We start from the raw sequence: 56459 nt of genomic DNA, 5'->3' as shown, positions 1-56459 counted from the left end.
GTCATAGGAAAGTCCGTTTTCGAACCACACCCAATCGCTCGTCTCGACTTTCTCAAGAAGCGAGACGAGCCTGTCGGCCAGAATCGTCCGGATTGCATTGGCACGGCCATTGTCGGTGACGGTCGTGCAATACGCATCGAGTCCCAGCAATACGAACGCCCAGGCACGGGGCGAGAGGAAATCGCCGACCTTTGGTAAGGCCTCGGCAAAGAGTGCTGCGGCCCAGGTCCGCCGAGAGGGGTTYGCATCCGAAAGAGCGCAAACGCCCAGCGCCCAAAGTGTGCGCCCATGACTGTCTTCCGATCCGCTTTCTTCCAGCCAGCTGCGATCGAAAGCCATGAAATTTCGAAACCGGTGCGTTTCGGGATTCCACGCATGCTGGACGAAAGCCGCAAAGCGGGAGGTCAGGACCTCCGACAGACGTAGTTCCCCGGGCGTGTTCAACGCGCATGCCAGCAGTAGCGCGCGGGCATTGTCGTCGATGCAATAGCCATGCAAGCGATCCGGAACACTGTGAACCGCATGCTGGAACAGTCCGGTGTCGTCGCACATCGACAGGAAGTGACCAATCTGCATCTCGGGAGGCGCGCGACTATCTCGCAGGAGCGTACTCGTATCCGACTTTGCAATGGTCTTGAGCCGGTGGCGGCGACCCGCGTTCTCGAAAACGGACATGTATCGCTCGGCCGTCCGTTCCCAGGTCATGGAGCGGCTGCTGGCATAGGCGCGCTTGCGCATCGCCTGGCGCAGTGGTGCGTTGATCAGAAGCTTTTCGATCTCAACGCCGATCGCATTCGCATCCGCGAACGGGACGATAATGCCGCGGCCGTCGGCGAGCAATTCGCGAGCATGCCAATAGGGAGTCGATACCACGGCCTTTCCCAAGCCAAAACTATAGGCCAGGGTGCCTGACGTCATCTGAGATTCGTTCAGATAAGGCGTGACATAGACATCGCACATCGAGATGAAATCGAGCAAGGTCTCTTGGTCAACGAAGCGATCAAGGAAGACAACGTGATCCGCGACGCCAGCTTCGCGGGCCCTTGCAATGAGGGATTCGCGATAGGTCTCGCCTTCGTCATGTACCAGATTTGGATGGGTTGCACCCAATACGACATAGACCGCACCCGGACAGGTGCTCAGAATGGACGGCATCGCATCGATCATAAATTCGATGCCTTTATTAGGTGAAAGCAGGCCGAACGTCAGAATGACAGAACTGCCGGCAAAGCCGAGCCTCGTCTTTGCATCGTCGGGCTCCACAAAAGCGAATTCCGGAATTCCATGTGGGATGATCTCGATCTTCTCTTCGGCGACCTGATAGATGGTTCGAAGCAGTTCCCGACCTTTCTCCGCCATCACCACCACTTTCGACGACATCTCGACAACGCGTGTGAAGACATCCTTTTGTGCGGCGGTGGGCTCTGCAAGAACCGTATGAAGTGTCGTCACGATCGGCATCTTGAGCAGCGAGAGAAGCTGGATGATATCGCTCCCGGCTTCGCCGCCGAAGATACCGAACTCATGTTGAAGCGACACCACGTCGAAATGGCCGTTGTTCAGGAATTCCGCTGCACGTATGTAGTCGTTGATCAGCTCGTCGTTGATCTGAATGCCAACGGTGGCTGGATAGTCATAGAAATGACCGTGATCGGTCATTGCCACGATGACGGTTTTGGAGTCTGCGCGGGCGGCTGCTACTGCGCTTTGCAAATCGGTAGTGAACGTGGCGATCCCACATCGGCGTGGAAGTGAATTGCCAATGAATGCAATGCGGCTGAACACCGTCAATCTGCTGCCTCGCGATTTCAATGTTGAAAGGGCAATCGCTCAAAATTGGCAATGCTGCGCCAGCCGCGGCATATCGGACAATTTCGTAACAAAAGCAGCGCGCGCTCGGCAGGGACCATCAGGGTCATCAATGCGCGCAAGCGCAGGGTGCGCTCTTTCTTCGCGAATAGCCATCAGTATCTTCGAGGGCTGGGAGTTGGAACAAGTCGGTGGGAGGTTGGCGAGAGAGCGGTGATAATAAATCGGTCTTTCAGTGCCTGCCGTGGTAACGCTCGGGCTCACATAGCGGGAGTACGAGATGGCCAAGGGAAATCGCGAAACCAAGAAACCGAAGAAGGTGCCGGTCAAGACGATCGCTGCTGCAGAGAGCCTCAAGGGCGGCGGTCCCAAGATCATGCCGGCACTGGGGGCGGTCAGAAAGAAATAGTACCACTCCTCGCGCGGTAGCACTGGACGTTTCCCGTCCGGCGTTGAACAGAGAGTCCGCTCACGCGGCGACGATACGCGAACGTTACGTTATCGAAATGTTCACAGATCGAGGAAAGACATGTCGATCAAGACGGCCATTCGAGATGCGTACGGCACACCAGCGATGTTCGCCGGCTCCAAGACAGGGCAGGAAGATGCACCGTTTGTTTTCATCAATGTTGGCGGCGAGGAACGTCGGATGAGATCTGCCGAGTGGGAAGCGCTGCCGCCATGGCTAGGCGAGCGCCCGGCCTGGGCAGGCAAAGGCTGACATTCAAGCTCTTTCCTCGCCTGCTGGAACATAAAATCCTTACGGCGACTTGTCGGGCGTGAATAACCTCAACCAGAGAATGCGAGGCCCCTGCATCAGCGGGGGCTTTTTATTGGAGAAACCCCATGGCCAAAAAGCCCAAGCTGCTCGCCGACCTTTTCCACGACACTCTCAAGGATGTGTATTTCGCTGAGAAGAAGATCTTCGCAACTCTGCCGAAGATGGCGAAGGCCGCTCATGACAAGGGTCTGAAAGCGGCCTTCCTGAAACATCAGAAGGAAACCGCAGGTCAGATCAAGCGCCTTGAGAGCGTGTTCAAGATTGCAGGCAAGAAGCCCGTCGCCAAGACCTGTGCAGCCATCATGGGCATCACGAAGGAGGGTACCGAGATCATGACCGAGTACAAGGGCATGCCCGCGCTCGATGCCGGCCTCCTTGCTGTCGCTCAGGCGGTGGAGCATTACGAGATGTCTCGCTACGGCACGCTGCGTACATGGGCGCAAGAACTGGGCATGTCGGATGCGGCCTCGTTGCTCGACGCGACGCTGAAGGAAGAAAAGGCTACGGACGCTGCGCTGACCAGTCTGGCAAAGTCGGTCGTCAACGTCGAAGCTGAAGCGGAGATGTGATACAGATACCCGGTTGCTTCGGCGGCCGGGATCTGCCGGTGTTTGAGAAAGTCTGGAACATTTGGCGCTGGCGAGCTTTACATTGGACAACCGCCGCACCGCGCGTCGGATACGGATGGCCTCTGCCATCATAAAGGCCAGCCATGAACATCCAGGCCGTTGATCGCGCCCTCGACATTTACGGGGCGCTCTCAGGTCATTCCGAGTCGCCCGGGGTTCGGCAAAAGCTTTCCATGCACCTGGACGAGCTGGTGGGCAGCGGCGAGAAAGATCACCACCGTTTGACGGTGCACGGTCTGACATTCCTTCGCGAGTACGACCGACAGCGCAACAGCTAGCTTGTCTGAAAAGCTGCGATGATTGTAGCCGCTATCGTCGAGATGATGATCGCGGCGATATCCATAGGGCTTAACATGCGCCATGCGGACGTGATCTGCAGTCGGTCAGACCAATACAGAAGATGCGCCAGGACTTAAACGGTCTGCAAAAGCTGCGGGTCCAGCCAAGCTGACGCTCTGTACTAATTCATCGGAAGAATGCGGGCATTCAGTGTCGTCAGTTGGCTTGCTCGAGTCTTGAGCATCGACGGCTAGCCCAGCATTTGGGTGTCGCCGCAGATCGAAATAGCCTGGCCCGAGATCGTGCGCCCGCGCGGGCTGCAAAGGAAGAGGATCTGGTCGGCGATCTGCTGCGGCGTGACGTAGTCCTTGATCGATGTATAGGAAAACGCAGTCTTCTCCATTTCGGCAAATGAAATGCCGCGCTGCTGCGCCTTGGCTTCCAGCACGCGGCGCTGGCGATCGCCGGCGACGAGGCCGGGCAGGATCGCATTCACGCGGATATTGTCGGGACCGAGCTCGATCGAGAGCGACTTGGTGAAGCCGATGACGCCCCATTTCGCCGCGGCGTAAGGGGAGCGCAAGGCGAAACCGACGCGACCTGCGGCCGAGGACAGATTGACGATGGAGCCGTTGCTGCTTCGGCGCAGCAGCGGGACGGCGAGGCGGGTGCAGTTGAACTGTCCGGTCAGGCAGATGTTCAGGCAGCGATCCCAGTCGTCCGGATGCATCTCGTCCACCTTGGCGGTCGGGCCTGCAATGCCGGCATTATTGATGAGCACGTCGAGGCCGCCGAGTTTTGCGGCGGCCTCGTCGAACAGTTTCTGCACTGAGGCGCGGTCGGCGACGTCGCAATGGGTCTGGGTGATTGTGGGATCACTCGCTGTGAGTGCGGCAAGAGCAGCTTGGTCCACATCGCAGACATGAATGCGTGCGCCTTCGCCGGCAAAGGCGCGGGCGATGGCCAGGCCAATTCCGTTGGCGCCGGCAGTAACAATGACGCGCAAACCCTTGATGTTGAGATCCATGGTGGCTCCGGGGACTTTGTGAGGACTAGGCGGAGAGGCCGCCGCGCGACAGGATGAAGTTGGCAGCGCTGGTGATATCGGCAGCGATCCCGACTTTGGCAGCTTCGGCATCACCGATCTCGATCGCCTTGCGAACGTCCGCATGAAACCGAATGGCGTCACCCTTGGCCAGACGATCGGGATTGCCGCGCAGATCGAGATTGATGACGGGGCCAGCCTTGAGCCAGAGCGCACGGATGATCTCGACCAAGATCGGCGATTGCGCGGCCTCGTAAACGGCAAAGTGAAATGTCTTGTTGAGTTCGACGGCGCGCGGCAGGTCGGGTGCCTTCATTTCGCTTTCTGCGCGCATGGCTGCTTCTGCGATCGCGATGGAAGCGAGATTGCTGTCGCCACGTAGTCGCGCTGCTTCTGCTGCGGCATGACCCTCGATAGCGATACGTACCTTCGTCAGATCGCGAAACTGCATGGCCGACATCACGGGCACGCGCACGGCACGGTTTGCCGCGACTTCCAGCGCCTTGTCGGCGACGAGGCGGGACACCGCTTCGCGCACCGGCATGATCGACACGCCGAGCACTTCGGCGGCCGTACGCAATGACAGCTTTTCGCCAGGCGCGAGTCTGCCCGAGATGAGCAAATCCGCCAGTTGCGCGTAAGCGCGCTCGCCCAGCGTCTGGCGGTCGAGCGGCTCCACAAGGGTCAGCGCAGTCGGCAGGTTCAACGCGGTCTCCGGGCATCGTCGCGAAATTACAGGGAGGGACTCGACAAAGTCCCCGTCTTTTGCAACTCTAACTGTGATCACAGATCACGGCAAGCGCGCAAAGCCCTCTCGTCAGAAGAGTGCAGCGCCTGCCGGAGGGGAAACAGCCGCGTTGCGCGGCCGTATCAGGGAGACGAATCTGATGACAAACAGCAATCAATTCACGCGCCGCAGTCTGTTGAAGACCGCGGGCGGTCTCGCGCTTGCGTCCGGCCTGTCAGCGCCCTCGATCCTCAGTGCGCAGACATCCGACGTCATCCGCATCGGTCATCTGACACCGCGCACCGGCTTTCTCGGCCCGCTCGGCGAGTATGGCGTGATGGCCATCGATCTTGCGGTTGAAGAAATCAATGCGGCAGGCGGCATGATGGGCCGCAAGGTCGAATTGCTCAAAGAAGACTCGATCAATCCGCAGACCGCCTCGACCAAGGCCGAGCGCATGATCGAGCGCGACAAGGTCGCGTGTATCATCGGTGAGATTTCGTCGGCGTCGTGTCTGACCATCGCGCAGGTCGCGACCCGCAACAAGACGCTGTTCATCAACACCGGTGGCAATTCGGACGCGCTACGCGGCAAGGACTGCCAGCGCTACATGTTCCATGTCGAGTCGCAGAACTCGATGTATGTGAAAACGGTCGGCCGCTCGTTCCTGCGCGACGGGCTGGTGAAGGGCAAGAAGTGGTACTCGCTCACGGCGGACTATGCCTTCGGCCATGACCTGCTGAGTGTCTCGAAGCGTTTCATGCAAGCCAATGGTGGCAACTTCGCCGGCGACGATCTGGTGCCGACCGATGCCACCGACTTCTCGGCCTATCTGCTGAAGATCCGCGAAGCCAAGCCCGATCTCGTGGTGATCAATCTCGCCGGCAACCAGATTACCAATTTCTTGAAGCAATATGCCGAATTCGGCCTGACCTTTCCCGTTGGTGGATTCGGCTTCGACACGGCGCTGGCCTGGGCGGCAGGCAAGGGTAATTTCGTCGGCACCTGGCCCGTGGTCTGGCACCATCTGCTGGACACGCCCGGCAGCAAGGCGTTCGTCGCGGCCTTCACCAAGAAGTACAACAAGCCGCCGGAGAATCAGGCCTGGGGCGACTACATCGCCACCAAGATCGTGGCGCAGAGCATCAACGAGCTGAAGTCGGCCGAATCGCCGAAGATCATCGAGCATTTCGAGAAGGGCGCGAAGTTCGATCTCCTGAAGACGCGCCAAGGTTACTTCCGCGCGGCGGATCATCAGCTGATGCATGAGATGTATGCGGTGACGGCACTGCCCGCGGACAAGATCAAGAATCAGTGGGACATCTTCTCGTCCAGCCCGGCGGTCCCGGGACCGGATGAGCCGCTCGAAGTGATCGCCTCCACGGCGGAAGAGAACGTTTGCAAATTCCCGAGCTGACCGAAAGTCGGCGCTTCGCTTTCGCGCGAAGCGCCGACCTTCCACTCGCGACGTGGTCTTCGACCTCGTCCTTCCAATTCTGTGAAATGCGCGTCAGCGCACGGCCGCGGAGCCCATCTCATGTCCGCCATGTTGCTCACCCAGCAGATCCTCAACGGGCTGCTCGACGGTGTCTACTATCTCCTGATCGCGCTCGGTCTGTCGTTGATCTTCTCGCTCGGCGGCATTGTGAACCTTGCACATGGTGCGTTCTACGCGATCGGCGCCTATCTCACGCTGGTGATCTCCCCCTATCTCGGCTTCGGTGGCGCATTCGTCGTGGCCCCCGTTGTCGTTGCGCTGCTCGGTGTTGTCATCGAGCGGACGTTGTTCCGGCGCTTCTATCGGTCAGATCCCATTCTCTCGCTGTTGCTGACTTTCGGGCTCGCGATGGTCGCCGAGCAGGCCTTGCGCATGATCTTCGGCGCGCCGCCATTGTCCTATTCGATCCCACAGGCGCTACGCGGCCAGGTGGCGATCGGCAGCTTCATCTATTCGTTCTATCGCGTGGTGCTGCTCTGCATCGCCGCCGCCTGTGTCGTCGGGCTCTGGGTGTTGTTGCAGAAGACCTCGTTTGGCCGCGTCGTGCGGGCCGGCGTGCAGAACCCGGACATGGTTGGTGCGCTCGGCATCTCGCTGCAACCCTACATGTCGGTGGTCGCGGCACTGGGTATCGGTCTGGCGGGACTGGCCGGCGTGTTGCTGGCGCCGATCTATTCAATCCACCCGGCGATGGGGCAGGAGATCATCACGCCAGCCTTCGTGGTGGTCGTGATCGGCGGCCTCGGATCGTTCTGGGGCGTGGTGATCGCAGCACTGCTGGTCGGCCTCGTCAAAGGCGTTATGGTCGGCATCGGCTATTCTGCAGCCTCCACCGCAGCGATCTATCTGTTGATGCTTCTGGTGCTGCTGTTCCGGCCGCGCGGCCTGTTCGGCGAACGCATCACGCGGTTCGAGTGAGGCGATGTCCATGTTGAATCGTCTTCCCGTTCCGTTGTTGATCGCAGGTGTTGGCCTGCTCATCCTGCCGCCGATCCTGCTCGCGCTTGGATTGACCATGACGTCGGCGACGGAAATCGTCGTTTTCGCGCTGGCCTGCATGGCGCTGAATATTCTGGTCGGACATACCGGCCTGGTCTCGTTCGGCCATGGTGCCTGGTTCGGTCTCGCTGCCTATGCGGCAGCTCTGATCCAGCGTAACTGGATGCCGAATTCCTTTGTTGGGCCGACACTGCTGGCGCTCGTTATCGTCGCCATCGTGGCGACGCTCTTCGGCTATCTGATCCTGCGCCGTCGCGGTGTGTATTTCTCGCTGCTCACGCTGGCGCTGGCGGCGATGCTCTACAGCGTCTCGTTCCGCTGGACCGACGTGACCGGCGGCGAGAACGGCCTCGGGGGCATCACGCGGCCGCCGCTGCTCGGCTTCGATCTCGATGCGGCGACTACCTATTACTGGTTCGTGGCGTTGATCTCGTTCGCCGTCCTGATCCTGCTCTGGCGCTTTCACAATTCAACCGTCGGCACCGTGCTGGTCGCGATCCGCGAGAACGAACAGCGCGCGCGCTTCCTTGGCTATCCCACCAACCGCTACAAACTGGCGGCATTCGTATTGTCCGCCACCATTACCGGGCTTGCCGGCGTGCTGCTGCTCTACAAGAACCGGATGACCTCGGCGGACCCAATCTCGGTGGCCTTCTCCGGCGAATTGCTGGCGATGGTCGTGATCGGCGGCATGCGCAGCTTCCTGGGGCCGGCGCTCGGTGCGCTGTTCTTCATCCTGTTTCGTGAATTTCTCGGCATCTATTCCGAGAATTGGCTGTTCTGGTTCGGTCTCGTCTTTGTCGGCTTCATCATCTTCTCGCCCACCGGCCTGATCGGCATAGGCGAACGCCTGATTGCGCCGTTCCGCAAGAAGGTCGAAGAAGATGCAGCGATGTCGGCGCGGCGCATCGAAGTGCTGCCGCTGCCGGAATTCCTGCGGCCGAAGTCGACGGTCGACGGCGCAGTGCTGGCGGCCAGCCACATCGTCAAGAGCTTCGGTGGCATCAAGGCGGTGCAGGGCGTCGATATCGCCATCGCGGATCGCACGCTGCACGCGCTGATCGGCCCGAATGGCGCCGGCAAGACCACGGCGTTCAATCTTCTTTCGGGCATGTACAAGCCCGATCAGGGAACAGTGTCGCTGATGGGCGCGCCGATCGCCGGCCATGCGCCGGAAGAAATAGCGAACGCCGGTATCGGCCGCTCGTTCCAGATCACCAATCTGTTTCCCACCCTGAGCGTTGGCGAGAATATCCGCCTCGCCGTGCAGGCCCGACATCCACGCCGCTTCGATCCGGTCACCAATGCGCTGTCGATCGATGCGATCAACTCCGAGACCGATGCGGTGATCCGCTATCTCGGCCTCGCCGGGATCGAGAAGGCTGAAGCCGGGATGCTGTCCTATGGCGGCCAGCGCCTACTCGATATGGGCGTGGCACTTGCCACGGCGCCGCGGGTGCTGCTGCTGGACGAACCGCTTGCAGGCCTCGCTGCTGCCGAACGTGAACGTATCGGTGCGATCATCAAGCGCATCTCGACCGATTTACCGGTCCTGCTGGTCGAGCATGACATCGATCGGGTGTTCCAGCTGGCCGACCACGTCACCGTCATGAATGAGGGACGCGTATTGCTGGACGGCTCCGTCGAAGAGGCGCGGTCCAGCCCGAAGGTGCAGGAAGTCTATATCGGGTCGGGCACGACGGCTGTGGCTGCGCGCCCTCGCGAGACCGCGGCGGGGGCGAAGCCGCTGCTGACGGTGAAGAATGTCGATACGTTCTATGGCAAGAGCCATATTCTCAACGACGTCAATTTTACCCTGCACGAGAACGAGATCATCGCACTGCTCGGGCGCAATGGCGCGGGTAAGTCGACCTTGCTCAAGTCGTTGATCGGGATCGCGCCAGCATCGAATGGCTCTATTCAACTGGCAGGCAGCGAGTTGATCGGCCTGTCGTCTGCGGAAGCTGCGCGGCTCGGCATCGGCTACGTACCACAGGGACGCGCCTTGTTCGCAGGCATGACCGTCGAGCAAAATCTCGAACTTGGTGGTCTCAAGCGGCAGACTGGCAATGGTGTGCATTGGACCCGCGAGCGCATCTACGACTATTTCCCCCGCATTCGTGAGCGTCTCGACAGTCCCGCCGATTATCTGTCAGGCGGCGAGCAGCAGATGGTGGCCGTGGCGCGCGCGTTGTCGGGCGACGTCCGCGTCTTGTTGCTGGATGAGCCATTCGAAGGATTGGCGCCCGCGGTCGTGGAGCAGTTGTTTGAAACCTTTGACCGGCTTCGCAAGGAAATTGCCATCATCATCGTCGACCATAATCTCGATCTGGCTTTGGCTTTGTCCGATTCGACGGTGGCGCTGGAACGGGGCAAGGTAATTCATCAGGGGCCGTCGAAGGCCCTGCGTGACGATCTCGATCTGCGCCGCAAGGTGCTGTGGCTGTGAGAACATCAATGACACTGAACAATCGACATGTAGCGATCGTCGGCGTTGGCTTGATCGGACGCGCCTGGGCCGCGATTTTCGCGCGCGCTGGATGGACCGCGCGGCTGACAGATCCGCATCGCCCGACGCTGGATGCTGCGCCCGGGCTTATTCGCGATGAACTGCATGCGCTCGCCCGCCACGGACTTGCCAATGACCCCGACGGCGCCGCCGCGCGCATCTCGATAGCGGAAAGTCTGGCCGATGCGGTGAAGAACGTTTCCTTCGTACAGGAGAATGGCCCGGAGAACGTCGATCAGAAGATCGCCATCTTTTCCGAGCTGGATCGTCTTGCGCCTCCGGATGCACTGCTCGCGTCATCCACCTCGGCAATCGTCGCCTCTCGCTTCACGGAAGCGCTTCCGGGGCGCGCGCGCTGTCTCGTCGGTCATCCCGTCAACCCGCCGCATCTGGTGCCGCTAGTCGAACTATGCGGCGCATCCTGGACCTCGCAGGAGACTATCGACCGCGCGCGTGAGATCTATCGCGAGATTGGGCAGGTCCCCGTGACCGTCAACCGCGAGATCAACGGTTTTATCCTCAATCGGCTGCAGGGCGCCTTGCTGGCGGAAGCGTTCCGTCTGGTCGGCGAAGGCTATGTCTCCGCGGAGGATCTCGATCACACTGTGAAGGACGGTCTCGGTCTGCGCTGGTCGTTTCTGGGCCCGCTGGAGACCATCGAGCTCAATGCGCCCGGCGGCATTCCGGATTACTGCGCGCGCTATACCGGCTTCTACAAGGAGCTGGCCGCTGCATCGGCAGGACCCGAGGTTTATCAAAGCCCGAATGTCGACCGGGTGATAGCGGCCTGGCCGCATCAGCCGTCGCCCGATCGAATTGCCGCACTGACGCAACAACGCAACGAACGCCTCGCAGCGCTGGCGGCTCACAAGGCCACGCAGCGTCCCAAATCCTGAACCGTACGATCTCTTAACAGTAAGACGGAGACTGACATGAGCCGCAAAGTCATCATCACCTGCGCCGTGACGGGCGCTATTCATACGCCCTCGATGTCCAAGGCATTGCCGGTAACGCCGCAGGAAATCGCCGACGCCGCCGTGGATGCGGCGGAAGCCGGCGCCGCCATCGTGCATCTGCATGCGCGCAACCCGAAGACCGGGCAACCCGATCAAAGTCCCGAAGCCTTTGCGCCGTTCCTGAAGATCATCAAGCAGCGCACCAATGCGGTGATCAATCTGACCACCGGCGGCGCGCCCACCATGACGGTGGATGAACGCGTACGGCCTGCCGCGGTCTACAAGCCGGAAGTGGCGTCGCTCAACATGGGCTCAATGAATTTCGGGTTCTTCGGCATGCTGAACCGCTTCAAGAAGTTCGAACATGATTGGGAATTGAAGCACCTGCAGAACAAGGACATCGTGTTCCGCAATACATTCCAGGACATTGAGTATGTGCTGAAGACGCTGGCGGAGACGGGCACGCGCTTCGAGTTCGAATGTTACGACACTGCGCATCTCTATAATCTGGCCTACTTCCTCGAACAGGGGCTGGTGAAGCCGCCGCTGTTCATCCAGACGGTGTTCGGTTTGCAGGGCGGTACAGGTGCACATCCCGAAGATGTGCTGCACATGAAGCGCACGGCGGATCGGTTGTTCGGCGACAAGTATGTCTGGTCGGTGCTCGGCGCCGGTCGCAATCAGCTGCCGATCGCGGCGATGGCCGCGGCCATGGGTGGCAATATCCGCGTCGGTCTGGAAGATTCGCTGTGGGCGGCGCCAGGTCGCATGGCCTCCTCGAATGCCGAGCAGGTCACGCTCGCGCGCAAGATCGTCGAAGGCTTGGGTCTTGAGATCGCGACCCCGGATGAAGCGCGCCAGATGCTTGATCTGAAGGGTGGAGACAAGCTGGAGGTCTAAGCTATCCCTGGAGGAGGCGGACAGTGCAAGAGATGTCCGCCTGCTCTGCTTTGGGGTAACCCTGCTGGCGAATGCCCGCTTCTGACACAAAGTCGACGTGATGCGTTACCGCTCCTGGCGCAAGGCGGACATTTGGCGCGCTGGACGTTGCGCGGATCGCATACTTTATCATTCATGAATTTGGCATTTCTCAACCAAATCTCTCCGTATGGTTCTGTTCACCATCCGCTTTAGGGAAGTAGCGAGCCGCATAAGAGATGCTGCGTCATGTTCGAAGATCAACTTCGACAAGGAGGCGTCAATGGCCCTTATCATTATGCCGTTTTTGGTGACCGCAGCGGCTGTCGGTATGTTTGTCCTGGCAACTGAGCGCACCGATGACAAACAATGCGGTTAGGCGCGCGGCTGGTCAGATTTAGAAACTTCCGGCTGATCGGAGAGCAGCTGAACAGCTTGCGAGATCAACAAGGCTACATCGCTTAGATCCAGGCGTTGGGCCCGGCCTCGCATGATGTGCAGATCGTTTTTCAACAGAATAAGTTGAGCGCGGCGAGAAACATCATGCATCTTGGGTTCCCTAGCGTGGGAACCGCCCAGCTTCATTATATGGAATGTGGAATAGCGCCGAATTACTGCACATGAATGTTCAATGCATCCCATATGACGTCAGATCTGTCATGCAACTCGCTCCGGTCTGATCACTCGCTTGTTATCGTTTGGGCGTAGTCGCTTCTGGATTTGGCCGAATTGATAAGGAACGTCGGGGGCGTTTGCCGGTATGTGAGTCCGCCCTTGTTCAAAGCGAAGGGGTGCAAACCAGAATCCCGCTGGCTCAATTAATCAGATCCAACGCTGGCTTATCGCGAGATCCTTGGTGGCTGTGTCGAGCGGCGCACGACGAGCAGGGGCGCTGTGACGACATAAGGCGCATCGCCGCGGACGCCTTCGATCAGGTCGAGCAGGAGTTGGCCGGTCTGTTCACCCATCTCGCGGTGGCTGATGCGGATCGTGGACAGCGGCGGATCCACCAGATCCACCAGCGGCATGTCGTTGTGACCGATCACTGACAGATCTTCTGGACATCGCCGGCCCGTTTCGCGCAACGCTTCATAGATGCCGAGCGCGAGGAGATCGTTGGCTGCGACGATGGCGGTGGCCTCAGGCTGTCGTGCGAGCAGTCTGAGTGCGGCAGCGCGTCCTGCCTCGCGCGTGAATGCTTCAGCCTCTTCGATATCATTGTCGGCCGGCGCGAAACCGGCTTCGTGCATTGCCTCCAAGAAACCGCGGCGGCGAAGCGATCCGGTCGATAGCATTTGCGGGCCGGCGAGGTGGAGGATGTGGCGATGTCCAAGTTCGAGAAGATGCGCAACCGCGAGCCGCATGCCGGCCACATCGTCCGAGACCACCGAAGGCACACGCGCCTCAGCTTCCGCGCGATTGACAAGCACGACAGGGACTTTCCAACTCAGACAACGCTCGATCGAATTATCCTTGAGCGCGACATTCGCCAGCACGAGGCCATCCACGCGGCGCGCCACGAGCCGTTGAACGATGTCGTCGGTGCCCGTCCGTTGCGGTTGCGGGTCGGCGACAATCAGCGCGTAGCCGCGCGCCGATAGCACGTCTTCGAGGCCGCCGATGATTGGCGAGAAGACGGGGTTCGCGATGTCCGGGACGATGATGCCGACCATGTTCGAACGGCCACTGCGCAGACTCGCGGCCACCGTGTCCGGGCGGTAACCCAGCCGCTCCGCTGCTTCCAGAATCCGGCGCACGACCGGCTCGCCGATCCGTCCGCGGCGGGCAGGGTCGAGCGCGCGCGACACGGTGGAGGGGTGCACTCCCACCTCGCGCGCCACGTCTTTGATTGTCGTCATCCCTGCCACGATCTCCAAACTAGCTGGTGCGGTTGACTTGCGCAATCGATTGCACTAAATGTGCAATCGATTGCGCAGGTGGACAGCCAAAAAATCGCAATGTGAGGGAGTGTCGATGATCATCACGCGTCAGGAGGATGTGACCGACGTTGTGCTTGCCGCGATGAGCGGTGCGCCGAACGAGCGGTTGCGCACGGTCATGGCCGCTTTCGTTCGTCATCTGCACGAATTTGCCCGCGAGGTTCGGCTGACCGAGGCGGAATTCGAGTTTGCTATCGATTTCCTGAACCGCATCGGCCAGGCGACAAACGACACCCATAACGAGGGCGTGTTGTTCAGCGATGCAGTCGGGCTCTCGACATTGGTCTGCCTGTTGAACAACGGCCAGGATGGCGCGAGCGAGACCGCCGCAGCGTTGCTCGGGCCGTTCTGGCGGGCGAACGCTCCGCGCGTGGAGAATGGTGCCTCGATCTTGCGTTCGCCGACGCCCGGTGCACCGCTGTTCGTCGATTGCCGCATCACCGACGCGCTGGGAGCGCCGCTCCCGGGTGTCAGCGTTGATGTCTGGCAGGCCTCGCCATCCGGAATGTACGAAAACCAGGACGCCGGTCAGGCTGACATGAATTTGCGCGGCGTGTTTGAGACCGATGCGAATGGCCGCTTCGCCTTCCGCTCGGTCAAGCCTGCTGGCTATCCGGTGCCGACCCATGGTCCGACCGGGGAGATGCTGGCTGCGCAGCGCCGGCATCCGTTCCGGCCGGCGCATCTGCATGTGCTTGCCTTCAAGCCAGGCTTCAAGACGCTGATCACGCAGATCTTTGTCGATGACGACGAGCATCTGGAGAGCGACGTCGTATTCGGGGTGACGCGTGCGCTGATTGGCGATTTCCGCAAGGGCGAAGGCGCGTCGCCAGCGCCGGATGTCGCTGTCGAATGGTTCAGCCTCAACTACACATTCGTCATGGAGCCCGGCGAGGCCGTGCTCCCGCATCCTCCCATCAAGTGAGCTGTCGATGTCGGATATTCTCGCGAACAAGGTAGCCGTGGTGATCGGCGGTTCGGGCGGCATCGGCGCCGCAGCCGCGCAAGCTTTGGCAGCCGAAGGTGCCCGCGTCGTCGTGACCTGGCGCTCTGGCGAAGCAGCCGCCAACGCGTTGCTGGCCGGCCTTCCGGGCGAAGGCCATCTCGCCAGACGCGCGGTAATTGAAGATAGCGCAACGCTGACGGCGCTTGCCGGCGAGGTGGAGCGAGCGTTCGGTCGCTGCGATATTCTCGTCAACACCGCCGGCTACACCAAGCCGATCCCGATCGGCGATCTCGACGCGTTGACCGACGATTTCATCGACGACATGTTCAAGGTGAACTGGCGCGGCCAGTTCGCGGCCATCCGCGCCTTCGCGCCGCTCCTCAAGGCGAGCGGCGACGGGTTGATCGTCAACGTGTCGTCGATCGCGGGGCTGAATGGCGTCGGCTCCAATCTGGCTTACGCGGCGATCAAGGCCGGCATCGACACCATGACCAAGTCGCTCGCGCGGGCGCTGGCGCCGGCAGTGCGCGTGATGGCGGTATCGCCGGGCGTGGTGGCCACTGACTTTGTGCCGGGCCGCGATGCGGCCGCGCTTGAAAAGGTCGCGGGGACCATTCCGCTCAAGCGTGTTGCGACGGCCGAGGATGTCGGCCGCGCAATCGCGGCCTGCGCCACCCACCTGACCTATTCCACCGGCTCGCTGATCGTCGTTGACGGCGGCCGAGCGTTATAAGGAGAGATTGATGCGCCCGATGCTCGACAAGATCGTCATCACTTGCGCCGTCACCGGCAATCTGACGCGGCCGGACCAGACCCCGCATCTGCCAATCACGCCGGAAGAAATCGCCGACGCCTGCCTCGGTGCCGCAGAAGCCGGCGCGGCAGTCGCGCATATACATGTGCGCGAGCCCGGCACCGGCGCGCCCTCGATGAAGCTCGAATATTATCAGGACGTCGTCGGACGCATTCGCGCGCGCAATCGCAACCTGATCCTGAACATCACCACCGGTCCCGGCGGTCGCTTCGTGCCTTCGCAGGACGATCCCAAGGTCGCCGCCGCCGGTACTACGCTGATGAACCCGGAAGAACGCGTCGCCCATATCACGGCGCTGAAGCCCGACATCTGCACGCTCGATCTCAATACCATGAATTCCGGCGGACAGGTGGTGATCAACACGCCCGGCAATGTGCGCCGCATGGCCAAGGTCATCCGCGAGGCCGGCGTGAAACCCGAGATCGAACTGTTCGATTCCGGCGATATCGCGCTGCTGCACGATCTCCTCGCCGACGGTACGCTCAGCGGCCCGGCGCTCACCTCCTTCGTGATGGGGGTGAAATACGGCTTCCAACCGTCGCCGGAAACGGTGCTGTATGCGCGCGGTCTGCTGCCGCGGGATGCGCATTTCACGGCCATTGGCATCGGCCGTTCCACATTTCCCATGGTGGCGCAATCGGTGCTCGCCGGCGGTCATGCCCGCACCGGTCTGGAAGATGCGGTAATGCTCGGCCGCGGCGTACTGGCGCCGTCGAACGCCGTGATGGTGGACAAGGCACGCCGCATCATCGAAGAACTCGGCGCGCAGATCGCGACGCCTGCTGAAGCACGCGCGCTGTTCGATTTGCCGGGCGCCGCATAACACAGCATTCGAGGACTGAAATGATTGCAGCCGCCAAGATTTCCTCCAGTGTCACCGCAACATGCCTGCGGGTCGCCGCCAAGGCTGATCGCATCGAGAATGTGGCGCTCGGCATCGAGCAACGCACACTCGCCTGCGCCAGGTCAGGCGATGCGCTGGTCGAGATAAGGGCCGCCGCGATCAATCCGTCGGACGCCAAGGCGACGCTCGGTCTGATGCCGCATGCGGTCTTCCCCCGCACGCCCGGCCGTGACTTCGCCGGAGTCGTGATCGATGGGCCGACCGACCTGATCGGCAAGGAAGTATTCGGCTCGTCCGGCCAACTCGGGATCGGCCGCGACGGCACCCATGCCACGCATCTGGTGGTGGAAGCGTCTGCGCTGGTCGAGAAGCCGATCAATATCAGCCTCGCGGAGGCGGCCGGCATCGGCGTGCCCTTTGTCACCGCGCAAGAAGGCTTTCGCCGCAGCGGCATGCCGAAGCCCGGCGAGACGGTGTTGATCCTCGGTCTGAACGGCAAGGTCGGTCAGGCGGCGACGCAGATCGCGTCATGGCAGGGCGCTCGCGTGATCGGCGTCGTCCGCAAGGACGAGCTATATGCCGGCCATGCCCATGGCGAGGTGACCGTCGTCGATTCCAGCCGCAATGACGTCGCCGCGACCGTGCGCGAACTCACCGGCGGCAAGGGCGCGGACATCGTCTACAATACCGTCGGCGAGCCCTATTACGACGCCGGCACGAAATCGCTCGCGCATCTCGGCCGCCAGATCTTCATTGCCTCCACCAAGGCCACCGTGCCGTTCGATATCTTCGCCTTCTATCGCGGCAAGCACACCTTCTTCGGTGTCGACTCGCTGTCGCTGTCATCGCCGGAAGCCGGCGAGATACTGCGTGAATTGGTGCCGGGTTTCGCCAGCGGCGCATTGAAGCCGTTTCCGATCAAGCCGGACGCGATCTACCCGTTGGAGCGCGCTGCAGAGGCCTATGTCGCCGTGCTCGGCTCCTCGCGCGATCGTCTTGTTTTTCAGCCTAACGGGTGAAGCCATGCATGTTGTCCGCCTGAACGATGCCCCGCGCTACGAAGCCCCTGGCCACAATGACATGCGGATGTTCCGCCTGCAGGGCCGCGACGCCGGGCCGGGCGATGTGATGTGGCTCGGCATGAGCCAGATTCTGCCGGGCGGCGGCATTACGCCCTCGGTCTCGCCGGAGGAGAAGTTCTATGTCGTCCTCGAAGGCGAAGTAACCTTCGAGACGCCGGATGGCATCGCCACTCTCGGCATCTGGGATTCCTGCCGCATCGCGCCCAACGAGACGCGCGCGCTGCGCAACGAGACGAAACGACCGGCGGTGGTGTTGCTTGCAATGCCGCTGCCCAACACCGCCAGAGGCTGAAAGCCCGGCACTTGGTTCTTTAAGGGAGAAAATGATGGATCGCCGACACTTCATGATCGGCTCTGGCCTCGCCGCGACTGCGGCGCTGATGGGCAGCGGAGCCATTGCACAGACTTATCCGAACCAGCTCGTGCGTATTATCGTGCCGTTTTCGGGTGGCAGCCTCACCGACATCCTTGCCCGTTCGGTGGCCGAGAAGCTTGCTGCGAAGTGGAAGCAGCAGGTCATCGTCGAGAACAGGCCCGGCATCGCCGGTGTCAGCAGTGTCGCCAAAGGCCCGACCGATGGCTCGCAGATCATGCTGACCTCGAACGGCCACAGCGTGATCGGCGTGGTCAACAAGAACCTCAACTTCGATCCGATCAAGGATTTCGCTGCGATCAGCCGCGTCGGATCGACGCCGTCCATCCTGATCGTGCCGCCGGATGCGCCGTTCAAGACGCTGGCCGAACTGATCGCTGCGGCAAAGGCCAAGCCGGATTCGCTGAGCTACAGCTCTGCCGGCGTCGGTAGTTCCACCGGTATCGCCGCCGAACTGTTCAGGCATCTCACGCAGACCAAGATGGTGCTGATTCCGCATCGCGGACTGCCGGAATCCCAGATCAGCATTATGCGCGGCGACACCTCGGTTGCCTTCACTTTCTTCGGCGTCGGTGGCGACCTGATCCAGTCGGGAAAGTTGCGCGCACTGGCAGTCACCGGCAAGAGCCGCATGGCGCAACTGCCTGATGTGCCAACCTTCGCCGAGGCAGGGCTCCCCGAATTCACCTACGACAGCTGGTTCGGCATGCTCGCCGCCGCGGCGGTGCCGAAACCCATCGTCAGCCAGATCGCACGCGATCTCGCCGAGGCGCTCAGCGATCCGGCCCTGATCAAGCAGTTCGCCGCGCAGGGCGCCGACATCGCCAGCTCGACGCCAGAAGCGTTCGAGGCCGAATTGCGCGGCGATGCGGAGCGTTATGGCAAGCTCATCGCGATGTCGACGGACGGGGCGACCAAGTGAGCAGGCGGGCCTGCAGCACGCGACGCGTCTGCAGGCCCGTTAGCGCTACTTCGCGATATACGCGTCCGGCGTCGGGCAAGTCCGGTCCTTGTAGGGGACGAGCCAGGGCGCATAATTGGCCTTGGTGATGATCGCACCGGGGATCGTGATCTGCTTCGGCGCACTCTGGCCGCGAATGGCATTCAGGCCGACCGCGGTGGCGACGCAGCCGATCTTGAAGCCGTCGAACTCCGCGATTGCCAGCAGGCTGCCGGCCTTCACGGCTTCGACAGCCTCCGGCACGCCATTGATTGAGACTACCGCGACGTTCTTGCGGCCGGCTGCATTGAGCGCCTCGATCGCGCCGAGCGCGGACGCGTCGGCAGCGGCGATCACGCCGTCGATGGTGCTGAACTGCTGGATCAGGTTCTCCATCGTCTGCATGCCGAGCAGGCGCTGGAAGTTGGCGGGCTGCGAGGCCAGTACTTTGATATTCGGATAGTCCTTGGCCGCAGCGTCGAAGCCGCGCTTGCGCTCGTCGCCCGTGGTCGAGCCCTTGACGCCTTCGAGGATCACCACATTGCCCTTGCCGCCGAGGTGGTCGAACAGCGTCTTGGCAATGTCATAGCCGAGCTTGTAATCGTCCTGGCCGACAAAGGAGAGATAGGGGGCGTCGCCGCCGCGGTCATTGTAGTTGATGATCGGCAGGCCGGATTCGATCAGGCGCTTGATCGTCGGCAATTGCGCCTTGGCGTCGATTGGCATGAACAGCATCAGATTGGGCTTGGTCACGCCGACGTCTTCGAGCTGCGACATGCCTTCGGTGATATTGTTCGGCTTGGTCGGCGTGTAATATTTGACAGTCGCGCGCATTTTCTCCGCCATCTGCGCGACGCCGGCGCGCACACCCTCGAAATGAGGGTCCACCTGGTTCTTCGTGAAGGCTGCAATCACTTCGCCATCGGCGCGCACCGCCGAATTGAACAGGGTGCCGCAAATGACGGCGGCAAGAACGCATCGGATAGATCGGGTGGTTCGCATGATGGCCCCTCTGGTTGTGAATGACGAGACGTGTGGTGAACTGGTGATGCCGGGTCTATCCGCTCCCTGATCGGCGTCGGCTGATGACGAGATCCGCAATGATGGCGACCAGGACGACGGCGCCGTTGACGAAGGGATGCCAGGTCGCTGCAACATTCAGCAGATTGAGGCCGTTGACGATGATGGTGAGCAGGATGGCGCCAAGCACGGTGCCGACGATGTTGCCGTTGCCACCGAACAAGGATGTGCCGCCGACCAGAACTGCGGCGATAGCAGGAAGCAGCAACGGCTCGCCGATTCCGGGCTCGGCGGCATTGAGGCGTGCGAGATAGACGAGAGACGCGATGCCCGCCGTCAAGCCGCTGAGCACATAGAGCAGCAGCCGACGACGCTCGACCGGGACGCCGGACAGCAGCGCGGCGGTCTGGTTGGCGCCCATGAAATACGCCTCGCGGCCGAAGGTCGTGCGGTGCAGGAGGATGCTGCAGGCGAGACAGACCACAAGCGTGATCCAGATCGGCAGCGGAACGCCGAGGAAGAAGCCGGTGCCGAAATAGCGAAACGACATCGGCATGCCGTAGATCGTCTGCCCGGCCATGAACCAGTAGGCGATGCCCTGCGCCACCCACAGCATGCCGAAAGTCGCAAGGAAAGGCGGCAGCTGCAGGCGGTTGATCATCAACCCGTTAGCGTAACCGATCAGTGTGCCGGCGCCGATGGCGACCGCAACGCCGTACCACGGATTGCCGGTGGTCTTGATCGCGGCTGCGGCGAGACAGGCCGACAGCGTCAGATTGGCGCCCACCGACAGATCGAGCCCACCGCCGATGATGACGAGTGTGAGGCCGGACGCGACGAGAAACAGCAGGCTCGCCTGCCGCAGCATGTTCAGCAGATTGCTCACCGACGCGAATCCCGGATCGACCGCGGTCAATGCGCCGGCGATCAGAACGATCAGCACGAACCGGCCGAGCAGGGCCGCAGCGTCGGGCGACAGGGACGATGGGCGGATATCGAGCGTTGCCGGGATCGTCATGCCGTACGCCTCACGAATTGCTTGCGCGCCTGGTCGATCAGCAACGCGAGGATGAGCAGGATGCCGATGCACACGACCTGCAGCGACGAGTCGATGGACAGAATGTTGAGCCCATTGCGCAGCACGGTGATGGCAAGCGCGCCGAGCACGGCACCGAACAGCCAGCCCTGTCCTTTTTCGAAGGAGGTGCCGCCGAGCACGACTGCGGCGATCGCCTCGAACTCCATGCCGATGCCGACGGTCGGATGCGCTGAATTGGTGCGTCCGATCAGCAACACCGCCGAAAGGCCGATGATCGTGCTGCCGAGCACATAGACGGCGAGGTGCACGAGATTGGCGCGAATGCCGGCGAGACGCAGCGCGTCCTTGTTGCCGCCGATGGCGATCACGTAGTTGCCGAGCCGAGTGCGATATAGCAGTAGCCACAGCGCGGCATAAAGGGCGGCCGCGATCGCGATCGGCGTCGGAATGAACCAAAGCTGGGAGCGATAGAAGGTTTCAATGGCAGGCGTGAAACCGCCGACCGGATCTCCATTGGTGAGCACCAGCGCAATCCCCTGCATCAGCCCCATGGTGCCGAGGGTGACGACAAAGGCAGGGAGCGACAGATAGGCGATCAGGATGCCGTTGAGGGCCCCGAAGGCAATGCTCACCGCCAGCGTCGCCGCACAGGCGGCGAACACGCCCCATCCGGCAAGAAGCGCCTCGGCGACGATGACGCCGCTCAGCCCGAGCAGAGCTCCGGCCGACAGGTCGAGGCCCTCGGTCATAATGATGAGCGTCATCGGCAGGGCGAGCATCAGCAGTAGCGAGGTCTGCAAGCCGACATTGATGAGGTTGGTCTGGGACACGAATCTCGGATTGATGATCGTGAACAGCACCAGCATCAGGATCAGCAAGAGGCCGGCGCCGGGGATTGCGCTGAGGAACTGGCCCATGCTGGACCTGCGCTGCAGCTGGATCGTCACGCTCATTGATGCACCGCCAGTTCGAGGATGGCCCGCTCGGTTAGCTGGTCGCCGGCGAGATGCCCGACGATGCGATGGTCGCGCATGACATAGGCGCGGTCGCAGAGCTGAACGAGCTCCGGCAGTTCCGAACTGATGACGACAACACCGGCCCCGCCATCGACCAGTTGATCGATCAGGCGATAGATTTCGGCCTTGGCGCCGACATCGACACCGCGCGTCGGTTCGTCCAGCAGAAACAGTTTGGCTCCCGCGGCCAGCCATTTGGCCAGCACGACCTTCTGTTGATTGCCGCCGCTGAGGGTGTGGACGCTCTGGCGCGTGCCATGGGCGGCAATGCCGAGCTGTGCGATCAGCCCGCGTGTGTCCCGCTCGGCTTTGGCCGGTGAGAACCAGCCGGAGGCGAAGCTGCGCCACAACGAGGCGACCGTCGCATTGTCGCGGACATCGAGTGGCAGCGCCAATCCCTCCCGTTTGCGATCTTCCGGGAGCAGGGCCATGCCCGCACGCACCCGTCTGTCCAGTGTGGCCGGCGTGCGCGATCCGAACAGAGCGATCTCGCCGCTCGCGATTGGATCCGCGCCGAACAAGGCGCGAACCACTTCGGTCCGGCCGGACCCAACGAGGCCGGCAAGCCCCACCACCTCGCCGGCGAGAATTTCGATGGAGATGTCCGACAGTTTGGCCGTGTTCACATCCCTGGCGAGCAGAACGGGCTCGCCGGGCGGGCGCGGCGTCCGTGCGAGTTGCGATCCCGATGGTCGCCCGATCATCGCGCCGACCATCTCGGCCTGGCTTTTCTGACCGCGCAGCACGCTGGTCACGACGGCGCCGTCACGCAGGATGGTGATGCGATCGCCGAGCATCTGCACCTCCTTCATGCGGTGGGAGATGTAGACGATGGCGACGCGCTTTTCCGTCAATCGCGCGATGGTTTGAAACAGGCGATCTGATTCACGCTCGGAGATCGCCGCCGTCGGCTCGTCCATCACGAGCACCCGCGCGTTCTGCGAAAGCGCCTTGGCGATCTCCACCATCTGCTGCTGGGCTACGCCGAGATCGGCGGCGTATGCGTGGGTGTCGTAGTCGAGGCCGAGATCGTCGAGGATGGTGCGTGCGGCTGCATGCATGGCCGCGGAATCGACGAGGCCGAAGCGACTGAATGCCGCTTCGCGACCGAGAAAGATGTTCTGCGCGATGTCCAGATACGGGATCAGCGAGAATTCCTGGAAGATGACGGCGATACCAAGCGCGCTGGCATCGGCCGGGCGGGCGACGGCGACCCGCCGGCCCTCGATCTCGATATAGCCGCGATCGGCCGCATAGGCGCCGTACAGCGTCTTGATCAGCGTCGACTTTCCCGCACCATTCTGGCCGAGGATGACATGGACCTCGCCGGCATAGACGTCGAGCGATACGTTCTTGAGCGCATGCACGCCGGGAAAGGATTTGTCGATACCGACCAGACGCAGCAGCGGTGCATCGGCCTCGCTTCCGGGCGCCCGCGACGCAGACCCCTTTGGGGTGTGCAGCGAGCGGTCCCCTTGCTCATTTTGATTTTCAGTGCCGTGCATCATTGTCGGCCTCGTTCGGCCCGATGACCCGGGGCAGGCGGGAGGTCACGTCCGGTCTATTTTTGCACGGGAATGGCGGCGATCATGTCCAGCTCGACACGGGCGCCCTGGGTCGAGAGCTGGTTGATGCAGATGGTGGTGCTGGCCGGCGTCCAGTCGCCGAAATATTCCTTCATCACCTTCACCATACCGTCCTGGTCCCGGATGTCGGTCAGGTACTTCGTCACCTTGACGATGTCGGTCCAGGTCAGCCCTTCGTGATCCAGGATCGACTGGATCGTCTGCATGGCGCGGTGGGTCTGGTCCTCGATCGAATTCGGATGATCGTGCTCCTCCAGAACGTGGGGATGCTTGTGATAGAGCGGCGAGGGCGTTGCTCCGGAAATGAACAACATCCCGCAGGGCACTTCGACACGGATCGCTGGCGCATAAGGCATGTCCGGCTTCCGCTCCGGCATCGTCTGGATTTCCTTGACGTGCGGATTGGTGGGCGAGGTCGCAAAGGCCGGCTTGGCTGTCATGATCATTTCCTCGATGGCGGGCGTTGGTAAACCTCGTGACCTTCTCGCGAGGGGGCATCCGGTCAACCCGTCACGAAGCGTGAGGTCAAACTATCTTTGAGTCAAGATAAAATATCTTGGCGCAAAGATAGATGAATTTGCATATATTCGGTGCCCCGTGCCTATATGCTGATCAGCATGACTACCGATTCGATTGATGAGATCATTGCCGGCTGGAGCCGGCGGCGGCCCGACCTCGACGCCGGTCACCTCGACGTCGTCGGCCGGATTGTCCGGCTGTCCGTGCATATGCGCAGCGCCATCGAGCCCGCGCTCGAGGAGCAGGGCTTCAATTGGGAATTGTTCGACCTGCTCCTGACGATTTACCGTCGGGAGGCCGATGACAGTATCGGTGTTCGACCGACTGACCTCTATGCGGAGTGCCTGCTGTCGTCGGGCGGGCTCACCGCGCGGCTGCGGCGTGCCGAGCAGGACGGCTTCATCGTCAGGCGCCAGGATCCTGAAGATGGCCGTGGCGCGCGGATCACGCTTACGGCCAAGGGGCGAAATTCCGTCGACAAGGCGATTGCCCAGCACTTCAAGCTGTCCCGTTCGGTCGACGAGGTGCTGACAGCCAACGAACGTCAAACGCTCACGCGGCTGCTGCGGAAACTTCTGATTTCGGTCGAGAAGCCAGATTTGTAACGGATCGCGTCTGAGCGCCCCGTTCTCGGCAAACTCGGATCAGTCGCCGACACTTTTCCATGTCACCGCGGCAGCGTGTGTCAGGTTTCGCTTAGCTTTGTCGGCGCCGTATTCTGACTTCTCTTTTGGCCGCGTCAGAAAATCTGACGAACGTCTTGGTCGGCAGCTTGATCGCGGCGACAGAATCCCGCGCAAGCAAAACCGGCTTCAGTACGATCCGATCGTTTTGAACCGGCGTTCCCTTGATCATCGCAATAAGGATGTGAGACGCCTGCGTTCCCAGTTCCGCAGTCGGTGTACTGATGGTCGTCAGCGCCGGTGCTATCGCATCCATGAACAGCATGTCGTTCATGCCGACCAGCGAGATGTTGCCGGGACATGAAATGCCCTTGTTTCTCAGGTGCCGAAGGCAGCCTACGGCCAGCATGTCGTTGCCAGCCACAATCGCCGTAATATTGGGGTTCTCCGTCAGCAAACGTTCGCAAGCGAACTCGCCTTCCTCGACCGTAAAGGCCTCACCGAAGACGGCAGTGGGCGCAACTCCGTCTTGAGCCAAGACTTTGCAAGCGCGCCGAAAGCCGCGATAGCGGTGGTAACCCGTCGACACATTTTGCGGGCCGCCGACATGAGCAATTTGCCTGTGCCCACACTCGGCGAGATGATGAACCGCCAGTTCCATTGCCTTCGCGTCGTCGACCCGGACGCTCGGAATGAATTCGCTTTCAGGGTCGCGAAACACCGCGACGACTGGAATATTCGCCTCGACGCAGGCTGCGATGCCGGGATCGTTTCGCTCGAAGGTCGCGACGATCAGCCCCTCGACGCCTTGCTGGATGAAACGATCGATCAGCGCGGCCTGCCTGAGCGGATGGTTGTCGGTATTGCCGACGATGGTGACGTATCCAATCTCGGCGAACCGGTCCTCAATCGCCCGCACTATGGGGGGATGGACGGGGTCACCAAGGTTCGAAACAATAACGCCGACGGTGCGAGATCGCTGGGTCCGAAGCGCCGATGCCATGGCGTTGGCCCGATATCCCAGCTTCTTTGCGCAAGCTTCGACGCGCTCGATCATTTCTGGGGAGATCAGGTGGCGCTTCTCGGGATTGAGCCCGCGCGACACCGTTGACCAATGAACGCCAGCGCACTTCGCGACATCAATGATTGTCTTACGCGACGACCGCTCCTGAAGCGCGGGTGACGTCTTCTTGGTGTTTTTGGTTTTTTTGGGCATCGCCATCCAGCCTGCTCGCGCGCGTTGTCGTATCCGCTAACGATCACGTGAGAATGCCTCATCTTGCACAAATTGACAAACGTGTGCAGAGTTTCTTGACAAACGTGTGCACGGGAATGATGGTAGCGAAAATCCGCTGCATGCCTTGGTGCAATGCAGCAGAAGCGCCCTAACGGCGTCGACGATCAGGGATGAAATGATGGAGAGCTTCGTCTATCAGGCGGCGCCCATGCGGGTCGTCTTCGGCTCGGGACGGCTGGCAGATCTGGCCGCCGAGCTCGACCGACTCGGCGTTAAGCGCGCACTCGTTCTGACGACAGCCCAGCAGAAATCTCACGGCGAGCAGATTGCCGCTCTGATCGGTGACAGAGCGGCGGGCGTCTATGCCGGTGCGGTGATGCATACGCCGGTTGATGTGACCGAACTTGCGATGCAGCAGGTCAAGGCTCTGCAGGCCGACGGCATCGTCGCGGTGGGCGGTGGTTCGACCATCGGGCTAGGCAAGGCGATCGCGCTACGGACCGACCTGCCGCAAATCGTCGTACCGACCAGCTATGCCGGGTCCGAAATGACGCCGATCCTGGGTGAGACCCGCGAGGGACTGAAGACCACGCAATCGAGCCCGAAGATACTCCCCGAAACGGTCATCTACGACGTCGACCTGACGCGCACATTGCCGCCTGCGTTTGCCGTGACATCGGGCGTCAATGCAATCGCTCACGCTGTCGAAGCGCTCTATGCGCGCGACGCCAATCCGGTCGTGTCGTTGATGGCGGAAGAGGGCATTCGCCTGTTCGCCGGCGCGCTGCCGAAGCTTGCGGCTGGCGAGGACAACGCGGCGGCACGCGATGATGCCCTGCGCGCTGCCTGGTTGTGCGGCGCCTGTCTCGGCGCCGTCGGCATGGCTCTGCATCACAAGCTCTGCCATACGCTGGGTGGCACGTTCAATTTGCCGCATGCCGAAACCCACACGGTGATCCTGCCGCATGCGATGGCCTATAATGCTCCCGCAGTGCCGGTCGCGGCGGCTCGCGTCGCGCGCGCGCTCGGCGCCGGACAGGCGGCGCAGGGACTGTTCGATCTCACGCAGCGCCTTGGCGCCAAAGTCGCGCTACGTGATCTGGGAATGCCGAAGGACGGCATAGAACACGCCGCCGACCTTGCCGTCAGCAATGCCTACTGGAATCCGCGGCCGCTGGAACACGATGCCATCCGCGATCTGATCGCGCGGGCCTGGGCGGGCGATCCTCCGGTCATGGCGGAGGCGTTGCGATGACGGCGATGCGCACGCTCATCAAATCCGCCACCATCCTGACGATGGATGACACGATCGGCGACCTCGCGCAGGCTGACCTGCTGGTTGATGGCGATCGCATCGTCGACATCCGGCCGGGCCTCGATGCCGGTGACGCGGAGATCGTCGATGGTCGTGGCCGCATCGTCATTCCGGGCCTTGTCAACGCGCATATGCATACGTGGCAGACCGCCTTGCGCGGCTTCTCCGCGAACTGGACGCTTCCCGAATATTTCCGCCGGATGCATGCGGGACTGGCCACGGTCTTTCGTTCCGAGGATATCCATATCGGCACGCTGATGGGCGCGCTGAACCAGATCAATTGCGGCACCACCACGCTGGTTGACTGGTGTCACAACAATCCAACGCCTGCGCACAGTGATAGCGCCGTCGCAGCGCTGAAAGAGAGCGGCATCCGTGCCGCCTTCTTCCACGGCTCGCCGAAACCGGAGGCGGCGCCGGGGCAGCCGCACTTCTCCGAGGTTCCGCATCCGCGCCGTGAGGTCGAGCGCTTCCTGGCAGGGGCGCTGTCTAACCGCAGCGACCGCGTCACCCTCGGGCTTGCGATTCTTGGTCCTCATTATTCGACCATGGATGTTGCCATCCATGATTTCGAATTGGCGCGTGAGTTCGATCTGATTGCCTCGATGCATCAGGGCGGAGGCCCGGCCAAGACGCCGGGTGGCTGGGCGAGGCTGATTGCAGCCGGCCTCGTCGGTCCCGGAATCAACATCGTGCACGGCAACGATCTTCCCGACGATCTGCTGCGTCAGCTTGTCGATCTCGGCGTGTCGTTCTCGGTCACGCCGGAAAATGAAATGAATCAGGGCCACGGCTACCCGATCACCGGGCGGCTGTTGAAGCTGGGATCGCGGCCATCGCTCGGAGTCGATCTGGAATCCGTGCTGCCGGGCGACATGTTCAACGTCGGTCGCATCGCACTGTCGATGCAGCGCGCGCTGGACAATGCCGAGAGCCGGCAGGCCACGGGTGCCATTCCAGCGGTGACGACAATCACGACACGCGAGGCCTTGCGCTGGATCACCATCGAGGGCGCCCGCATGCTCGGGCGCGAAGACAGCATCGGCTCGCTCACGCCGGGCAAGAAGGCGGATCTGGTCGTCATTAATGCCACGGACCTGAATCTCTGGCCGGTCCATGATCCGGTTTCCACGGTCCTGATGCAGTCCAGCATCACCAATATCGAGGCGGTCATGATCGATGGCATCTGGCGCAAGCGAGGCGGACGCCTGCTGGCGGAGAACATCGACCACAAAAAGAATGAACTCGAGCGATCAGGCATGCGCATCGTCTCCGAGATCGAACGTCAGGAGAAAGCGGCATGACAACCCCGTCGAGAGATCAAGCTCAGGCCGTGGCCTGGATCGGCGTTGGCAAGATGGGCTTGCCGATCGCAGGCCGTATGGTGGAGGCCGGTATCCGCGTCACCGGTTACGACCCGGGCCAACAGCGCTTGGTGTTGGCACAGCAGCTTGGGCTTCAGACGGCCAACTCGGCCGCAGACGCCGCTGCAAACCACGCCATCATCTTCACATCGCTGCCCGACGATGCGGCGCTGCGTTCCGTGGTGCTCGGACCAGACGGCCTGCTGAACAAGCTGACACGTGGTGCGGTTCTGATCGAGACGAGCACGGTCAGCGCCGAAATATCGGCTGAAGTTGGTGTTGCGGCAGAGGCGAGCGGCGTGGCCTATCTGCGCGCGCCGGTGTCCGGCAATGCAGCGATCGCGCATACCGGCGCGCTGACCTGCTTCGTGTCGGGGCCGCGGGATGCGTTCGATGCGGTTCAGTCGGTGCTGGCGACGTTCACCCGCGCGCAAACCTATCTCGGCGTGGCTGAAGAGGCGCGATTTGCCAAGCTCGCGGTTAACCTGATGATCGCGGTGTCTGCCGGAATGATGGCCGAAAGCCTCGCGCTGGCGCGCAAGGGCGGAATCTCCTGGCCGGATATCCTCAAGGTCCTGGACGATAGCGCGATCGCCTCGCCGATGGTCAAGTACAAGACGCCGCCGCTTGCCACGCGCAACTTCGAGTCCACTTTCTCGTGCCGGCAGATGGCCAAGGATCTCGACCTCATCATCGGGGCCGGCCATCACGTCGGCGTGCCGCTGCAACTCGCAGCGCAGGTGCGAGAAATCTACGGATCGCTTGTTGCGCAAGGAGATGGCGAATCCGATTTCATCGCCACCGTGCGCCATGTCGAGCGACTGTCGGGTCTCGGCGAGCCGAAGCTTGGGTGAGGGGAGGCCATGCGGAATTTCAACGAGAACACCATCACCGACGCCGTGCTGGATCGCATCACGGATGCCGGCCAGCCGCGGATCAGGCAGATCAGCGAGGCGCTGGTACGCCATCTGCATGCCTTCGTCCGGGAGATTCGGCCGACCCAGAGGGAATGGGAGCAGGGCATCGAATTCCTGACGCGCACCGGTCACATGTGCGACGATAAGCGCCAGGAGTTCATCCTGCTTTCGGATACGCTCGGAGTGTCGATGCTGGTCGACGCGATCAATCATGGTGCCGAAAAAGGTGTGACGGACACGACCGTGCTCGGGCCGTTCTTCGTCCAGGCGGCCCCGGAGAAGAAGCTTGGCGAAGACATCTCCGGTGGCATGGAGGGCGATCCGATGATCGTGACGGGATCGGTCTCGACGCCGGACGGCAAGCCGATCGCAAATGCGACAATCGACGTCTGGCACTCCGACGACGACGGGTATTACGATGTTCAGCAGCTCGACAAGATCGGCGATCTGGCGATGCGTGCGCGGTTTCATGCCGATGCCGAGGGCCGTTTCCGGTTCTGGTCGATCAAGCCAGCGGCCTATCCGATCCCGCATGACGGGCCGGTCGGCGATATGCTGACGGCTCAGGGGCGTCATCCGTGGCGGCCCGCCCATGTTCACTTCATGATCTCGGCGCCTGGCTTCGAGCAACTGGTGACGCATGTGTTCGTCGCGGGCGACAAGTATCTCGACTCCGACGTCGTCTTCGGCGTCAAAGATACGCTCATTCGCGAATTCGCCCGCAAAGATGCCGGCGAAGCTCCCGACGGGCGGATGCAGAACACGCCTTACTATCATTTGAATTACGATTTCGGTTTGAAGCCAGACGCCAACAAGGCGCATGCTGTCTAGCTAACAATGCGCATCAAGGGCCGCAGAGCCTGAGCGCTGATATGGAACGGGAGGATGCTATGGGAGCGCCAGTGAGCGCCGAGACGGCCGTGGTCCGTCTGAACGAGATCATTGGGGCGCGCGCGACGATCGCGCGCGGCGTGCTCGATGATCACGGCCGCAGCGAGGCCTATCACGCCAGTCGTCCACCGGACGTCGTGGTGTTTCCGGAGACCACGCAGGAAGTCGCTGAGATCGTGAAACTCTGCGGCGAACTCGGCATGCCGGTCGTTCCATTCGGCGCGGGTACTTCGCTCGAAGGCAATGCAGCATCGGTGGCTGGCGGCGTCTGTATCGATTTTGCGCGGATGAATCGCGTGCTCCGGGTGCATGACAAAGACCTCGATGTCGTCGTGCAGCCTGGCATTACTCGCAAGCAACTCAACGCGCATCTGCGCGACACCGGATTGTTCTTTCCGATCGATCCCGGCGCCGATGCGTCGATCGGCGGCATGACCTCGACGCGCGCGTCCGGGACTATGGCCGTCCGCTACGGCACCATGAAGGACAACGTGCTTGCGCTCGAAGTCGTTCTGCCGGATGGGCGGGTGATCCGTACCAGCCAGCGCGCCCGCAAATCGTCAGCCGGTTACGATCTCACCCGGCTGTTCGTCGGCTCAGAGGGTACCCTCGGCGTCATCACTGAAATTACGCTGAAACTGCATCCATGGCCGCAGGCGATCTCGTCCGCTGTCTGCAGTTTCGGGCGGCTCGATCAAGCGATCGATGCCGCGATTGAAGTGATCCAGTCGGGCATTCCGGTCGCGCGGATGGAACTGCTGGATGAAGTCATGATGCGCGGCATCAATGGTTATTCCAAACTTGGCTATCGCGAGGCGCCGACGCTGTTCTTTGAATTCCACGGCACCGAGGCGAGCGTCGCGGAGCAGGCCGAACTGGCGGAGGCGATCGCCGCCGAACATGACGGCCAGGGCTTCCAATGGGCGCGTGCGGCGGAAGACCGGACGAAGCTGTGGCATGCCCGCGATAACACGCTTTATGCGGGTCTCAGCCTGAAGCCGGGCGCCAAGGCCATGATTACGGATGTCTGCGTGCCGATCTCACGGCTGACGGAATGTCTGACCGAAACGCGCCGGGACATCGATGCCAACGGACTGATCGCGCCTATGGTGGGCCATGTCGGCGACGGGAATTTCCATCTGCTGATCCTGATCGACCAGGATAATGCCGACGAAGTCGCGCGCGCCAAGGCGCTGCACGCGCGGTTGGTGGCGAGGGCGATCGCGATGGAGGGCACCTGCACCGGAGAGCACGGCATCGGCACCGGCAAGATCGGATTCCTCCAGGACGAGCTCGGCGACGCTGTCGATATCATGCGTGGCATCAAGGCGTCGATCGATCCGAAAGGCATGATGAACCCCGGCAAGATCTTCTTGCCCAATGCACCGGTGCTGACATGACGCAGCTCGCTCAATCCAAGGCGGCCGTGTCGATCGTTCAAGCGGCGCCGCCGCTGTTCGAACTGCGCGGCATCTCCAAGGAATTCCCGGGAGTGAAGGCACTCGACGATGTGTCGTTCTCGGTGTGGCCCGGCGAGGTGCACATGCTGCTCGGCGAGAACGGAGCAGGCAAATCGAGTCTGATGAAAGTACTGTGCGGGGCCTATCGCGCCGATCACGGCTCGTTCCACTACAACGGCGAGACAGTCGAGATCGCGTCGCCAGCCGATGCGCAGAAGCTCGGCATCGCCGTCATCTTCCAGGAATTCTCGCTCGTCCCCTATCTCGACATCGCGCAGAACATCTTCCTCGGACGGGAGCCAGCAGGACGTGTTCCCGGCACGATCGATCGCAAGAAAATTCTGGCCGATGCCAAGCGCGTGCTGGATTCGATTGGATTCGACATCGATCCGGCGATCCGGATCGAGAAGCTGGGCGTCGCCCAGCAGCAGATGGTGGAGATTGCAAAGGCCATCAGCCAGAACGCGCGAATTCTCGTGATGGATGAGCCGACCGCGGCGCTGTCCGATCGCGAGACGGAATTGCTGTTCGCACTGATCGCGCGGCTCAAGGCAGACGGCGTCGCCATCATCTACATTTCGCACCGGATGGCGGAGGTGTTCTCGCTCGGCGACCGCATCACGGTGCTGCGCGATGGGCGCCGTATCGATGAGGTGCAACCCGGGGCCGTGTCGTCGGACGATCTGGTCCGGATGATGGTCGGTCGCAGCGTCGACATGAGCTATCCACGGAATTTCGCTGAGGCCCCTGGCAAGGTCATGCTCGAGGTGAAGGGTCTCTCCTCTGCCTCGGGCATTGCGGGCATCGACCTGGTCGTGCGGCAAGGCGAGATCGTCGGGCTGTGCGGGCTGGTCGGCTCGGGGCGCACCGAAGTGGTGCGGGCCATTTTCGGAGCCGACAGGGCGACCGCGGGACAGATCCTGTTCGACGGTCAGGAGAAATCCGGTGGTCCGGACGAAGCTGCCAGACTGGGGCTTGCGCTGATTCCGGAAAGCCGCAAGGCCGAAGGTCTGGCTCTGATCCGCTCCGTCGGAGACAACCTGATCGTTTCCGCGTTACGCAAGATCTTTCCGCGTGGCTTCTTCGATCAGGGAAAATCCAGGCAGGTTGCCAATGATCTGATCCGGCAGTTGAGGATCGTGACCCCATCGGACAAGCAGGCCGTCGGTCTTCTGTCCGGCGGCAACCAGCAGAAGGTCGTCATCGGCAAATGGCTGGCCGCTGGCGCCAAGCTGTTCATCTTCGACGAACCGACACGCGGCATCGATGTCGGAGCGAAAGCCGAGATCTTCGCGCTCATCGACCGACTGGTCGCGGATGGTGCCGCTGCGCTGATGATCTCGTCGGAGCAGGCGGAAATCTGCCACGTCTGTGATCGCGCCTATGTCATGTGCGACGGACGGATCGCGGGTGAACTGGCTCGCCACGAACTGAGTGAGGAAAACATCGTGAAGCTGGGGATGCATCATGCGTGAACAAGCGATGGTATTGAACACCAATCCGCTTCAGCGGATTCCCGGCGTTGCCGTCATGCTGGTGCTGCTATGTGTTGTCTTCAGCCTGATGACGCCCGGCTTCCTGACGGTGCCGAATATTTCCAACGTGCTCGTCCAATCGACGATCCTGCTGATGCTGGCGCTGCCGATGACGCTGATCATCATGACCGAAGGTCTCGACCTGTCGATGGGCGCGGTCTTGACGCTGACCTCGCTGATCGTCGCCATCGTCGCTTTGGCCACTGGCTCGTTGCTGCTCGGCCTGCTTGCGGCTCTGGTCGTTGGAATCGTGTTCGGGACGGTCAATGGCTGGCTGGTGGCCGTTGTCGGTATTCCTCCCTTTGTTGCCACGCTGGGCACGCTCGGGATGGCGCAGGGGCTCTCGCTGATCGTCAGCGATGGCCAGAGCGTCGTCGGCATGCCGGCCGCCGTTCGTGGCGTCTATTCCGGAACGCTCGGCGGCGTCCCGCTTCCGATCGTACTGGGGCTGGGAAGCTACCTTGGCTTCCACGGATTGCTCTACCACACGCGTTTCGGGACTTATATTTTCGCGCTCGGCGGCAACCGTGAAGCGCTGAAATTCGCCGGCATCTCGGCCCGACGCTTGCTGATCCTCGTCTACGCGCTCGGCGGCGCCATGGTCGGTCTGGCCGGTCTCCTGATGACCGCGCGCATGAACTCCGGGCATCCAACTGCTGGCCTCGGTCTTGAGTTCGATGCCATTGCAGCGGTTGCCGTCGGCGGCACGTCGTTCGAACGCGGCAATGGCTGGCTCCTCGGCACCTTGCTTGGTGTGGTCACCGTAGGCGTGTTGCGCAACGGATTGAATCTGCTGGCGCTGCCGTCTTCCATTCAGGTGGCAAGCGTCGGTTTGCTGGTGATTGCAGCCTTGTTCGTCGATGGATTACGGAGCCGATCATGACCGATATCTCAAAGCCGATCACGGGCGGCAGAATGTTGCTCTCAGACGAGATGATCCAGGTATTCTATCGCCTGCTCGCCGCATTTCTGATCTGTGCGGCGCTGACCATCCTGACCAACTCGTTCTTCAGTCTCGGCAACATCCTCAACGTCCTGCGTCAGGCGAGTCTGCTGTTCTTCATTGCGTCGGGCCTGACGCTGGTGGTGCTGACAGGTGGCCTCGATCTCTCGATTGGTGCCAATGTCGCTATTTCCGCCTGTATTGCCGGAACGGTGATTCATCAGACGGGCTCGCCGACCTTGGGGGTACTGACAGGCATCGGCGTCGGTGGCGCGGTGGGGATGCTGAACGGCGTGATGGTGACGGCGCTTCGAATCCCATCCTTCATTGCGACATACGGGATGCTGTGGGTGCTGCACGGCATCACTTACTGGTACATGGGCGGAGAGACCATGCACGGCTTCCCGGCTGGCTTTCGCCAGATCGGCAGTGGCTATTTTCTCGGTCTTCCGATCCCGGTCTATCTGTTGCTGGTCTTCCTCGCCATCGGAACCATTTTCGCGCAGCGCACCACGTGGGGACAGGAAATCTATGCCATCGGCGCCAACCCCGTCGCCGCGCGGCTGTCGGGCATTCCCGTCGCTCGCCGGCTTCTGCTGGTCTACACAGTGTCCGGCGCGATGGCCGGGCTCGCCTCGATCATCTTTCTTGCGCGACTGAACTCTGCCGAAGCCGACATCGGAGAAAGCCTGACACTGCCGGCGATCGCGGCGGTTCTGATCGGGGGCACCTCGCTGTTCGGCGGTCTCGGAACGGTGTTTGGCACGTTCGTCGGTGCACTCATTTTGACCCTGGTCCTCAATGGCATGAACCTGTTGTCGGTCAACGCGAGTTGGCAGCCACTGGTAACCGGCGTCATCGTCATTCTGGCAGTATGGCTGGATATGAAAACACGGCGCCGTACGGCGTAAGTGTTCGATCTTAAAAAACAAAACGGAGGGAACGACTATGAAGAAAGCCTATGGCGCGCTTGCTGCACTGCTTCTGACGACATCACTCTCATCCCACGCGTTCGCTGACGGCGAGACGATCGCGGTGTTTACGAAAAACCAGACCAATCCTTACTTCCAGACAGTACGAGTCGGGTCCGACGCAGCCGCCAAAGCGATGAAGGCAAAGACGCTGCATTATATCCCGACCAAGCCGGACAGCATCCCGGAGCAGCTCAGCCAGATTGAGGACGTGGTGGTGAAGAAGCCGTCGGCGATCGTCTTCATCCCGGTCGACTACAAGGCGATGGTCCCCGGTGTCGAGAAAATCAATGACGCAAAGATCCCGGTGGTCAACGTGACCGATCGTTCCGCCGGTGGCAAGTTTGTCGCCTTTGTCGGCGCCGATGACTACAGTCTGGGTCTGGAGACCGGGCGCTATCTGCTGAAGACGCTGGGCGGCAAGGGCAACTTTGTGATCATTGAGGGCGTCAAAGGATCCTTGACGAGCATCGATCGCGTCCGCGGCTTCAACGACGCCCTGAAGGAAAACCCGGGGGCCAAACTGCTTGCGTCGCAACCCGGTAACTATCAACGGCTGCAGGCGCTTCAGGTCATGGAGAATCTCATGCAGTCGAATACTCAGATCGACGGTGTGTTGGCTGCCAATGATGCGATGGCGATCGGTGCGATCGAGGCGCTCGATGGTGCCAATCGCAAAGCCCAGGTCATCGGCGTCAATGGCACCAAGGAGGCGATCGACGCGATCAAGTCCGGGAAATTGCTGGCGAGCGGCGACTACAATGGCTTCATGCAGGGATGCCTCGGCATGATGATCGCCATTCGTTCGCTGCGCAACGAGCCGGTGATCACCGAGATCGTTCTCAAGCCAACGGTGATCGGCAAGGAGAATTATCAGCCCTACGACGTGCCGCTGGAATCGCGGACCTGTCCGAGCTGGGACGAGGCTGCGAAGCTCGGCACTAAATAACATCTGTGCCACCAGGACGGTCGCCGCGGAACGGCGGCCGTCTTCTGCTTTTCAGGAGCTACGTATGCTGTTTGCCATCCATGCTGTCGATCATGCCGGCGCGCTTGACAGGCGCTTGTCTCACTACGAGGCTCACAAGGCCTTTTTGTCCGACACCTCGGCCTATGACGTGACGATCGTCATGTCCGGTCCGCTGACAGCCGATGACGGCCAGACCATGATTGGCAGTCTGTTTCTCGTCGAGGCCGCCGACCGCGCGGCGGTCGAAAGATTTCATCACGCCGATCCGTTCTTTGCCGCCGGCATTTGGCAGACGGTCACGATTACCGGCTTCCTGCGCCGACAGGGATAACCGGAATGGAGGCCGGCGCCCTGCCTGTCGGTGAGGCAGTCGTTCGGCATTTGTACACCGACAACGACATCAGCCCGGGGTCTGATGGGACCCCGGGCTGATTTTATGATGAGCTGAACCGTAACGATTAGCCGAACTGGTTCATCGTGTTGTGCGCGCCGCCCGCCTTCAGGGCCGCCTCACCGGCGAAGTATTCCTTGTGCTCGTCGCCGATGTCCGAACCTGCCATGTTCTGATGCTTCGCGCAGGCGATGCCTTGACGGATTTCCGCGCGCTGGACGTTCTTGACGTAGCCCAGCATGCCCTGTTCGCCAAAATACTCCTTGGCGAGGTTGTCGGTGGACAGCGCAGCCGTGTGATAGGTCGGCAGCGTGATCAGGTGATGGAAGATGCCGGCACGCTTGGCTGAATCAGCCTGGAATGTTCGGATGAGTTCGTCGGCTTCGACCGCCAGCGGCGTGCTGTCGTACTCCACCTTCATCAGCTCGGCGCGGTTGTACTTGCTGACATCCTTGCCGGCTTCCTTCATCGCGTCATAGACCTGCCAACGGAAGTTCAGCGTCCAGTTGAACGACGGCGAGTTGTTGTAGGCCAGCTTCGCATTCGGGATCACCTCACGAACGCGATCAACCATCTTGGCGATCTGCTCGATGTTCGGCTTCTCGGTTTCGATCCACAGCAGGTCGGCGCCGTTCTGCAGCGAGGTGATGCAGTCGAGGACGCAGCGGTCCTGACCGGTGCCTTCGCGGAACTGGTACAGGTTGCTGGCCAGACGCTTCGGGCGCATCAGCTTTCCATTACGCGTAATGACGACGTCGCCGTTGCCGATCTTTGAAGCATCGATTTCTTCGCAATCCAGGAAGCTGTTGTACTGGTCGCCGAGGTCACCGGGCTTGTGGCTGACAGCGATCTGCTGCGTGAGGCCAGCGCCGAGCGAGTCGGTGCGGGTGACGATGATGCCGTCTTCGACGCCCATTTCGAGGAAGGCGTGACGGCAGGCGCGGATCTTCGCGAGGAAGACCTCGTGCGGCACGGTGACCTTGCCGTCCTGATGGCCGCACTGCTTCTCGTCCGAGACCTGGTTCTCGATCTGCAGCGCACAGGCGCCGGCTTCGATCATCTTCTTGGCGAGCAGATAGGTCGCTTCCGCGTTGCCGAAGCCGGCATCGATATCGGCGATGACGGGAACGACGTGGGTCTGGAAGTTGTCGATCTTGTTGATCAGTTCTTCTTCCTTTGCCTTGTCGCCAGCCTTGCGAGCGGCGTCGAGGCTGCGGAAGATGTCGTTGAGCTCGCGCGAGTCAGCCTGACGCAGGAAGGTGTAGAGCTCCTCGATCAGAGCCGGGACCGAAGTCTTCTCGTGCATCGACTGATCCGGCAGCGGGCCGAATTCCGAGCGCAGCGCCGCGATCATCCAGCCCGAGAGGTACAGGTAGGTGCGGTCGGTGGTGCCGAAATGCTTCTTGACCGAGATCAGCTTCTGCTGCGCGATAAAGCCGTGCCAGCAGCCGAGCGACTGGGTGTACTTGGTGGTGTCTGCATCATAGGCGGCCATGTCGGCACGCATCAGCGATGCCGTGTAGCGTGCAACGTCGAGACCGGTCTTGAAGCGGTTCTGCAGGCGCATGCGTGCGACCGCTTCGGCGGTCACGCCGTTCCAGGTGTCCTTGGTCTTGAGCAGCGCCGACGCCGCCTCGACTTCGCTCCGATAGGAGCCGGTGCCGAGGATGGTCTGGTTGCTGATCCCGCGTGGCTGGAAGTTCATTGTCTCGATCCCTTTGGCTGACGAAAACCTGTCCTTGGTTGTAATCGCGGGATTGTCAGCCGCTAGACGGAACGCAGATAACTTGTCATACTTTACAAATATCGCGTGTAAGTCTGTAAGATAATTACAAAGTATTGGAGTGCGCAATGGCCGCCTCGGCAGGTCGATCGGTGTTCATGGGACCGCGAATCCGGCGGCTTCGGCGCGATCTGGGCCTGACTCAGGCCGATATGGCGGCCGATCTCGAGATTTCCGCGCCTTACGTCGCGCTGCTGGAGCGCAACCAGCGGCCGATGACGGCCGACATGCTGCTGCGCCTGGCGCGCACCTACACCATCGATCTGGCCGATCTCGCCGGCGACGGCGGCGCCGACAATACGGCGCGGATGCAGTCGATCCTGAAGGAGCCGATGTTTTCGGACATCGATATCCCGGCGCTCGAAATCAGCGATCTCGCGGTGAGCTATCCCGGCATGGCCGAGGCTTTTCTGCGCCTCTACACGGCCTATCGCGAGGAGCAACTCGCGCTGGCGGACAGGCGCGCGCCGGCGCTCGCGGGCGGTGCATTGCAAGCGGGGAGCGAGGGCTATGATGCCAACGATCCCGTCGCCGAGGTCCGGCGTTTTCTTGCCGCACGCCGGAACAATTTCGCGGGTCTCGACGATGCGGCCGAGCGTCTTGTGCAGGCAACGTCAGGGCCGAGCGGTTTCGTCGAGCGTCTCAAGACCCGGCACAAGCTGCAAGTGCGCTATCTGCCGCCGGACGTCATGCTCGGCTCGGTGCGACGACTGGATCTGCATCGCAAGCAATTGCTGCTTGAGGACTCGCTCGACACTGCAAGCCTCAATTTCCAATTGGCGCAGCAGCTCGTCTATCTCGAAATGGAAAACGAGATCGGCACAGCCCTCGAAGATGGTCAGTTCACCACCAAGAGCGCCGAACTATTGGCGCGCCGGGCGCTCGCAGGCTACGCCGCCGCGGCATTGATCATGCCCTATGCGGCTTTCGCGCGTGCAGCCGAGACGCGGCGCTACGATCTCGAAGCGCTGGCGCGCCAATTCGGTGCCAGCTTCGAACAGACCGCGCATCGCATCACGACCTTGCAGCGGCCGGGCGCCGAAAAAGTCCCGTTCTTTCTCATCCGCGTCGATCCCGCCGGCAATATTTCAAAACTGCTCGACGGCGCAGGCTTTCCGTTCGCGAAGCACGGCGGTGCGTGCCCGTTGTGGTCGGTACACGATGTCTTCCGGACGCCGCGCCAGATCGTCACGCAGTGGCTGGAATTGCCGGATGGCCAGCGCTTCTTTTCGATTGCCCGCACCGTCACGGCTGGCGGTGGTGGTTACGGCGCACAACGCGTTGAGCGCGCCATCGCGATCGGTTGCGCAGCCGAACATGCGGGCCAGTTGATCTATACGCGCGATGCGTCGGCACCGCGTGCGGATGCGCCCACGCCGATCGGCGTCGCATGCCGTGTCTGTCATCGTCCAAGATGTGCTGCGCGCTCGGCGCTTCCAATCGGGCGCGAGTTGTTGCCCGATGATTTCAGGACGCTGAACGTTCCGTTCGGCTTCTCGGCGGACTGAAACGGCTCAGGCCTGCTCGGCCGCAGCTTCCTCGGCATTGGGATCGCCGGGCGCCGTAGCCCACGCCAGTTCGACGAGCGTCACGATGCGCCGACCGGCGCCATCAAGCTGGCACACGATGAGGCCCTGCTCCTCGATATAGTTCAGCAGGCGCTGTGCACGGCGCAGCGAATGCGAGCCGTAGGCGCGGGCGATCGCGGCATTGCTCGGGCAGGGCCAGCCTTCCTTGGCGGCGCGGGCGATCATCATGAAAACGCCCTGCATATCCTCCGGCAGAATCGAGGCGCGGACCGAGACGTCCTGCCACCCGTCATCTTCTGTCATGTCGGAGCCGAGCCCGGCGCGGGCGCGCGTCAGCATGCGGCGGAAGTCGTCGAGGTCCGGCACGGCGGCACCGAGACCCTCGATGCGGCAGCGGACCACGAATTCCTGATAGAGCACGCCGACCACCCGGAAGCCTGCATCGGGCTCCGCCATCAGGGCCTGCAACACGCGGTCGACGCGCATGCGCCGCTCCGCCAGTTCCTCGGCGCTGATCGGCGTCTCCGCCACGTCCGGCCGAATTTCCAGCGCTGCGGACTTCGCCGCCATGAGCTGGCCAAGCAGATCCGGCGATGACGGTGCGCGGCGCTGCGGCCGGACCGGCTCCGGCGGGGGCGCTGCGAGAATCGTGGCGCGGACGTCGTCGAGTGTCGCTTCCGGCAGCGGCATCAGGCGTGGGGTCGCATTGCGCGGACTTGTTTCGGTGACACCGATGCGCAGGCCCAGCGGACGACGGGAGAGGGCGGGACCCAGCGCCATGAACTGGCCGCGCTCGAGGTCGCGGAAGGATTCGGCCTGCCGTCGCTCCATGCCGAGAAGATCGGCGGCGCGTGCCATATCGATATCCAGGAAGGTGCGACCCATCAGGAAATTCGACGCTTCCGCCGCGACGTTCTTGGCGAGCTTCGCTAGTCGCTGTGTCGCGATGACGCCGGCAAGGCCGCGTTTGCGGCCGCGGCACATCAGGTTGGTCATGGCGCCGAGCGATAGCTTGCGGGCTTCGTCGGACACCTCGCCGGCAACGGCCGGGGCGAACAGCTGTGCCTCGTCCACCACCACGAGCATCGGATACCAATGGTCGCGAGGCGCGTCGAACAGCCCGCCCAGAAAGGCGGCGGCGCGGCGCATTTGATTCTCGGCATCCAGCCCTTCGAGATTGAGCACTGTGGAGACGCGGTGCATGCGCGCGCGCTCGCCGGCGACCTGCAACCCGCGTTCGGTATGCGCCTCGGCATCGATCACCAGATGACCGAATCTCTCCGCCAGCGAGACGAAATCGCCTTCAGGGTCGATGATGGTTTGTTGCACCCATGGGGCGCTCTGTTCTAGCAGCCGGCGCAGCAGATGCGATTTTCCGGAACCCGAATTGCCCTGTACGAGCAGACGCGTCGCCAGCAGTTCCTCAAGGTCCAGAGCCGCCGGGGCGCCTGACGTCGTATGCCCCATCTCGATCGCAACGGTCATGTCTCGACTCAGGTCTCCTTGTAGAGAGGGCTTACCAACCCCGCCACAGCGCGTCGAGCGGCGCACGGCTATCATCCCGTGTTCCGCGCAACTCTCACCAAGTAAATCGCGACAGCGAATCGGCGATGTTCTGCACACGGCGGTGCCCGGTTTTGCCAATGGCAATCTCAGGCGGTTTCCTTGCATGATCGCGTTGTGTTCGACCCGCGGTGATAGAGCGTCAGCAAACAGAAAATCCCGCGTGACGTAACTGTGACGTCAGCAAGGCAGGGACATCGCTGGAATCTTCGGGCGCCGCAGTCACCAAACATTTGATTTGGAATTCTTCCAGTTTCAGGGGAGGGTTGCTGCAACGGCGATATGCGCCACGACCCGGGGAAATGCGATGGCAAGCCTCACGATCAATGGACGAACTTACGAGATCGATGCAGAACCGGACACGCCGTTGCTATGGGCGATCCGCGAAAATGCCGGGCTGACAGGGACAAAATACGGATGTGGCGTCGCCCAATGCGGCGCCTGCACCGTTCATGTCGATGGCCAGCAGGTCCGTTCCTGCAGCATGGCGCTCAGTGAGGCGATCGGAAAGCAGATCACGACGATCGAGGGCCTTGCGTCCGAGGGGGCCGTGCACAAGGTGCAGCAGGCCTGGATCGATCATGATGTGCCGCAATGTGGTTACTGCCAGAGCGGCATGATCATGGCAGTTGCAGCGCTGCTGGAGACAGTGCCGCAGCCGACCGATGAGGATATCGACCTCGCCATCACCAATATCTGCCGTTGCGGCACGTTCCAGCAGGTCCGTGAAGCGATTCACGCCGCTGCAAGCGCTTGAGGAAGATGGTCATGGGTCATGCTCCGCAACTCAATCGCCGTTCGTTTGTCCTGGGAACTGCTGCTATCGGCAGTGGCCTCGCGCTCGGTATTCCCTTTGGCGGGCCGACCGCAGTCTATGCGGCCGATGGTACGCCTGAGGTCAATGCCTGGGTGGTGATCCGGCCTGATGAGACCGTTGTCGTGCGTATCGCGCGGTCCGAGATGGGGCAGGGAACGCTCACGGGTCTGGCGCAATTGGTCGCTGAAGAACTTGAATGCGACTGGTCCAAGGTGACGACGGAATATCCTACGCCTGGGCAAAGTGTCGCACGCAAGCGCGTCTGGGGGGACTTTTCCACCGGCGGCAGCCGCGGCGTTCGCACTTCGCATGATTACGTCCGCAAAGGCGGCGCGGCTGCGCGCCTGATGCTGATCCAGGCGGCAGCCAATGAGTGGGCCGCGCCCGTGTCGGAATGTGCCACCAGCAAGGGCGTCATCACCCATGTCCCGTCGGGGCGCACCATCACTTACGGCAAGGTCGCGGAAGCGGCTGCTAAGCTGCAGCCGCCGGCCGACGTCAAGCTGAAGGATCCCAAGGACTGGACCATCGCCGGCAAACCGCTGAAACGGCTCGATACGGTCGAGAAAACCAACGGCAAGATGGTCTACGGCGCCGATATCAAGCTGCCGGGAATGCTCAATGCCGCGATCAAGGATTGCCCGGTGTTCGGCGGCACGCTGAAGAGCTTCGACGACAGCAAGATCCTTGGCATGAAAGGCGTCAAGAAGGTCGTGCGCGTCGGCGAGAGTGCCGTGGCTGTGGTCGCCGATACGTGGTGGCACGCCAAGTCGGCGCTGGAGGCGATGCCAGTCGTCTGGGACGATGGCAAGAACGCCAGCGTGTCCAGCGAGTCCATCGGCAAGTGGCTGCAGGAAGGCCTGGACGCTGCGCAGCCCGCTTTTGTCGGCAACAAGGCTGGCGATGTCAAAGCAGCGTTTGCGGGTGCTGCGAAGACGGTGGAAGCGGTCTACGCCTATCCCTATCAGAACCACGCCACCATGGAGCCGATGAACGCGACGGTGCTCTATACGGCGGAGAAGTGCGAGGTCTGGACCGGGACGCAGAACGGCGAAGCCGTGTTTGCGGCCGCAGTCGAAGCGTCAGGCCTGCCGAGCGACAAATGCGAGGTCTACAAGATCATGCCGGGCGGCGGCTTCGGTCGGCGCGGCATGACCGATTACGTCCGTCAGGCGGTGGCCATCGCCAAGCGGATGCCCGGCACGCCGATCAAGCTGATGTGGTCGCGCGAAGAAGATATGCTGCACGGCCGCTATCATCCGATTACGCAGAGCAAGCTGGTCGGCGCCTTCGATGCCGATAACAATCTGATCGGTTTGCACATGCGGATCTCAGGCCAGTCGATCCTGGCCAGTGTGCGTCCCGAGGGTATGCAGAACGGGATGGATCCCGTCACTTTCCAGGGTCTGAATGCCAGCGGTGAGGCAGCGATCGGCTACACTGTTCCGAATTTGCTGATCGACCATTCCATGCGCAATCCGCATGTGCCGCCGGGCTTCTGGCGCGGCGTCAACGTCAACCAGAATGCGATCTATCTCGAAAGCTTCATGGACGAACTCGCGCATTCGGTCGGTCAGGATCCGCTCGAATTCCGCCGCAAGCTGATGACCAAGCATCCGAAGCATCTCGCGGTGCTCAATGCGGTTGCGGAGAGGATCGGCTGGACGACGCCGGCGCCGCAAGGCGTGTTCCGCGGCATCTGCCAGCATATGGGCTTCGGGAGTTATGTGGCGGCTGCAACGGAAATTTCGGTGACGGGCGGCAACAAGATCAAGATCCATCGCATCGTAGCCGCCACAGATCCCGGTTATGCGGTGAATCCCTGGCAGATCGATCGCCAGATCGCCGGCTCGTTCGTCTATGGCCTGTCGGCGCTGTTCTATGGCGAATGCACCGTGAAGGGTGGTCGCATCGAGCAGGAGAACTTCGACACCTATCAGTCGATGACCATGAAAGAGATGCCGAAGGTCGAATCGATCCTGATGCCATCAGGCGGCTTCTGGGGCGGCGTCGGTGAGCCGACGATCTGCGTTGCGGCGCCGGCCGTGCTGAATGCCTATTTTGCCGCGACCGGCAAGCGCATCCGTTCCGTGCCGCTGAAGAATCACGACATCATCTTTGCGTAACTGACGCGTCGCCATGCTTGCTGCCCATCACTGGATTTCACTCATGAAGACGTTGCGTACCTCACTTGCGATCGGGCTGATGGTCACCTCGGCGGCGCCGGTCCGGGCGGCATCGGCGCCGCCGCCTGGAGCGGCCTCGTGCTCCGGCTGCCATGCGGCGACATCGCAGGCCATCCCGAACATCTATGGGCGCGATGCCGATGCGACGCGCTCCACATTGCTGGCCTTTCGCAATGGGTCGATGCCGGCCACAGTGATGACGCGGATCGCCAAGGGCTTCTCCGAAGACGAAATCGGGTCGATTGCGGCCTGGCTGGCAACGCAGAAATAGCATGACCCACAAAAATCATACCTCACGACGGGAGTTTCTTCGCGCTGCCGCTGCCGCGACGGCATCCCTTGCGCTGGCATCGCCAAACCTGGCGCAATCGCCTGCGCGGGTCGTTGTAATCGGCGGCGGCTTCGGTGGCGCCAGTTGCGCCCGCGCGCTTCGGCAGCTCGATCCGTCGCTGGATGTCACGCTGGTGACGGCCGATCGCCAATATGTCGCGTGCCCGTTCAGCAACGAGGTCATTGCCGGTGACCGCGCCATCGAGGCCCAGCAATTCACCTACGAGAAAACCGCTGCCGCCGGCATCAAAGTCGTCGTGCAAATGGCGCAGACGATCGACCCGCAGCCGCGCACGATCGGTCTCGCCGATGGATCGACGTTGCGCTACGACCGGCTGGTTCTGTCGCCCGGAATCGATCTGCGCTTCGATGCGCTGCCGGGCTATGACGAGGCTGCAGCGTCGCGCATGCCGCATGCCTGGAAGGCCGGCGAGCAGACGCTGCTGCTGCGGCGCCAGTTGGAGGCGATGGACGATGGCGGCGTGGTTGCCATCGTCGTTCCCGCCAACCCCTTTAGGTGTCCGCCGGGCCCCTATGAGCGCGCGAGCCTGATCGCGCATTACCTGAAGACCCGAAAGCCGCGGTCGAAGCTCATCATTCTCGACTCGAAAGACGCGTTCTCGAAGCAGCGGCTGTTTCAGGCCGCGTGGCAGGAGCTGTATCCGGGATTGATCGAATGGGTCGCGCTGTCGCAGGGCGGCAAGGTCACGTCTGTCGATCCGGCGACCAATACGCTGGTGACAGATTTCGCGACGCATCACGTTCAGGTGGCCAATGTCATTCCACCGCAGCGCGCCGGACGCATCGCGGAGATTGCCGGCGTCGCCGATAAATCCGGCTGGTGTCCGATCAATCCCGTCAGCCTTGAATCAACCCAGGTGCCGAACATCCATGTGATCGGCGATGCCTGCATTGCCGGCGCCATGCCCAAATCCGCATTCTCGGCGAATGCGCAGGCGAAGACCTGTGCCGGCGCGATCGTGGCGTTGCTGGCGGGGGCGACGCCGACGTCGCCGAAGCTGATCAACACTTGCTACAGCCTAGTCGCGCCCGACTACGGCATTTCCATCGCGGGCGTCTACCAGCCCCGCAATGGCCTGTTTGCGGATATCGAAGGCGCGGGCGGTACGAGTCCGCTGGATGCGCCACGTGATGTCCGGGCCCGCGAAGCGATCTATGCACGGTCCTGGTTCGAGACGATCGGAGCAGAGGTCTTTGGTTAGTCGCCGCCGCGCATCGACACTGTTGTCGGCGAGCGTGGCGACACTGCTGCTGACTGCTCCGGTCTGTGCGAGTGAACTTGTCCCTTATGCGGTGGTTGGCGATGCGATTCCGCTGCCCCTGGCGGGCGCGGTCGGCGACGCGTCGGCGGGCAGGGCGATCGTCGTCAACCGCACATATACGTGTCTGCTCTGCCACAGCGGGCCATTTACCGAACAGAGATTCCAGGGCGATCTTGCGCCAAGCCTTGCCGGCACCGGCAGCCGCTGGTCGGAAGGCCAGTTGCGGCTGCGGCTGGTGGATGCCTCCCGCCTGAATGCCGCGACCATCATGCCGTCCTATTATCGTGCAGATGGGTTACAGCGTGTCGGGGAGGCATGGGTCGGCAGGCCGATCCTGTCGGCGCAACAGATCGAGGACGTCGTCGCTTACCTGACAACGCTGCAGAACCCATCATGACGAAAGCAATCCATGGCTGAGCTCGATCGATCGACACGCCGCCAGTTTCTGGCGACGGCCGGTGGCGCTGCGCTCGGCGCGGTGTCACTCGTGCATATCGGCCCGGCCCGTGCGACGCCGGACACCATGAAGGCGGCCATCCGCGATATCGTCAACGGCGCCGCGGTGCGCCCCGGCAAAGTAAAGCTCGACGTCCCGCCGCTGGTCGAGAACGGCAACACGGTGCCGCTCACGGTCACGGTGACGAGCCCGATGAGTGATGCGGATCACGTGGTCAGCATCCATATCTTCAACGAGAAGAATCCGCAGCCCAATGTCGGTAATTTCTATATCTCCCCACGTGCAGGCCGTGCGCAGATATCGACGCGCATCCGGCTCGCCGACACGCAGACACTGACGGCCATCGCGAAACTCTCCGATGGTTCGTTCTGGTCGGCGACCGCCGATGTCGTCGTCACGCTCGCCGCATGTACCGAGGAGGCAACCTGATGGCGTCCGCGCTGATCAACGTTCCGTCTACGGCCAAGCGTGGGGATATCATCGAGGTCAAGACGCTGATGTCCCACATCATGGAGACCGGCTTTCGCCATACCGTGACCGGCGAGGCCATCCCGCGCAACATCATCACCAATTTCACCTGCCGTTATAATGGCGATGAAGTGTTCCGGGCCGATCTGTTTCCCGCGTTCTCGGCCAATCCCTTCATCTCCTTCTTTACGGTCGCCACCGAGAGCGGAAAATTCGAATTCCAATGGATCGGCGACAACGGATTTCAGGAAACTGCGTCGGCCAGCATCACGGTCACATGAGGCGACTGCGAAATATCAGCCTGTCGTTGCTGGCAGCCGTCACCTTCACGTCGCTCATCGAGGCGGCGGAGATCGCGCCGGGCGAGCGACGCTCCGGTGCCAGTTTCATGTCCGTCGAAACCCAGGCCATGCAGAACGACGCCACGGCCAATCCCGGCATGCTGGGGGTGCTGGATGGCGAGGCGCTATGGACCCGGAAACCCGTCGCCGGCCGTGCTTGCGCGGATTGCCACGGTGATGCCAGCAGCATGCGCGGCGTCGCCGTGCGCTACCCGGCATTCGACGACAAGCTCAATCGCCCGGTCGATCTCGAACAGCGCGTCAATCTCTGCCGTGTCGATCATCAGCAATTGCCGCCGCTCGCCGATGAAAGCCGCGATCTGCTGGCGCTGACCGCATTGATCGGCCGGCAGTCACAGGGGATGCCGATCGAGACGGGCGCCGATTCACGTCTGCAGGCATTCATCGACAAAGGCCGCGATGCCTTCTTGCGGCGTCAGGGGCAGTTGAATCTGGCGTGCACGAACTGTCACGACGACAACTGGGACAAACGTCTCGCCGGCTCCGCGATCACGCAGGCCCATCCGACGGGCTATCCTGTCTATCGGCTGGAGTGGCAGGGGCTTGGCTCTCTCAAGCGCCGCCTGCGCAATTGCATGATCGGCGTGCGCGCTCAACCCTACAGCGCCGACGCGCCTGAGATGGTCGAGCTTGAGCTCTACCTGATGTCGCGCGCGCGGGGCATGGCAAGCGAAACTCCCGCTGTCAGGCCGTGACGCTTCGAATGTCTGTGTACGTGCCCGCGGGCTGCAGGTCAGGTCGTTTCCTTCGGTATCTCGAACACCAGACACGTCGTGGTGGCATGGGCGATGAGCCGGTCCTTGGAATCCGTGATGCGCGCTTCGGCGGTGGCGGCGCGGCGGCCGACATTCAGCGTCTTGCCTTCGGTGCGCACGGTGCCGCTATCCTTGCTCATGCCGCGAATGAAGCTGATCTTGAATTCCAGCGTGGTGTAGCCGGTGCCGACAGGCAACATGGTGTGCACGGCGAGGCCCATCGCCGAATCCAGCAGGATCGCCGCGTAGCCGCCATGTACCGAGCCGATCGGATTGTAGTGCCGGAAGCCGGGGACGCTGTGAAACACGACAACACCGGGTTCTGCGGTCGAGTCGAACGGCTCGACATTCTCCATGATCGGCGGCTGCGGCAGCTCGCCGGAGAAGATCTTGCGCACGAAATCGAGCCCGGGCATCGAGGCCATCAGGCTGGTGGGGACGACGTCGTAGCGGGGCGTGGGGGCGTCGGTCATGGCGCTTCCTTTATTTTTGATGACGATCATCATACAAAGCTGCAGGTGCGGATGCTATCGCTTGCCGCAAGCCCTTCCACGTCATGCCCGGGCTTGACCCGGGCATCCACGCCTTCGCAGCCCTAAAACGTAGATGGCCGGGACAAGCCCGGCCATGACGTCTAAATTCTATCGATAAAGAAAGCTACGACGCCTTCTTCGCCCGCATCAAATCCGCGAACCGCTTGAACAAGTAGTGCGAGTCGCGTGGACCGGGGGAAGCCTCCGGGTGATACTGCACGGAGAACACCGGCTTGCCGTCGAGCTGGATGCCGCAATTGGATCCGTCGAACAGCGAGATATGGGTCTGCGTCGCGCCCTTCGGCAATGTCGCTTCATCCACCGCGAAGCCGTGGTTCATCGAGGTGATTTCCACCTTGCCGGTGGTCTCGTCCTTGACCGGATGATTGGCGCCGTGATGGCCCTGATGCATCTTCTTGGTCTTGGCGCCCACCGCTAGGCCGAGCATCTGGTGACCGAGGCAGATGCCAAATGTGGGCACGCCGGAATCGATCACCTGCTTGATGACAGGCACGGCATATTTGCCGGTCTCGGCGGGATCGCCTGGGCCATTCGACAGGAACACACCGTCCGGCTTCAGCGCCATTATCTCTTCGGCCGAAGTCGTGGCTGGAACGACTGTGACCTTGCAGCCTTCGCCGGCCAGCAGGCGCAGAATGTTGCGCTTGATGCCGTAATCGATAGCGACGACGTTGAATTCAGGGTTGGTCTGGCGACCGAAACCCTTTTCCCATTCCCAGGGAGTCTCGTCCCACGTGAAGCGCTGGGCCGACGTCACCATCGGCACCAGGTCCATGCCTTCGAGACCCGGCCATTCGCGCGCTTCTTCCTTCAGGCCATGCAGGTCGAATTGGCCGTCCTTCGCATGCACAAGCACCGCATTGGGCATGCCCTTGTTGCGGATCAGCGCGGTCAGGGCGCGGGTGTCGATGCCGGAAATGCCGATGATGCCGCGCGCCTTCAGCCAGGCGTCGAGATGCCGGGAAGAGCGGTAATTCGACGGGTCGGTGATCGCCGAGCGCAGGATCACGCCGCGGGCGCCTGGCGTCGCCGCCATGTTCACCGTCTCGATATCCTCGTCGTTGGTGCCGACATTGCCGATATGCGGGAAGGTGAAGGTGATCAGCTGCCCGGCATAGGATGGATCGGTGAGGATTTCCTCATAACCGGTCATCGCCGTGTTGAAGCAGACTTCGCCCACGGCCTGGCCTTCCGCGCCGAGGCCGAAGCCCTCCAGCACGGTGCCATCGGCGAGCACGAGGAGTGCGGTCGGTTTGTGGTCCGGCCAGGCTGAAGATGTTTCTGAGGGGGTCATGAGGGGACTACATAGTCCGCGCATCCGCCGCCGTCAAAGCCGGAAAGGCCGGATTCACACGTCAACCATGGCCTGGCAGGTTCGCAATCGGCGCTTTGCCCGATCAATGGGCCCGGACAGAGCTTCATTAAGGAATAATATCTTATCTGGCAGAATTGTGGTGTTCCGGTTGTCCGGCGAAACCTGCACGCCGATAGCGCGTAATTTGCAGAATGAGATGTAAAATCAACTAATTATAATTACGGATGCTTGCCGGAACTCACTTTCGCCGGTAGCAAGCTGCGACTTCCCGTATTTCCGGATATTTCAGTGCAGTTGGACTATTTCGCCAAGATGGCCGCGCGCTCGGCCGTCGCGCCTGCGCGATGGCGCAGGCCTTTTCTGACCTTCCTCGATGGGATCGAGAAGGGCTGGACGATTCCTGTGCTGATCGTCGGCTTCGCGGGAATCTGGCTGCTGTTTCTGGTGATCGCCTATCAGAGCGGCGATCTACATGCGGATGCGCTGGAAACCTGGACGCTTGGGCGCGAATTCGCATGGGGTAATCCCAAACATCCGCCCTTGATGGGCTGGGTCGCGCGGCTGTGGACGCTGGTTTTCCCGCTGACCGACTGGTCGTTCCAGTTGCTGTCGATGACCAATGCCGCGGTGGCGCTCTGGGCCGTCGATCTGATTGCGCGCCGCTTCGTGCGCGGCGATTCGCGAGCCGTCGTGCTGCTGCTGCTGATGCTGCTTCCGGCCTATCAATTCCATGCCCAGCGCTTCAACGCGAACACAGTGCTGCTCGCGGTCTGGCCGCTGGCGACCTATTGCTTCCTGCGCTCCTTTGAAACGCGCGCTATCGGCTGGGCTGCCGCCGCCGGCGTCCTGTCCGCGCTGGCGATGCTCGGCAAATATTATTCGATCTTCCTGATCGCCAGCTTCGCGCTGGCAGCGATCGTGCATCCGCAGCGGGCGGTCTATTTCAAATCCTGGGCACCGTGGATTTCGGCACTGACCGGACTCATTGCCCTTGGGCCGCACATCCATTGGCTCGTGACGACCGGTGCTACGCCGTTCACCTATGCCATGCAGGTTCACGGCGGCATCGACTTCGGTCAGTCACTCATCGAAGCCAGCATGTTTTTGCTCGGTCTCGCGGCGACGCTGGCGCTGCCGGCCATTGTCTGGGTTTTATCGGCCGAGCTGCGCCTGAAGTACTTTTCGGCCGATTTCCGTGCCATGGGTCCAGGATTGCTGCTGCTGTTCTGGGTGTTCATCGGCACCGTGCTGCTGCCTGTTATGACAACCGTCACGCTTGGCACCGACATGCCTTCGCTATGGGCGCTCCAGGGTTTGTTCCTGCCTGCCGTTTTGATCGTTTGCGGCGCCCGCTTCACGCTCGAACGCCTGTATGTGGTCAATATGGTGGTGTTCGTCGCCGGCATCGCCATCATCGCAACCATTGTGGCTGCTCCGATCCATGCGATTTACCGCAATAGCATCAATCCTAACGAGCGGACTTACTATCGGCTGGCCGCTCAAGAGCTGACTGACCGGTGGCACCAGATGACAGGCCGGCCGATGCCACGGATCAGTGGCGACGACGGACTGGCATTCGCGACGGCCTTTTACAGCCCTGACCATCCCGTCTACAGCCGCCCGTTCCAGTTCCAGTACACTTGGGGCATGCCGCGCGCGACGACGCTGCAGAAGGGGTGGGCTTCGATGTGCTTTGCGACAGATAGCGATTGCCTGATGTGGATGGGCAAGGTCGCGATGCTCGAGCCGCGGCACGTCAGGTTTGATTTCGAGGTTCAGCCCCGGCTATGGGGCCAGGCCGGTATTCCGGCCACCATATCGGCGTTGATGGTTCTGCCATACGTCGCTGGAGCCGGCGCGCCCGGGCCGCTATCCGCAGGCGTGGAGGATTTCAGCTCCAGCCATCGGCAATAGGTTTGGGCAGTAGGTTCGGGCAACAGCTCCGGGCGGCGTCCCCGAGAATTGGCGGGTGCAGTTGTGCATAACCCTCAAAACGCTTAGATCGGGGCCAACCGAGTTCCAGCGCTGCGATTGGCGGCCGCAAGAGGAGACGCAGATGCTGCGCGATGACATCAACAACGCCGTCAAGGACGCCATGCGGGCCAAGGACGAGCGCAAGCTTTCGACGCTTCGCATGGTCAATTCGACCATCAAGAATGCGGATATCGAAGCGCGCGGCCAGAGCAAGCCGCCGCTGTCGGATGCCGATCTGCTGAGCCTGCTGCAGAAGATGATCAAGCAGCGCCAGGAATCGGTGGAGCTCTATGACAAGGGCGGCCGCGCGGAGCTCGCGACCCAGGAGCGCGAGGAAATCGCGATCATCTCCGCCTATCTGCCGCAGCAGATGTCGGAGGACGAGACCAAGTCCGCCATCGCAGCCGAGATCGCAGCGACGGGTGCGGCCGGCATGAAAGACATGGGCAAGGTGATCGCCGCGCTGAAAGCGAAATATGCCGGCCAGATGGACTTCGGCAAGGCCAGCGGTCTGGTGAAAGCCGCGCTCAACGGCTGAGGCTCTCTTTAACCTCTCCCCGCCCTTTGCGGGGAGAGGTCGCGCGCACCTGGCGCGGGTGAGGGGCCAAGCACGCTGCTTCAACGCACGCAATCTATCGGTTCGGATCAATCCGAGGTCTTGCGCAATTCCTCATCGATGAGCGACAGCACGCCTTCGATATTTGACAGCACATCGTTGTTCCAGAAGCGAAGCACGCAATAACCTTGCTCGCGCAGATATCGATCGCGCATGGCGTCCCGTTGCGACTCCAGATGCTGCCCGCCATCGACCTCGATAACGATCATCTTCTCCCGACAAACGAAGTCGCAGATATATCGCCCGATCGGCTCTTGGCGAATGAATTTGCAGCCGGCAATCTGCCTGTTGCGCAGACGATTCCACAGTTTCGTTTCGGCGTCGGTGGAGTTGGCGCGTAATTCGCGCGATCTGTTGGTGATGCGAATGTGGCCACGCATGTGCCATGCCCCTCACCCGACCGGCTTCGCCGGTCGACCTCTCCCCGCGAAGGGCGGGGAGAGGTTAGGAACGCTGTCGCTCTTGTCAGCTAAGCCGCCGCCGTCGGCAAGCTGTAGGTCTTGAACTGATCGCGCAGCGCGGTCTTCAGGATCTTGCCGGTGGCCGTGTGCGGGATCGCATCGACGAACACGACGTCGTCCGGCATCCACCACTTGGCGATCTTGCCATCCATGTATTTCAGGATGTCTTCGCGCGTTGCGGTCTGGTCCTGCTTGAGTTGGACGATCAGCAGCGGGCGCTCGTCCCACTTCGGATGATAGACGCCGATGACGGCGGCTTCCGCCACCTGCGGATGACCGACGGCAAGGTTCTCCAGGTCGATCGACGAGATCCATTCGCCGCCCGACTTGATAACGTCCTTGGAGCGGTCGGTGATCCGCATATAGCCGTGGGCGTCGATGGTCGCGACGTCGCCGGTGTCGAAATAGCCTTCCTCGTCAAGGATCTCGTCCTCAAGCCGGAAATAGGCGCGCGCCACCGATGGGCCGCGTACCTTGAGGCGGCCGAAGGTCTTGCCGTCCCAGGGCAGGCTCTTGCCGGCGTCGTCGGTGATCTTCATTTCGACGCCAAACGGCGGATAGCCTTGCGTCTGCAGCACGTCGAGCCGCTCGTCGCCTTCGAGCTGGTCGAAGGGCGGCTTCAACGCGGCCAGCGTGCCGATGGGGCTCATTTCGGTCATGCCCCAGGCATGACGTGCACCGATGCCCATGTCGACGAAGGCCTTGATCATCGAGCGCGGCATCGCCGAGCCGCCGCACACCACCATGCGTAGGTCAGGCAGTTTCAGATTGTTCTGCGACATGTAGTTGAGCAGCATCAGCCACACTGTCGGCACGCCCGCGGTATGCGTCACTTTCTCGGTCGACATCAGTTCATAGATCGAGGCGCCGTCCATCTTGGCGCCAGGCAGTACGAGCTTGGTGCCCATCGATGGCGCGGAGAACGCGATGCCCCAGCTATTGGCATGGAACAGCGGGACCACCGGCAGCATGGTGTCGGCGGCATTGGCGCCAAGCGAGTCGCCGGTATTGGCCATCAGCGCATGCATCACGTTGGAGCGGTGAGAATACAGCACGCCCTTCGGATCGCCTGTTGTTCCCGATGTGTAGCACATCGCCGCTGCGGTGTTTTCGTCGAACTCCTTCCATTTGAAGTTGCCGTCGACCTCCGCGATCCAGTCCTCATAGGCCACGGCGTTTTTCAGCGTGGTCTGCGGCATGTGCGCCTTGTCGGTGTAGACGATGTAGCGCTCGACTGATGGCAGCTGGTCGGCGAGTTTCTCGAGGATCGGGACGAAGGTGAGGTCGGTCATCACGATACGATCTTGCGCATGGTTGATGATCCACGCGATCTGATCCGGGAATAGACGTGGATTGACGGTGTGGCAGATGGCGCCGATGCCCATGATGCCGTACCACGTTTCCAGGTGCCGCCACGTGTTCCACGCGATGGTGGCGACGCGGTCGCCCATCTTGATGCCTTCGCGGTCGAGACGTTGTGCGACCTTCAGGGCACGGGTACGAATTTCGGCGTAATTGGTGCGGTGGATGGGACCTTCGACTGATCTGGTCACGACCTCGCGCTCGCCGTGGACTTGGGCCGCATGATCGATGATCCGATGACACAGCAAAGGCCAGTCTTGCATCAAGCCACGCATTTGATCGTTCCTCCGTCTTGTGATTGGCGCGCCGGCTCCCCGATCGTTGCCGGGGAACTTCGACCCTGTTCTTGCTTTAGGTCTTGGCATGAAGTTTAGCGCGGGGAAAGCGGCCCGGAAATGGACTTTTGGCCTATCCGGCTGCGACCAAAGGACAATTGGAGCGGTTCTGGTGTTGCTGCTGGTTGCCGCGCCGGCGCAGGCCTATCTGACGACATCGCGTGTGCCGCTGCCAAAGCCCCGCCCGGCAGAAGCGCCGGCGATCGAGCCGGCGCAAAAGCCCGGTGAGGAGCCCGCCAAATCCGAACAGCCCGCCGAGCCTGAGAAGCCTGCTGCCGAAGCGCGTCCGCCGGAGCCGCCGCCGCCTTCAGCCTGTCGCTTGGCGCTCACCGATGCCATCGCCGTTGCGCCGAGTATTCCCGACATCAAGGGGCCAGGCGCCTGCGGCGGACCCGACATGGTGCGGCTGGAAGCGGTCGTGCTGCCGGACAAGACGCGCGTGCCGCTGAAGCCGGCGGGAACGATGCGCTGCGCCATGGCAACGGCGGTGGCTGAATGGATCCGCGCCGACATGGCACCGCTCGCGATCAGTCTCGGCACCAAGCTCCTCGAACTTGATAATTTTGACTCCTTCGATTGCCGCGGTCGCAACCGTGTCGTCGGTGCAAAACTGTCAGAGCATGGCCGCGCCAATGCGCTGGATGTGCGCGGGCTGAAACTCGCCAATGGCCGCTCGATCGCGCTCACCGAGCGTAACACGCCGCGCGAGCAGCGCGAGGCGGTGCTGCATTCGGTCTGTACGCGGTTCACCACCGTGCTGGGGCCGGGCTCCGACGGCTACCACGAGGATCATATCCATCTCGATATCGCCGAGCGGCGCGGCAACTACCGGATCTGTCAGTGGGACGTCTGGGATGAATGGCCGCGCATTGCGCCGCTGATGCCGGCGCTACGTCCGGATGAAGCGCCGCCGCGCGAAGTGGCGGAAGGCAAACCGGGGGAGGCGAAGCCTGCAGAGCCTGCGGCGGCTCGACCGGCTGCGACGGAGCCCGAACCGGAGCCCGAAGCAGAAGCCGCGCCTCCACAAGAACAGCCCAAGCCGAAGCCAAAACCCAAGCCGAAGAAGCGTCGCGCTGCGCCGCCATCGCCATTCAGCTTTTTGCGGTGATTTGAAAAGGAGTGGGAGAGCAGGCGTGAGGTTGCAATCGCCTCTCAGCTGTCATCCCCGCGAAGGCGGGGAGGTGGATTCACACTCGAAGTGCAACAGCTGTCGAGCAAAGAGCTCGGCGGGGGTATGCCAGTCAAGGCACTTTCGGGGTGTGCTGTTGTAAGCCAGCACGGCATCGGCAAGATCCTGGGAGGTGAGCGTAGCTAGATCTGTCTTGCGCGGAATCCGGCGGCGCATGCGACCGATGGCATTCTCGACGCCACCTTTCTGCCAAGGGGCGTAGGGATCGCAGAAAAACGTCTGGATACCGAGTGG

At 61.8% G+C, this 56459-nt stretch carries 56 protein-coding genes (1 of these 56 running past the window's edge); 38 read left to right on the top strand and 18 right to left on the bottom strand.

Annotated features, from left to right (window positions below):
* Positions 1 to 1791, bottom strand: the 5' portion of a protein-coding gene (locus AC1DUY_RS04415) for a glycosyltransferase family 4 protein (protein ID WP_478112504.1). It extends 486 nt beyond the left edge of the window; 1791 of the gene's 2277 nt are visible here — the first part of the coding sequence; its start codon is at positions 1789 to 1791; its stop codon lies off the left edge, out of view.
* Between the two features lie 298 nt (positions 1792 to 2089).
* Here AC1DUY_RS04415 and AC1DUY_RS04410 point away from each other — a divergent pair, with 298 nt between their 5' ends.
* The 4 genes from AC1DUY_RS04410 (at position 2090) to AC1DUY_RS04395 (ending at position 3497) form a co-directional block, all read left to right on the top strand.
* Positions 2090 to 2218 carry a hypothetical protein gene (locus AC1DUY_RS04410; RefSeq protein ID WP_256461248.1) on the top strand — a complete coding sequence of 43 codons (129 nt, stop codon included), beginning with the start codon at positions 2090 to 2092 and terminating at the stop codon, positions 2216 to 2218.
* A gap of 120 nt (positions 2219 to 2338) precedes the next feature.
* The gene (locus tag AC1DUY_RS04405; protein WP_068735371.1) at positions 2339 to 2530 is read left to right on the top strand and encodes a hypothetical protein; all 192 of its coding nucleotides are present in this window, start codon (positions 2339 to 2341) and stop codon (positions 2528 to 2530) included.
* Positions 2531 to 2655: 125 nt separating this feature from the next.
* A complete protein-coding gene (locus AC1DUY_RS04400; RefSeq protein WP_439078137.1) occupies positions 2656 to 3159 on the top strand; it encodes a YciE/YciF ferroxidase family protein in 504 nt (167 codons plus the stop codon).
* Positions 3160 to 3302: 143 nt separating this feature from the next.
* A complete protein-coding gene (locus AC1DUY_RS04395; protein ID WP_478112501.1) occupies positions 3303 to 3497 on the top strand; it encodes a hypothetical protein in 195 nt (64 codons plus the stop codon).
* A 251-nt stretch (positions 3498 to 3748) separates the two neighbouring features.
* Here the strand turns inward: AC1DUY_RS04395 and AC1DUY_RS04390 are convergent, their stop codons facing one another.
* Both AC1DUY_RS04390 and AC1DUY_RS04385 read right to left on the bottom strand, forming a co-directional pair.
* On the bottom strand, positions 3749 to 4525 hold the full coding sequence (locus AC1DUY_RS04390; protein WP_441230473.1) for an SDR family oxidoreductase: 777 nt from the start codon (positions 4523 to 4525) through the stop codon (positions 3749 to 3751).
* A gap of 25 nt (positions 4526 to 4550) precedes the next feature.
* On the bottom strand, positions 4551 to 5249 hold the full coding sequence (locus AC1DUY_RS04385; RefSeq protein ID WP_478112499.1) for a GntR family transcriptional regulator: 699 nt from the start codon (positions 5247 to 5249) through the stop codon (positions 4551 to 4553).
* 181 nt (positions 5250 to 5430) lie between these two features.
* Between AC1DUY_RS04385 and AC1DUY_RS04380 the strand changes: the two genes are divergently transcribed.
* The 5 genes from AC1DUY_RS04380 to kce all read left to right on the top strand — a co-directional run bounded on the left by AC1DUY_RS04380 (position 5431) and on the right by kce (position 12132).
* Entirely contained in the window at positions 5431 to 6687 is a 1257-nt protein-coding gene (locus AC1DUY_RS04380) for an ABC transporter substrate-binding protein (protein ID WP_478112497.1), read from the top strand.
* Between the two features lie 120 nt (positions 6688 to 6807).
* On the top strand, positions 6808 to 7686 hold the full coding sequence (locus AC1DUY_RS04375; RefSeq protein ID WP_478112495.1) for a branched-chain amino acid ABC transporter permease: 879 nt from the start codon (positions 6808 to 6810) through the stop codon (positions 7684 to 7686).
* A gap of 10 nt (positions 7687 to 7696) precedes the next feature.
* Positions 7697 to 10216 carry a branched-chain amino acid ABC transporter ATP-binding protein/permease gene (locus AC1DUY_RS04370; RefSeq protein ID WP_478112493.1) on the top strand — a complete coding sequence of 840 codons (2520 nt, stop codon included), beginning with the start codon at positions 7697 to 7699 and terminating at the stop codon, positions 10214 to 10216.
* Between the two features lie 8 nt (positions 10217 to 10224).
* Positions 10225 to 11172, top strand: coding sequence for a 3-hydroxyacyl-CoA dehydrogenase (locus tag AC1DUY_RS04365; protein WP_478112491.1), 948 nt, complete (start codon positions 10225 to 10227; stop codon positions 11170 to 11172).
* A gap of 36 nt (positions 11173 to 11208) precedes the next feature.
* Positions 11209 to 12132: a 3,5-dioxohexanoate:acetyl-CoA acetone transferase gene (kce, locus tag AC1DUY_RS04360; RefSeq protein ID WP_320445283.1), complete on the top strand. Its 924-nt coding sequence runs from the start codon at positions 11209 to 11211 to the stop codon at positions 12130 to 12132.
* A gap of 393 nt (positions 12133 to 12525) precedes the next feature.
* On the opposite strand, the gene AC1DUY_RS04355 is transcribed toward kce, so the two are convergent.
* Entirely contained in the window at positions 12526 to 12699 is a 174-nt protein-coding gene (locus AC1DUY_RS04355) for a hypothetical protein (RefSeq protein ID WP_158596890.1), read from the bottom strand.
* Positions 12700 to 12989: 290 nt separating this feature from the next.
* The gene (locus AC1DUY_RS04350) at positions 12990 to 14018 is read right to left on the bottom strand and encodes a LacI family DNA-binding transcriptional regulator (RefSeq protein WP_439079979.1); all 1029 of its coding nucleotides are present in this window, start codon (positions 14016 to 14018) and stop codon (positions 12990 to 12992) included.
* Positions 14019 to 14124: 106 nt separating this feature from the next.
* Between AC1DUY_RS04350 and AC1DUY_RS04345 the strand changes: the two genes are divergently transcribed.
* From AC1DUY_RS04345 to AC1DUY_RS04320, 6 genes are read left to right on the top strand one after another with little or no spacing between them, the layout of a single operon-like run.
* Positions 14125 to 15015, top strand: coding sequence for a dioxygenase family protein (locus AC1DUY_RS04345; protein WP_478112488.1), 891 nt, complete (start codon positions 14125 to 14127; stop codon positions 15013 to 15015).
* 7 nt (positions 15016 to 15022) lie between these two features.
* Positions 15023 to 15769, top strand: coding sequence for an SDR family NAD(P)-dependent oxidoreductase (locus tag AC1DUY_RS04340; protein WP_441278223.1), 747 nt, complete (start codon positions 15023 to 15025; stop codon positions 15767 to 15769).
* Positions 15770 to 15788: 19 nt separating this feature from the next.
* A complete protein-coding gene (locus AC1DUY_RS04335) occupies positions 15789 to 16673 on the top strand; it encodes a beta-keto acid cleavage family enzyme (protein WP_068735375.1) in 885 nt (294 codons plus the stop codon).
* A 20-nt stretch (positions 16674 to 16693) separates the two neighbouring features.
* The gene (locus AC1DUY_RS04330) at positions 16694 to 17713 is read left to right on the top strand and encodes a quinone oxidoreductase family protein (protein ID WP_478112486.1); all 1020 of its coding nucleotides are present in this window, start codon (positions 16694 to 16696) and stop codon (positions 17711 to 17713) included.
* 4 nt (positions 17714 to 17717) lie between these two features.
* Positions 17718 to 18068 carry a cupin domain-containing protein gene (locus tag AC1DUY_RS04325; RefSeq protein WP_309948526.1) on the top strand — a complete coding sequence of 117 codons (351 nt, stop codon included), beginning with the start codon at positions 17718 to 17720 and terminating at the stop codon, positions 18066 to 18068.
* A 34-nt stretch (positions 18069 to 18102) separates the two neighbouring features.
* Complete coding sequence (locus tag AC1DUY_RS04320) at positions 18103 to 19071, top strand: Bug family tripartite tricarboxylate transporter substrate binding protein (protein WP_175366263.1); 969 nt, start codon at positions 18103 to 18105, stop codon at positions 19069 to 19071.
* 45 nt (positions 19072 to 19116) lie between these two features.
* Here AC1DUY_RS04320 and AC1DUY_RS04315 read toward each other — a convergent pair whose 3' ends face one another.
* The 5 genes from AC1DUY_RS04315 to AC1DUY_RS04295 are packed head-to-tail and all read right to left on the bottom strand — an operon-like array spanning position 19117 to position 24190.
* Positions 19117 to 20091, bottom strand: coding sequence for a sugar ABC transporter substrate-binding protein (locus AC1DUY_RS04315; protein WP_175366262.1), 975 nt, complete (start codon positions 20089 to 20091; stop codon positions 19117 to 19119).
* Between the two features lie 55 nt (positions 20092 to 20146).
* On the bottom strand, positions 20147 to 21127 hold the full coding sequence (locus AC1DUY_RS04310) for an ABC transporter permease (RefSeq protein ID WP_093756898.1): 981 nt from the start codon (positions 21125 to 21127) through the stop codon (positions 20147 to 20149).
* A complete protein-coding gene (locus tag AC1DUY_RS04305; RefSeq protein ID WP_210421679.1) occupies positions 21124 to 22101 on the bottom strand; it encodes an ABC transporter permease in 978 nt (325 codons plus the stop codon). The genes AC1DUY_RS04310 and AC1DUY_RS04305 overlap by 4 nt, the downstream gene beginning before the upstream one ends.
* Entirely contained in the window at positions 22098 to 23669 is a 1572-nt protein-coding gene (locus AC1DUY_RS04300) for a sugar ABC transporter ATP-binding protein (protein WP_478113356.1), read from the bottom strand. The genes AC1DUY_RS04305 and AC1DUY_RS04300 overlap by 4 nt, the downstream gene beginning before the upstream one ends.
* 56 nt (positions 23670 to 23725) lie before the next feature.
* Positions 23726 to 24190: a RidA family protein gene (locus AC1DUY_RS04295; protein ID WP_158550404.1), complete on the bottom strand. Its 465-nt coding sequence runs from the start codon at positions 24188 to 24190 to the stop codon at positions 23726 to 23728.
* Positions 24191 to 24355: 165 nt separating this feature from the next.
* Here AC1DUY_RS04295 and AC1DUY_RS04290 point away from each other — a divergent pair, with 165 nt between their 5' ends.
* Positions 24356 to 24874, top strand: a complete 519-nt coding sequence (locus tag AC1DUY_RS04290; protein WP_478112481.1) for a MarR family winged helix-turn-helix transcriptional regulator — start codon at positions 24356 to 24358, stop codon at positions 24872 to 24874.
* A gap of 91 nt (positions 24875 to 24965) precedes the next feature.
* Here the strand turns inward: AC1DUY_RS04290 and AC1DUY_RS04285 are convergent, their stop codons facing one another.
* Positions 24966 to 26114 carry a LacI family DNA-binding transcriptional regulator gene (locus tag AC1DUY_RS04285; RefSeq protein WP_478112479.1) on the bottom strand — a complete coding sequence of 383 codons (1149 nt, stop codon included), beginning with the start codon at positions 26112 to 26114 and terminating at the stop codon, positions 24966 to 24968.
* Between the two features lie 190 nt (positions 26115 to 26304).
* On the opposite strand from AC1DUY_RS04285, the gene AC1DUY_RS04280 reads away from it, so the two are divergent.
* From AC1DUY_RS04280 to AC1DUY_RS04235, 10 genes are all read left to right on the top strand, one after another.
* Entirely contained in the window at positions 26305 to 27384 is a 1080-nt protein-coding gene (locus AC1DUY_RS04280) for a maleylacetate reductase (protein ID WP_478112477.1), read from the top strand.
* Positions 27381 to 28748, top strand: a complete 1368-nt coding sequence (locus AC1DUY_RS04275) for an amidohydrolase family protein (protein ID WP_478112475.1) — start codon at positions 27381 to 27383, stop codon at positions 28746 to 28748. Before AC1DUY_RS04280 ends, AC1DUY_RS04275 begins: the two co-directional genes overlap by 4 nt.
* Complete coding sequence (locus AC1DUY_RS04270) at positions 28745 to 29662, top strand: NAD(P)-dependent oxidoreductase (protein ID WP_184511569.1); 918 nt, start codon at positions 28745 to 28747, stop codon at positions 29660 to 29662. Before AC1DUY_RS04275 ends, AC1DUY_RS04270 begins: the two co-directional genes overlap by 4 nt.
* A gap of 9 nt (positions 29663 to 29671) precedes the next feature.
* Complete coding sequence (locus AC1DUY_RS04265) at positions 29672 to 30556, top strand: intradiol ring-cleavage dioxygenase (protein ID WP_120293255.1); 885 nt, start codon at positions 29672 to 29674, stop codon at positions 30554 to 30556.
* Between the two features lie 59 nt (positions 30557 to 30615).
* Entirely contained in the window at positions 30616 to 32016 is a 1401-nt protein-coding gene (locus AC1DUY_RS04260; RefSeq protein WP_478112472.1) for an FAD-linked oxidase C-terminal domain-containing protein, read from the top strand.
* A complete protein-coding gene (locus AC1DUY_RS04255; RefSeq protein WP_478112470.1) occupies positions 32013 to 33551 on the top strand; it encodes a sugar ABC transporter ATP-binding protein in 1539 nt (512 codons plus the stop codon). The genes AC1DUY_RS04260 and AC1DUY_RS04255 overlap by 4 nt, the downstream gene beginning before the upstream one ends.
* Positions 33544 to 34494, top strand: coding sequence for an ABC transporter permease (locus tag AC1DUY_RS04250; protein ID WP_478112468.1), 951 nt, complete (start codon positions 33544 to 33546; stop codon positions 34492 to 34494). The genes AC1DUY_RS04255 and AC1DUY_RS04250 overlap by 8 nt, the downstream gene beginning before the upstream one ends.
* Positions 34491 to 35465 carry an ABC transporter permease gene (locus tag AC1DUY_RS04245; protein ID WP_478112466.1) on the top strand — a complete coding sequence of 325 codons (975 nt, stop codon included), beginning with the start codon at positions 34491 to 34493 and terminating at the stop codon, positions 35463 to 35465. The genes AC1DUY_RS04250 and AC1DUY_RS04245 overlap by 4 nt, the downstream gene beginning before the upstream one ends.
* A gap of 37 nt (positions 35466 to 35502) precedes the next feature.
* Positions 35503 to 36474, top strand: a complete 972-nt coding sequence (locus AC1DUY_RS04240; RefSeq protein ID WP_120293316.1) for a sugar ABC transporter substrate-binding protein — start codon at positions 35503 to 35505, stop codon at positions 36472 to 36474.
* A 64-nt stretch (positions 36475 to 36538) separates the two neighbouring features.
* Positions 36539 to 36826: a YciI family protein gene (locus AC1DUY_RS04235; RefSeq protein WP_184511564.1), complete on the top strand. Its 288-nt coding sequence runs from the start codon at positions 36539 to 36541 to the stop codon at positions 36824 to 36826.
* 127 nt (positions 36827 to 36953) lie between these two features.
* Here the strand turns inward: AC1DUY_RS04235 and AC1DUY_RS04230 are convergent, their stop codons facing one another.
* Positions 36954 to 38591 (bottom strand): isocitrate lyase, encoded by a 1638-nt coding sequence (locus tag AC1DUY_RS04230; protein WP_068734918.1) that lies wholly within the window; start codon positions 38589 to 38591, stop codon positions 36954 to 36956.
* Between the two features lie 146 nt (positions 38592 to 38737).
* Here AC1DUY_RS04230 and AC1DUY_RS04225 point away from each other — a divergent pair, with 146 nt between their 5' ends.
* Positions 38738 to 40177: a helix-turn-helix domain-containing protein gene (locus tag AC1DUY_RS04225; protein ID WP_478112463.1), complete on the top strand. Its 1440-nt coding sequence runs from the start codon at positions 38738 to 38740 to the stop codon at positions 40175 to 40177.
* A gap of 6 nt (positions 40178 to 40183) precedes the next feature.
* Here AC1DUY_RS04225 and AC1DUY_RS04220 read toward each other — a convergent pair whose 3' ends face one another.
* Positions 40184 to 41683 (bottom strand): ATP-binding protein, encoded by a 1500-nt coding sequence (locus AC1DUY_RS04220; RefSeq protein ID WP_089265502.1) that lies wholly within the window; start codon positions 41681 to 41683, stop codon positions 40184 to 40186.
* Positions 41684 to 42068: 385 nt separating this feature from the next.
* On the opposite strand from AC1DUY_RS04220, the gene AC1DUY_RS04215 reads away from it, so the two are divergent.
* The 8 genes from AC1DUY_RS04215 to soxA are packed head-to-tail and all read left to right on the top strand — an operon-like array spanning position 42069 to position 48359.
* Positions 42069 to 42518: a (2Fe-2S)-binding protein gene (locus AC1DUY_RS04215; RefSeq protein ID WP_093756882.1), complete on the top strand. Its 450-nt coding sequence runs from the start codon at positions 42069 to 42071 to the stop codon at positions 42516 to 42518.
* 11 nt (positions 42519 to 42529) lie between these two features.
* The gene (locus AC1DUY_RS04210; RefSeq protein WP_478112460.1) at positions 42530 to 44704 is read left to right on the top strand and encodes a xanthine dehydrogenase family protein molybdopterin-binding subunit; all 2175 of its coding nucleotides are present in this window, start codon (positions 42530 to 42532) and stop codon (positions 44702 to 44704) included.
* 43 nt (positions 44705 to 44747) lie between these two features.
* Positions 44748 to 45035, top strand: coding sequence for a c-type cytochrome (locus AC1DUY_RS04205; RefSeq protein ID WP_231079659.1), 288 nt, complete (start codon positions 44748 to 44750; stop codon positions 45033 to 45035).
* 1 nt (position 45036) lies between these two features.
* Entirely contained in the window at positions 45037 to 46317 is a 1281-nt protein-coding gene (locus AC1DUY_RS04200; protein WP_478112457.1) for an FCSD flavin-binding domain-containing protein, read from the top strand.
* Positions 46310 to 46774: a sulfur oxidation c-type cytochrome SoxX gene (gene soxX, locus AC1DUY_RS04195; RefSeq protein ID WP_478112455.1), complete on the top strand. Its 465-nt coding sequence runs from the start codon at positions 46310 to 46312 to the stop codon at positions 46772 to 46774. Before AC1DUY_RS04200 ends, soxX begins: the two co-directional genes overlap by 8 nt.
* Before the next feature lie 12 nt (positions 46775 to 46786).
* On the top strand, positions 46787 to 47263 hold the full coding sequence (locus AC1DUY_RS04190; RefSeq protein ID WP_478112453.1) for a SoxY-related AACIE arm protein: 477 nt from the start codon (positions 46787 to 46789) through the stop codon (positions 47261 to 47263).
* Complete coding sequence (gene soxZ / locus AC1DUY_RS04185) at positions 47263 to 47583, top strand: thiosulfate oxidation carrier complex protein SoxZ (RefSeq protein ID WP_478112451.1); 321 nt, start codon at positions 47263 to 47265, stop codon at positions 47581 to 47583. The genes AC1DUY_RS04190 and soxZ overlap by 1 nt, the downstream gene beginning before the upstream one ends.
* Complete coding sequence (gene soxA, locus AC1DUY_RS04180; protein WP_478112449.1) at positions 47580 to 48359, top strand: sulfur oxidation c-type cytochrome SoxA; 780 nt, start codon at positions 47580 to 47582, stop codon at positions 48357 to 48359. The genes soxZ and soxA overlap by 4 nt, the downstream gene beginning before the upstream one ends.
* A gap of 38 nt (positions 48360 to 48397) precedes the next feature.
* Here the strand turns inward: soxA and AC1DUY_RS04175 are convergent, their stop codons facing one another.
* Together AC1DUY_RS04175 and carA are read right to left on the bottom strand one after the other, a co-directional pair.
* Positions 48398 to 48892 carry a PaaI family thioesterase gene (locus tag AC1DUY_RS04175; protein WP_093757336.1) on the bottom strand — a complete coding sequence of 165 codons (495 nt, stop codon included), beginning with the start codon at positions 48890 to 48892 and terminating at the stop codon, positions 48398 to 48400.
* Positions 48893 to 49076: 184 nt separating this feature from the next.
* On the bottom strand, positions 49077 to 50267 hold the full coding sequence (gene carA / locus AC1DUY_RS04170) for a glutamine-hydrolyzing carbamoyl-phosphate synthase small subunit (protein WP_175366242.1): 1191 nt from the start codon (positions 50265 to 50267) through the stop codon (positions 49077 to 49079).
* A 309-nt stretch (positions 50268 to 50576) separates the two neighbouring features.
* Between carA and AC1DUY_RS04165 the strand changes: the two genes are divergently transcribed.
* Both AC1DUY_RS04165 and AC1DUY_RS04160 read left to right on the top strand, forming a co-directional pair.
* A complete protein-coding gene (locus tag AC1DUY_RS04165) occupies positions 50577 to 52202 on the top strand; it encodes a glycosyltransferase family 39 protein (protein ID WP_478112446.1) in 1626 nt (541 codons plus the stop codon).
* A 142-nt stretch (positions 52203 to 52344) separates the two neighbouring features.
* Entirely contained in the window at positions 52345 to 52800 is a 456-nt protein-coding gene (locus tag AC1DUY_RS04160; RefSeq protein WP_089265497.1) for a GatB/YqeY domain-containing protein, read from the top strand.
* A 107-nt stretch (positions 52801 to 52907) separates the two neighbouring features.
* Here the strand turns inward: AC1DUY_RS04160 and AC1DUY_RS04155 are convergent, their stop codons facing one another.
* Both AC1DUY_RS04155 and AC1DUY_RS04150 read right to left on the bottom strand, forming a co-directional pair.
* Complete coding sequence (locus tag AC1DUY_RS04155; protein ID WP_120293285.1) at positions 52908 to 53258, bottom strand: endonuclease domain-containing protein; 351 nt, start codon at positions 53256 to 53258, stop codon at positions 52908 to 52910.
* Positions 53259 to 53347: 89 nt separating this feature from the next.
* Positions 53348 to 54976: a fatty-acid--CoA ligase gene (locus AC1DUY_RS04150; protein ID WP_175366241.1), complete on the bottom strand. Its 1629-nt coding sequence runs from the start codon at positions 54974 to 54976 to the stop codon at positions 53348 to 53350.
* Positions 54977 to 55148: 172 nt separating this feature from the next.
* Here AC1DUY_RS04150 and AC1DUY_RS04145 point away from each other — a divergent pair, with 172 nt between their 5' ends.
* Positions 55149 to 56144, top strand: a complete 996-nt coding sequence (locus AC1DUY_RS04145) for an extensin-like domain-containing protein (RefSeq protein WP_478112442.1) — start codon at positions 55149 to 55151, stop codon at positions 56142 to 56144.
* Between the two features lie 51 nt (positions 56145 to 56195).
* On the opposite strand, the gene AC1DUY_RS04140 is transcribed toward AC1DUY_RS04145, so the two are convergent.
* The coding region (locus AC1DUY_RS04140) for a transposase (RefSeq protein WP_478112440.1) at positions 56196 to 56459 on the bottom strand (264 nt) is incomplete at its 5' end.

The organism is Tardiphaga sp. P4_G1 (assembly GCF_056401215.1).
Note: the sequence above shows the minus strand (reverse complement) of the source record. Positions and strands in the feature narration are given on the sequence as shown.

Coding starts and splice junctions, on each gene's coding strand:
- AC1DUY_RS04410 (WP_256461248.1), top strand. CDS start 2,090: ATGGCCAAGGGAAATCGCGAAACCAAGAAACCGAAGAAGGTGCCGGTC.
- AC1DUY_RS04405 (WP_068735371.1), top strand. CDS start 2,339: ATGTCGATCAAGACGGCCATTCGAGATGCGTACGGCACACCAGCGATG.
- AC1DUY_RS04400 (WP_439078137.1), top strand. CDS start 2,656: ATGGCCAAAAAGCCCAAGCTGCTCGCCGACCTTTTCCACGACACTCTC.
- AC1DUY_RS04395 (WP_478112501.1), top strand. CDS start 3,303: ATGAACATCCAGGCCGTTGATCGCGCCCTCGACATTTACGGGGCGCTC.
- AC1DUY_RS04390 (WP_441230473.1), bottom strand. CDS start 4,525: ATGGATCTCAACATCAAGGGTTTGCGCGTCATTGTTACTGCCGGCGCC.
- AC1DUY_RS04380 (WP_478112497.1), top strand. CDS start 5,431: ATGACAAACAGCAATCAATTCACGCGCCGCAGTCTGTTGAAGACCGCG.
- AC1DUY_RS04375 (WP_478112495.1), top strand. CDS start 6,808: ATGTCCGCCATGTTGCTCACCCAGCAGATCCTCAACGGGCTGCTCGAC.
- AC1DUY_RS04370 (WP_478112493.1), top strand. CDS start 7,697: ATGTTGAATCGTCTTCCCGTTCCGTTGTTGATCGCAGGTGTTGGCCTG.
- AC1DUY_RS04365 (WP_478112491.1), top strand. CDS start 10,225: ATGACACTGAACAATCGACATGTAGCGATCGTCGGCGTTGGCTTGATC.
- kce (WP_320445283.1), top strand. CDS start 11,209: ATGAGCCGCAAAGTCATCATCACCTGCGCCGTGACGGGCGCTATTCAT.
- AC1DUY_RS04355 (WP_158596890.1), bottom strand. CDS start 12,699: ATGCATGATGTTTCTCGCCGCGCTCAACTTATTCTGTTGAAAAACGAT.
- AC1DUY_RS04345 (WP_478112488.1), top strand. CDS start 14,125: ATGATCATCACGCGTCAGGAGGATGTGACCGACGTTGTGCTTGCCGCG.
- AC1DUY_RS04340 (WP_441278223.1), top strand. CDS start 15,023: ATGTCGGATATTCTCGCGAACAAGGTAGCCGTGGTGATCGGCGGTTCG.
- AC1DUY_RS04335 (WP_068735375.1), top strand. CDS start 15,789: ATGCTCGACAAGATCGTCATCACTTGCGCCGTCACCGGCAATCTGACG.
- AC1DUY_RS04330 (WP_478112486.1), top strand. CDS start 16,694: ATGATTGCAGCCGCCAAGATTTCCTCCAGTGTCACCGCAACATGCCTG.
- AC1DUY_RS04325 (WP_309948526.1), top strand. CDS start 17,718: ATGCATGTTGTCCGCCTGAACGATGCCCCGCGCTACGAAGCCCCTGGC.
- AC1DUY_RS04320 (WP_175366263.1), top strand. CDS start 18,103: ATGGATCGCCGACACTTCATGATCGGCTCTGGCCTCGCCGCGACTGCG.
- AC1DUY_RS04315 (WP_175366262.1), bottom strand. CDS start 20,091: ATGCGAACCACCCGATCTATCCGATGCGTTCTTGCCGCCGTCATTTGC.
- AC1DUY_RS04310 (WP_093756898.1), bottom strand. CDS start 21,127: ATGACGATCCCGGCAACGCTCGATATCCGCCCATCGTCCCTGTCGCCC.
- AC1DUY_RS04305 (WP_210421679.1), bottom strand. CDS start 22,101: ATGAGCGTGACGATCCAGCTGCAGCGCAGGTCCAGCATGGGCCAGTTC.
- AC1DUY_RS04300 (WP_478113356.1), bottom strand. CDS start 23,669: ATGCACGGCACTGAAAATCAAAATGAGCAAGGGGACCGCTCGCTGCAC.
- AC1DUY_RS04295 (WP_158550404.1), bottom strand. CDS start 24,190: ATGACAGCCAAGCCGGCCTTTGCGACCTCGCCCACCAATCCGCACGTC.
- AC1DUY_RS04290 (WP_478112481.1), top strand. CDS start 24,356: ATGCTGATCAGCATGACTACCGATTCGATTGATGAGATCATTGCCGGC.
- AC1DUY_RS04285 (WP_478112479.1), bottom strand. CDS start 26,114: ATGGCGATGCCCAAAAAAACCAAAAACACCAAGAAGACGTCACCCGCG.
- AC1DUY_RS04280 (WP_478112477.1), top strand. CDS start 26,305: ATGATGGAGAGCTTCGTCTATCAGGCGGCGCCCATGCGGGTCGTCTTC.
- AC1DUY_RS04275 (WP_478112475.1), top strand. CDS start 27,381: ATGACGGCGATGCGCACGCTCATCAAATCCGCCACCATCCTGACGATG.
- AC1DUY_RS04270 (WP_184511569.1), top strand. CDS start 28,745: ATGACAACCCCGTCGAGAGATCAAGCTCAGGCCGTGGCCTGGATCGGC.
- AC1DUY_RS04265 (WP_120293255.1), top strand. CDS start 29,672: ATGCGGAATTTCAACGAGAACACCATCACCGACGCCGTGCTGGATCGC.
- AC1DUY_RS04260 (WP_478112472.1), top strand. CDS start 30,616: ATGGGAGCGCCAGTGAGCGCCGAGACGGCCGTGGTCCGTCTGAACGAG.
- AC1DUY_RS04255 (WP_478112470.1), top strand. CDS start 32,013: ATGACGCAGCTCGCTCAATCCAAGGCGGCCGTGTCGATCGTTCAAGCG.
- AC1DUY_RS04250 (WP_478112468.1), top strand. CDS start 33,544: ATGCGTGAACAAGCGATGGTATTGAACACCAATCCGCTTCAGCGGATT.
- AC1DUY_RS04245 (WP_478112466.1), top strand. CDS start 34,491: ATGACCGATATCTCAAAGCCGATCACGGGCGGCAGAATGTTGCTCTCA.
- AC1DUY_RS04240 (WP_120293316.1), top strand. CDS start 35,503: ATGAAGAAAGCCTATGGCGCGCTTGCTGCACTGCTTCTGACGACATCA.
- AC1DUY_RS04235 (WP_184511564.1), top strand. CDS start 36,539: ATGCTGTTTGCCATCCATGCTGTCGATCATGCCGGCGCGCTTGACAGG.
- AC1DUY_RS04230 (WP_068734918.1), bottom strand. CDS start 38,591: ATGAACTTCCAGCCACGCGGGATCAGCAACCAGACCATCCTCGGCACC.
- AC1DUY_RS04225 (WP_478112463.1), top strand. CDS start 38,738: ATGGCCGCCTCGGCAGGTCGATCGGTGTTCATGGGACCGCGAATCCGG.
- AC1DUY_RS04220 (WP_089265502.1), bottom strand. CDS start 41,683: ATGACCGTTGCGATCGAGATGGGGCATACGACGTCAGGCGCCCCGGCG.
- AC1DUY_RS04215 (WP_093756882.1), top strand. CDS start 42,069: ATGGCAAGCCTCACGATCAATGGACGAACTTACGAGATCGATGCAGAA.
- AC1DUY_RS04210 (WP_478112460.1), top strand. CDS start 42,530: ATGGGTCATGCTCCGCAACTCAATCGCCGTTCGTTTGTCCTGGGAACT.
- AC1DUY_RS04205 (WP_231079659.1), top strand. CDS start 44,748: ATGAAGACGTTGCGTACCTCACTTGCGATCGGGCTGATGGTCACCTCG.
- AC1DUY_RS04200 (WP_478112457.1), top strand. CDS start 45,037: ATGACCCACAAAAATCATACCTCACGACGGGAGTTTCTTCGCGCTGCC.
- AC1DUY_RS04190 (WP_478112453.1), top strand. CDS start 46,787: ATGGCTGAGCTCGATCGATCGACACGCCGCCAGTTTCTGGCGACGGCC.
- soxZ (WP_478112451.1), top strand. CDS start 47,263: ATGGCGTCCGCGCTGATCAACGTTCCGTCTACGGCCAAGCGTGGGGAT.
- soxA (WP_478112449.1), top strand. CDS start 47,580: ATGAGGCGACTGCGAAATATCAGCCTGTCGTTGCTGGCAGCCGTCACC.
- AC1DUY_RS04175 (WP_093757336.1), bottom strand. CDS start 48,892: ATGACCGACGCCCCCACGCCCCGCTACGACGTCGTCCCCACCAGCCTG.
- carA (WP_175366242.1), bottom strand. CDS start 50,267: ATGACCCCCTCAGAAACATCTTCAGCCTGGCCGGACCACAAACCGACC.
- AC1DUY_RS04160 (WP_089265497.1), top strand. CDS start 52,345: ATGCTGCGCGATGACATCAACAACGCCGTCAAGGACGCCATGCGGGCC.
- AC1DUY_RS04155 (WP_120293285.1), bottom strand. CDS start 53,258: ATGCGTGGCCACATTCGCATCACCAACAGATCGCGCGAATTACGCGCC.
- AC1DUY_RS04150 (WP_175366241.1), bottom strand. CDS start 54,976: ATGCGTGGCTTGATGCAAGACTGGCCTTTGCTGTGTCATCGGATCATC.